At 61.1% G+C, this 56,298-nt stretch carries 54 protein-coding genes (1 of these 54 only partly in view); 31 read left to right on the top strand and 23 right to left on the bottom strand.

Annotated features, from left to right (window positions below; translation table 11 throughout):
* Positions 1-141: 141 nt before the first annotated feature.
* Both FIV38_RS22055 and FIV38_RS22060 read right to left on the bottom strand, forming a co-directional pair.
* Complete coding sequence (locus FIV38_RS22055; protein ID WP_092232478.1) at positions 142-801, bottom strand: HAD family hydrolase; 660 nt, start codon at positions 799-801, stop codon at positions 142-144.
* Positions 798-1,340 (bottom strand): gamma carbonic anhydrase family protein, encoded by a 543-nt coding sequence (locus FIV38_RS22060; RefSeq protein WP_092232481.1) that lies wholly within the window; start codon positions 1,338-1,340, stop codon positions 798-800. The genes FIV38_RS22055 and FIV38_RS22060 overlap by 4 nt, the downstream gene beginning before the upstream one ends.
* Positions 1,341-1,441: 101 nt before the next feature.
* Between FIV38_RS22060 and prlC the strand changes: the two genes are divergently transcribed.
* From prlC to FIV38_RS22100, 8 genes are all read left to right on the top strand, one after another.
* A complete protein-coding gene (gene prlC / locus FIV38_RS22065) occupies positions 1,442-3,493 on the top strand; it encodes an oligopeptidase A (protein WP_092232484.1) in 2,052 nt (683 codons plus the stop codon).
* On the top strand, positions 3,490-3,765 hold the full coding sequence (locus tag FIV38_RS22070) for a YheV family putative zinc ribbon protein (RefSeq protein ID WP_029290288.1): 276 nt from the start codon (positions 3,490-3,492) through the stop codon (positions 3,763-3,765). Before prlC ends, FIV38_RS22070 begins: the two co-directional genes overlap by 4 nt.
* Before the next feature lie 270 nt (positions 3,766-4,035).
* Positions 4,036-4,788 (top strand): gluconate 2-dehydrogenase subunit 3 family protein, encoded by a 753-nt coding sequence (locus FIV38_RS22075; RefSeq protein WP_092232487.1) that lies wholly within the window; start codon positions 4,036-4,038, stop codon positions 4,786-4,788.
* A gap of 2 nt (positions 4,789-4,790) precedes the next feature.
* A complete protein-coding gene (locus FIV38_RS22080) occupies positions 4,791-6,575 on the top strand; it encodes a GMC family oxidoreductase (protein ID WP_029290295.1) in 1,785 nt (594 codons plus the stop codon).
* A 12-nt stretch (positions 6,576-6,587) separates the two neighbouring features.
* Complete coding sequence (locus FIV38_RS22085; RefSeq protein ID WP_029290298.1) at positions 6,588-7,886, top strand: cytochrome c; 1,299 nt, start codon at positions 6,588-6,590, stop codon at positions 7,884-7,886.
* Between the two features lie 81 nt (positions 7,887-7,967).
* Entirely contained in the window at positions 7,968-9,026 is a 1,059-nt protein-coding gene (locus tag FIV38_RS22090; protein ID WP_092232490.1) for a PA0069 family radical SAM protein, read from the top strand.
* Positions 9,027-9,253: 227 nt separating this feature from the next.
* A complete protein-coding gene (locus tag FIV38_RS22095; RefSeq protein WP_029290302.1) occupies positions 9,254-9,985 on the top strand; it encodes a carbonic anhydrase in 732 nt (243 codons plus the stop codon).
* An 85-nt stretch (positions 9,986-10,070) separates the two neighbouring features.
* Complete coding sequence (locus FIV38_RS22100; protein WP_092232494.1) at positions 10,071-11,606, top strand: SulP family inorganic anion transporter; 1,536 nt, start codon at positions 10,071-10,073, stop codon at positions 11,604-11,606.
* Positions 11,607-11,765: 159 nt separating this feature from the next.
* Here the strand turns inward: FIV38_RS22100 and FIV38_RS22105 are convergent, their stop codons facing one another.
* Entirely contained in the window at positions 11,766-12,413 is a 648-nt protein-coding gene (locus FIV38_RS22105; protein WP_032862631.1) for a hypothetical protein, read from the bottom strand.
* 367 nt (positions 12,414-12,780) lie between these two features.
* On the opposite strand from FIV38_RS22105, the gene coxB reads away from it, so the two are divergent.
* The 4 genes from coxB (at position 12,781) to FIV38_RS22125 (ending at position 17,165) form a co-directional block, all read left to right on the top strand.
* Complete coding sequence (gene coxB / locus FIV38_RS22110; RefSeq protein WP_029290310.1) at positions 12,781-13,908, top strand: cytochrome c oxidase subunit II; 1,128 nt, start codon at positions 12,781-12,783, stop codon at positions 13,906-13,908.
* A 58-nt stretch (positions 13,909-13,966) separates the two neighbouring features.
* Positions 13,967-15,556 carry a cytochrome c oxidase subunit I gene (ctaD, locus tag FIV38_RS22115; protein WP_029290313.1) on the top strand — a complete coding sequence of 530 codons (1,590 nt, stop codon included), beginning with the start codon at positions 13,967-13,969 and terminating at the stop codon, positions 15,554-15,556.
* 135 nt (positions 15,557-15,691) lie between these two features.
* Positions 15,692-16,243 (top strand): cytochrome c oxidase assembly protein, encoded by a 552-nt coding sequence (locus FIV38_RS22120; protein WP_029290315.1) that lies wholly within the window; start codon positions 15,692-15,694, stop codon positions 16,241-16,243.
* A gap of 34 nt (positions 16,244-16,277) precedes the next feature.
* Positions 16,278-17,165, top strand: coding sequence for a cytochrome c oxidase subunit 3 (locus FIV38_RS22125; protein ID WP_029290317.1), 888 nt, complete (start codon positions 16,278-16,280; stop codon positions 17,163-17,165).
* 4 nt (positions 17,166-17,169) lie between these two features.
* Here the strand turns inward: FIV38_RS22125 and FIV38_RS22130 are convergent, their stop codons facing one another.
* Positions 17,170-17,373 carry a twin transmembrane helix small protein gene (locus tag FIV38_RS22130; protein ID WP_029290319.1) on the bottom strand — a complete coding sequence of 68 codons (204 nt, stop codon included), beginning with the start codon at positions 17,371-17,373 and terminating at the stop codon, positions 17,170-17,172.
* Between the two features lie 84 nt (positions 17,374-17,457).
* Here FIV38_RS22130 and FIV38_RS22135 point away from each other — a divergent pair, with 84 nt between their 5' ends.
* From FIV38_RS22135 to FIV38_RS22155, 5 genes are read left to right on the top strand one after another with little or no spacing between them, the layout of a single operon-like run.
* Positions 17,458-18,198: an SURF1 family protein gene (locus tag FIV38_RS22135; RefSeq protein WP_029290321.1), complete on the top strand. Its 741-nt coding sequence runs from the start codon at positions 17,458-17,460 to the stop codon at positions 18,196-18,198.
* Complete coding sequence (locus tag FIV38_RS22140) at positions 18,164-18,757, top strand: hypothetical protein (protein WP_029290323.1); 594 nt, start codon at positions 18,164-18,166, stop codon at positions 18,755-18,757. Before FIV38_RS22135 ends, FIV38_RS22140 begins: the two co-directional genes overlap by 35 nt.
* Positions 18,758-18,767: 10 nt before the next feature.
* Entirely contained in the window at positions 18,768-19,847 is a 1,080-nt protein-coding gene (locus FIV38_RS22145) for a COX15/CtaA family protein (protein WP_029290325.1), read from the top strand.
* Positions 19,835-20,734, top strand: coding sequence for a heme o synthase (gene cyoE, locus FIV38_RS22150; protein WP_029290327.1), 900 nt, complete (start codon positions 19,835-19,837; stop codon positions 20,732-20,734). Before FIV38_RS22145 ends, cyoE begins: the two co-directional genes overlap by 13 nt.
* Positions 20,731-21,366: an SCO family protein gene (locus FIV38_RS22155; RefSeq protein WP_029290329.1), complete on the top strand. Its 636-nt coding sequence runs from the start codon at positions 20,731-20,733 to the stop codon at positions 21,364-21,366. Before cyoE ends, FIV38_RS22155 begins: the two co-directional genes overlap by 4 nt.
* A gap of 157 nt (positions 21,367-21,523) precedes the next feature.
* Here the strand turns inward: FIV38_RS22155 and FIV38_RS22160 are convergent, their stop codons facing one another.
* From FIV38_RS22160 to FIV38_RS22170, 3 genes are read right to left on the bottom strand one after another with little or no spacing between them, the layout of a single operon-like run.
* The gene (locus FIV38_RS22160) at positions 21,524-22,297 is read right to left on the bottom strand and encodes a MetQ/NlpA family ABC transporter substrate-binding protein (RefSeq protein WP_092232497.1); all 774 of its coding nucleotides are present in this window, start codon (positions 22,295-22,297) and stop codon (positions 21,524-21,526) included.
* 50 nt (positions 22,298-22,347) lie between these two features.
* A complete protein-coding gene (locus tag FIV38_RS22165) occupies positions 22,348-23,022 on the bottom strand; it encodes a methionine ABC transporter permease (RefSeq protein ID WP_029290333.1) in 675 nt (224 codons plus the stop codon).
* Positions 23,022-24,029 carry a methionine ABC transporter ATP-binding protein gene (locus FIV38_RS22170; protein WP_029290335.1) on the bottom strand — a complete coding sequence of 336 codons (1,008 nt, stop codon included), beginning with the start codon at positions 24,027-24,029 and terminating at the stop codon, positions 23,022-23,024. Before FIV38_RS22170 ends, FIV38_RS22165 begins: the two co-directional genes overlap by 1 nt.
* 235 nt (positions 24,030-24,264) lie before the next feature.
* Here FIV38_RS22170 and katE point away from each other — a divergent pair, with 235 nt between their 5' ends.
* Complete coding sequence (gene katE / locus FIV38_RS22175; protein WP_186351013.1) at positions 24,265-26,436, top strand: catalase HPII; 2,172 nt, start codon at positions 24,265-24,267, stop codon at positions 26,434-26,436.
* Positions 26,437-26,531: 95 nt separating this feature from the next.
* Here the strand turns inward: katE and FIV38_RS22180 are convergent, their stop codons facing one another.
* The 4 genes from FIV38_RS22180 to zur are packed head-to-tail and all read right to left on the bottom strand — an operon-like array spanning position 26,532 to position 29,334.
* Complete coding sequence (locus FIV38_RS22180) at positions 26,532-27,251, bottom strand: PA5502 family lipoprotein (protein WP_029290339.1); 720 nt, start codon at positions 27,249-27,251, stop codon at positions 26,532-26,534.
* A 37-nt stretch (positions 27,252-27,288) separates the two neighbouring features.
* A complete protein-coding gene (znuB, locus tag FIV38_RS22185) occupies positions 27,289-28,077 on the bottom strand; it encodes a zinc ABC transporter permease subunit ZnuB (RefSeq protein ID WP_029290341.1) in 789 nt (262 codons plus the stop codon).
* Complete coding sequence (gene znuC, locus FIV38_RS22190; RefSeq protein ID WP_029290343.1) at positions 28,070-28,852, bottom strand: zinc ABC transporter ATP-binding protein ZnuC; 783 nt, start codon at positions 28,850-28,852, stop codon at positions 28,070-28,072. The genes znuB and znuC overlap by 8 nt, the downstream gene beginning before the upstream one ends.
* The gene (gene zur / locus FIV38_RS22195) at positions 28,852-29,334 is read right to left on the bottom strand and encodes a zinc uptake transcriptional repressor Zur (protein ID WP_029290345.1); all 483 of its coding nucleotides are present in this window, start codon (positions 29,332-29,334) and stop codon (positions 28,852-28,854) included. Before zur ends, znuC begins: the two co-directional genes overlap by 1 nt.
* 58 nt (positions 29,335-29,392) lie before the next feature.
* Between zur and znuA the strand changes: the two genes are divergently transcribed.
* On the top strand, positions 29,393-30,322 hold the full coding sequence (gene znuA / locus FIV38_RS22200) for a zinc ABC transporter substrate-binding protein ZnuA (protein WP_092232500.1): 930 nt from the start codon (positions 29,393-29,395) through the stop codon (positions 30,320-30,322).
* A gap of 107 nt (positions 30,323-30,429) precedes the next feature.
* On the opposite strand, the gene FIV38_RS22205 is transcribed toward znuA, so the two are convergent.
* Entirely contained in the window at positions 30,430-31,383 is a 954-nt protein-coding gene (locus FIV38_RS22205; protein ID WP_070995512.1) for a homoserine kinase, read from the bottom strand.
* A 56-nt stretch (positions 31,384-31,439) separates the two neighbouring features.
* On the bottom strand, positions 31,440-31,730 hold the full coding sequence (locus FIV38_RS22210; RefSeq protein ID WP_092232502.1) for a DUF2782 domain-containing protein: 291 nt from the start codon (positions 31,728-31,730) through the stop codon (positions 31,440-31,442).
* Between the two features lie 74 nt (positions 31,731-31,804).
* On the opposite strand from FIV38_RS22210, the gene polA reads away from it, so the two are divergent.
* Positions 31,805-34,606 carry a DNA polymerase I gene (gene polA, locus FIV38_RS22215; protein ID WP_092232505.1) on the top strand — a complete coding sequence of 934 codons (2,802 nt, stop codon included), beginning with the start codon at positions 31,805-31,807 and terminating at the stop codon, positions 34,604-34,606.
* Between the two features lie 269 nt (positions 34,607-34,875).
* Here polA and yihA read toward each other — a convergent pair whose 3' ends face one another.
* Complete coding sequence (gene yihA / locus FIV38_RS22220; RefSeq protein ID WP_029290354.1) at positions 34,876-35,517, bottom strand: ribosome biogenesis GTP-binding protein YihA/YsxC; 642 nt, start codon at positions 35,515-35,517, stop codon at positions 34,876-34,878.
* A gap of 192 nt (positions 35,518-35,709) precedes the next feature.
* Here yihA and FIV38_RS22225 point away from each other — a divergent pair, with 192 nt between their 5' ends.
* The 6 genes from FIV38_RS22225 (at position 35,710) to FIV38_RS22250 (ending at position 41,323) form a co-directional block, all read left to right on the top strand.
* Positions 35,710-36,000 carry a c-type cytochrome gene (locus FIV38_RS22225; protein WP_092232508.1) on the top strand — a complete coding sequence of 97 codons (291 nt, stop codon included), beginning with the start codon at positions 35,710-35,712 and terminating at the stop codon, positions 35,998-36,000.
* A gap of 46 nt (positions 36,001-36,046) precedes the next feature.
* Positions 36,047-36,667 (top strand): c-type cytochrome, encoded by a 621-nt coding sequence (locus FIV38_RS22230; RefSeq protein WP_092232511.1) that lies wholly within the window; start codon positions 36,047-36,049, stop codon positions 36,665-36,667.
* Between the two features lie 187 nt (positions 36,668-36,854).
* The gene (dsbA, locus tag FIV38_RS22235; protein ID WP_092232514.1) at positions 36,855-37,490 is read left to right on the top strand and encodes a thiol:disulfide interchange protein DsbA; all 636 of its coding nucleotides are present in this window, start codon (positions 36,855-36,857) and stop codon (positions 37,488-37,490) included.
* Positions 37,491-37,500: 10 nt separating this feature from the next.
* Entirely contained in the window at positions 37,501-38,379 is an 879-nt protein-coding gene (locus FIV38_RS22240) for an endonuclease/exonuclease/phosphatase family protein (RefSeq protein ID WP_029290363.1), read from the top strand.
* Complete coding sequence (locus FIV38_RS22245; protein WP_092232517.1) at positions 38,376-40,457, top strand: diguanylate cyclase; 2,082 nt, start codon at positions 38,376-38,378, stop codon at positions 40,455-40,457. Before FIV38_RS22240 ends, FIV38_RS22245 begins: the two co-directional genes overlap by 4 nt.
* Before the next feature lie 89 nt (positions 40,458-40,546).
* Complete coding sequence (locus FIV38_RS22250) at positions 40,547-41,323, top strand: N-acetylmuramoyl-L-alanine amidase (protein ID WP_092232520.1); 777 nt, start codon at positions 40,547-40,549, stop codon at positions 41,321-41,323.
* Positions 41,324-41,546: 223 nt separating this feature from the next.
* On the opposite strand, the gene FIV38_RS22255 is transcribed toward FIV38_RS22250, so the two are convergent.
* Both FIV38_RS22255 and algB read right to left on the bottom strand, forming a co-directional pair.
* Positions 41,547-43,334, bottom strand: coding sequence for a KinB sensor domain-containing domain (locus tag FIV38_RS22255; RefSeq protein ID WP_029290370.1), 1,788 nt, complete (start codon positions 43,332-43,334; stop codon positions 41,547-41,549).
* 10 nt (positions 43,335-43,344) lie between these two features.
* Positions 43,345-44,691 carry a sigma-54-dependent response regulator transcription factor AlgB gene (gene algB / locus FIV38_RS22260; protein ID WP_029290372.1) on the bottom strand — a complete coding sequence of 449 codons (1,347 nt, stop codon included), beginning with the start codon at positions 44,689-44,691 and terminating at the stop codon, positions 43,345-43,347.
* A gap of 394 nt (positions 44,692-45,085) precedes the next feature.
* Here algB and FIV38_RS22265 point away from each other — a divergent pair, with 394 nt between their 5' ends.
* From FIV38_RS22265 to FIV38_RS22285, 5 genes are all read left to right on the top strand, one after another.
* Positions 45,086-45,370 carry a hypothetical protein gene (locus FIV38_RS22265; protein WP_092237255.1) on the top strand — a complete coding sequence of 95 codons (285 nt, stop codon included), beginning with the start codon at positions 45,086-45,088 and terminating at the stop codon, positions 45,368-45,370.
* A gap of 79 nt (positions 45,371-45,449) precedes the next feature.
* Positions 45,450-45,614 (top strand): DUF1328 domain-containing protein, encoded by a 165-nt coding sequence (locus FIV38_RS22270; RefSeq protein ID WP_003170804.1) that lies wholly within the window; start codon positions 45,450-45,452, stop codon positions 45,612-45,614.
* Positions 45,615-45,616: 2 nt separating this feature from the next.
* Entirely contained in the window at positions 45,617-46,084 is a 468-nt protein-coding gene (locus FIV38_RS22275) for an inhibitor of vertebrate lysozyme family protein (RefSeq protein ID WP_029290380.1), read from the top strand.
* A 708-nt stretch (positions 46,085-46,792) separates the two neighbouring features.
* Positions 46,793-48,124 (top strand): glutamate/aspartate:proton symporter GltP, encoded by a 1,332-nt coding sequence (gltP, locus tag FIV38_RS22280; protein ID WP_029290382.1) that lies wholly within the window; start codon positions 46,793-46,795, stop codon positions 48,122-48,124.
* 95 nt (positions 48,125-48,219) lie between these two features.
* On the top strand, positions 48,220-49,449 hold the full coding sequence (locus tag FIV38_RS22285) for a nucleoside recognition domain-containing protein (RefSeq protein WP_029290384.1): 1,230 nt from the start codon (positions 48,220-48,222) through the stop codon (positions 49,447-49,449).
* A gap of 91 nt (positions 49,450-49,540) precedes the next feature.
* On the opposite strand, the gene FIV38_RS22290 is transcribed toward FIV38_RS22285, so the two are convergent.
* From FIV38_RS22290 to FIV38_RS22320, 7 genes are all read right to left on the bottom strand, one after another.
* Complete coding sequence (locus tag FIV38_RS22290; RefSeq protein WP_092232523.1) at positions 49,541-50,152, bottom strand: ABC-type transport auxiliary lipoprotein family protein; 612 nt, start codon at positions 50,150-50,152, stop codon at positions 49,541-49,543.
* Complete coding sequence (locus tag FIV38_RS22295) at positions 50,149-51,087, bottom strand: MlaD family protein (RefSeq protein WP_029290391.1); 939 nt, start codon at positions 51,085-51,087, stop codon at positions 50,149-50,151. Before FIV38_RS22295 ends, FIV38_RS22290 begins: the two co-directional genes overlap by 4 nt.
* A 1-nt stretch (position 51,088) precedes the next feature.
* A complete protein-coding gene (locus FIV38_RS22300) occupies positions 51,089-51,892 on the bottom strand; it encodes an ABC transporter ATP-binding protein (protein WP_070995502.1) in 804 nt (267 codons plus the stop codon).
* Positions 51,889-53,037: an ABC transporter permease gene (locus FIV38_RS22305; protein ID WP_029290394.1), complete on the bottom strand. Its 1,149-nt coding sequence runs from the start codon at positions 53,035-53,037 to the stop codon at positions 51,889-51,891. Before FIV38_RS22305 ends, FIV38_RS22300 begins: the two co-directional genes overlap by 4 nt.
* A 55-nt stretch (positions 53,038-53,092) precedes the next feature.
* On the bottom strand, positions 53,093-54,124 hold the full coding sequence (locus tag FIV38_RS22310; protein WP_029290396.1) for a DUF5924 family protein: 1,032 nt from the start codon (positions 54,122-54,124) through the stop codon (positions 53,093-53,095).
* Between the two features lie 69 nt (positions 54,125-54,193).
* A complete protein-coding gene (locus FIV38_RS22315) occupies positions 54,194-55,579 on the bottom strand; it encodes a M16 family metallopeptidase (protein ID WP_092232526.1) in 1,386 nt (461 codons plus the stop codon).
* 108 nt (positions 55,580-55,687) lie between these two features.
* On the bottom strand, positions 55,688-56,298 hold the final stretch of the coding sequence (locus FIV38_RS22320) for a Na/Pi cotransporter family protein (protein WP_029290400.1). 1,048 nt of this gene lie beyond the right edge of the window; 611 of the gene's 1,659 nt are visible here — the last part of the coding sequence; its start codon lies off the right edge, out of view; its stop codon occupies positions 55,688-55,690.

Raw genomic sequence — 56,298 nt, forward strand, 5'->3', positions numbered from 1 at the left:
TCCTTATCGGCGCTTAGGGTAGAAAGGGCGGGACGAGAAGTCTCCCACGGTCCGTACTGGCTAGAGTCGGAATCGGGCTTTTAGTCGCCGCCCACCCCTTCAAGTCTAAACATACAAGCGGGCTTGCCCGCGATAGCCATCTCACGCCCGCCGCAAAAACGCCTGATGCATCTCGTCCAACGTCTCAAAATGCCAGCGCGGTTCTTCGGCACTCAACTCTTCAAAACTACCAAACCCATACCCCACCGCCGCCGCATCCAGCCCATTGCTGCGCGCGCCGATCAGGTCGTGCTTGCGGTCGCCGATCATCAAGGTGCTGGCCGGATCCAGGCCTTCTTCGTGCATCAAGTGGGCGATCAATTCGACCTTGTTGGTACGGATACCGTCGAGCTCACTGCCGTAGATCACCTTGAAGTGCTTGGCGAAATCGAAATGCCTGGCGATCTCCCGGGCAAATTCCCACGGCTTGGAGGTAGCCACATACAACTGGCGCCCCTGGCCATTCAATTCTTCGAGGAGTGGCATGACCCCGTCAAACACGCGGTTTTCATAGAGCCCGGTGACTTTGAAGCGCTCGCGGTAGAAATTCACCGCCTCCCACGCGCGGGCCTCGTCGAAGTCGTAGAACTGCATAAAGGCCTGCAGCAGCGGCGGGCCGATAAAGTGCTCGAGTTTGGTCAGGTCTGGCTCATCGATACCCAGCTTGGCCAGGGCGTACTGGATCGAACGGGTGATGCCTTCCCGTGGGTCGGTCAGGGTGCCGTCCAGGTCAAACAGAACAGTCTGGTAATCCAGGGTCATTGGTCGAATCCTTCTGCCAGGTGCAGGTCCTTGAGCTTCACGTAGTTCGCGGCGCTGTAGGTGAAAAAGGTGCGTTCCTTGTCAGTCAGCGCGCGGATTTGTTTAACCGGGCTACCCACATACAAAAAACCGCTTTCCAGTTTTTTGCCCGGCGGCACCAGGCTGCCGGCACCGATGATCACATCGTCCTCAACCCCCGCGCCGTCCATCACAATGCTGCCCATGCCGATCAGGATGCGACTGCCGACGCTGCAGCCATGCAGCATGACTTTGTGGGCGATGGTCACGTCGTCGCCGATCAGCAGCGGGAAGCCGTCCGGGTTGAAGGGGCCGGCGTGGGTAATGTGCAGCACGCAGCCATCCTGCACGCTGGTGCGGGCACCGATGCGGATGCGGTGCATGTCGCCGCGAATCACCGTCAGCGGCCAGACCGAGCTGTCTGCGCCGATTTCAACATCGCCGATCACCACCGCCGAAGCATCGACGAAAGCCCCGGCGCCGAGGGTTGGCGTGTGATTCTGATAGGTGCGAAGGGTCACGATAGCCTCTCTCTGTTTGGTTGATAGCTGCGGTGGACGTTGATTGTAATTAAGATGGCCCCATCTTTGTCTTACCTGTTTCTTCAGCCAAGGTGCCAACCGTGAGCGCGAACAACCCTCTTTTGCAGTCCTACGACCTGCCGCCGTTCTCGGCGATCCGTGCCGAGCACGTCCAACCGGCCATTGAACAGATCCTGGCCGACAACCGCGTTGCCATCGAAGGCATCCTGCAAAGCCAGGGGAAAAATCCGACCTGGGCCGGCCTGGTCCTGGCCATGGACGAACTCAACGACCGCCTGGGCGCGGCGTGGAGCCCGGTCAGCCACCTGAATGCCGTGTGCAACAGCGCTGAATTGCGCCAAGCCTACGAGGCCTGCCTGCCGGCCTTGAGCGCCTACTCTACCGAGATGGGCCAGAACCGCGAGCTGTTCCAGGCGTTCGAAGCCCTGGCCAACAGCCCCGAAGCCGCCGGTTTTGATGTGGCGCAAAAAACCATCCTGGAGCACGCCCTGCGCGACTTCCGTCTGTCGGGTATCGACCTGCCGCCTGAGCAGCAGAAGCGCTACGCCGAAGTGCAAAGCAAATTGTCCGAACTGGGCAGCAAGTTCTCCAACCAGTTGCTCGACGCCACCCAGGCCTGGACCAAGCACGTCACCGACGAAGCCACCCTGGCCGGCCTGACCGATTCGGCCAAGGCGCAAATGGCTGCTGCGGCCCAGGCCAAAGGCCTCGATGGCTGGCTGATCACCCTGGAATTCCCCAGCTACTACGCGGTGATGACCTACGCCCACGACCGCGTGCTACGCGAAGAAGTCTACGCGGCCTACTGCACCCGCGCGTCGGACCAGGGCCCGAATGCCGGTCAGAACGATAACGGCCCGGTGATGGAACAGATCCTCGACCTGCGTCAGGAACTGGCCCAACTGCTCGGCTTCGCCTCCTTCTCCGAACTGAGCCTGGCCACCAAAATGGCCGAATCCAGCGACCAGGTACTGAGTTTCCTACGTGACCTGGCCAAGCGCAGCAAACCGTTCGCCACCCAGGACCTGCAGCAGCTCAAGGCCTACGCCGCCGAGCAAGGCTGCGCCGACCTGCAAAGCTGGGACAGCGGTTTCTACGGCGAAAAGCTGCGTGAACAGCGCTACAGCGTGTCCCAGGAAGCCCTGCGCGCCTACTTCCCGATCGACAAAGTGCTGGGTGGCCTGTTTGCCATTGTCCAGCGCCTTTACGGCATCGAGATCGCCGAGCAGACAGGCTTCGATACCTGGCACCCGGATGTTCGCCTGTTCGAAATCAAGGAAAACGGCCAACACGTCGGCCGCTTCTTCTTCGACCTGTATGCCCGCGCCAACAAGCGTGGCGGTGCGTGGATGGACGGTGCCCGTGATCGCCGGCGTACCGCCGCAGGTACCTTGCAAAGCCCGGTGGCCAACCTGGTGTGCAACTTCACCCCGGCCGACAGCGGCAAGCCTGCCCTGCTGACCCACGATGAAGTCACCACCCTGTTCCACGAATTCGGCCATGGCCTGCACCACCTGCTGACCCGCGTCGAACACGCGGGCGTGTCCGGTATCAATGGCGTGGCCTGGGATGCGGTGGAGTTGCCGAGCCAGTTCATGGAGAACTGGTGCTGGGAGCCGGAAGGCCTGGCGCTGATTTCCGGTCACTATGAAAGCGGCGAAGCACTGCCCCAGGACCTGCTGCAAAAAATGCTCGCGGCGAAGAACTTCCAGTCGGGGCTGATGATGGTGCGCCAACTGGAGTTCTCGCTGTTTGACTTTGAGCTGCATGCTACCCACGGCGATGGCCGCAGCGTGGCCCAGGTACTCGAAGGCATCCGTGACGAAGTGTCCGTAATGCGTCCACCCGCCTACAACCGCTTCCCCAACAGCTTCGCGCATATCTTCGCCGGCGGTTATGCGGCGGGGTACTACAGCTACAAGTGGGCCGAAGTGTTGTCGGCGGATGCCTTCTCCAAGTTTGAAGAAGACGGCGTGCTCAACGCCGAAACCGGCCGTGCCTTCCGCGAGGCGATCCTGGCCCGTGGTGGTTCCCAGGCGCCGATGGTGTTGTTCGTCGACTTCCGCGGACGCGCACCGTCGATTGACGCACTCTTGCGCCACAGCGGCCTGAGTGAGGACGCGGCAGCATGAGTGACGGGCCTGTGATCACCAAAAAGCAATTTATCGCCGGCGCCGTGTGCCCGGCGTGCAGCGAGCCGGACAAGTTGAAGATGTGGACCGAAGACAGCGTGCCCCATCGCGAATGCGTGGCCTGCGGTTATACCGACACGCTCAACGACCAAGGTTTGTCGGTGCCCAAGGAATTGGGCACGCGGGTCAATACCTCGGCGTTGAAAGCACCCGCGGATCCCAAGGTGCAGGCGGTACAGTTCTTCCCTAATCCGAAGCTGAAAAAAGACTAAAGAAGCTACGCCAACCACTGTAGGAGCGAGCTTGCTCGCGAAGATCGTTAACGATAACGCGTTCATTCCGGATGAACGCGGCGTCCTTGAGGTTTTCGCGAGCAGGCTCGCTCCTACATTTTTTTTGCGCGCATTTCTCGATTTTCCTGGCTGAAACGATTCCTTCATTACTTAGCCTGCTATCATTTGTAACTATTCATTGCTATCAAAACGACAAGCCGCTCCACGAAGCGACTGCTTAAACCCGTGACTACATGATGAGGTGCCACCATGTCTGATCAAGATCGAGACAACCCCCGGCGTGACTTTTTGCGCAAATCCTTGACCTTGATCCCGGTGGTCACGGTTGCCAGTACCGGCCTTGGCGGCTCGATGCTGATGGCCACGCCTGAACCTGCCCAAGCCAGCCCGGCCAAGGCACCCGCCAGTGAAAAGGCCTACGAGCCCAGCTACTTCACCGCCGAGGAATGGGCGTTTATCAACGCCGCCGTCGCGCGCTTGATTCCTGCCGATGCCCAAGGCCCGGGCGCCCTGGAAGCCGGTGCGCCGCAATACATCGACCGCCAGATGAACACCCCTTACGCCAGCGGTGCCCTGTGGTTTATGCAAGGCCCGTTCAATGCCGACGCGCCGCCCGAGATGGGCTGGCAGAGCAAGCTGGTGCCCAAGGAGATCTATCGCCTGGGTATTGCTGCCACGGATTCCTGGTCGAAAGCGTTCAACGGTAAAACATTTGCCGGGCAAGACAGCGCTACCCAGGATGATTTGCTGCGTCGCCTGGAGGCTGGTGGTGCGGAAACCGGCGAGCATTTCGCGGCGGTCCCACCGAAGATTTTCTTCAACTTGTTGCTGCAAAACACCAAGGAGGGGTTCTTCTGCGACCCGATCCACGGCGGCAACAAAGGCATGGTTGGCTGGACCATGATCGGCTTCCCCGGCGCCCGCGCCGATTTCATGGATTGGGTTGAACGCAACGAGCAATACCCCTTCCCGGCTGTTTCCATCCGTGGCGAGAGGGCATAAGCGTGGCGACCATCATGAAGAAAGTCGATGCAGTGATCGTTGGCTTTGGCTGGACTGGCGCGATCATGGCCAAGGAGCTGACCGAAGCAGGCTTGCACGTGGTAGCGCTGGAGCGCGGCCCGATGCAGGACACCTACCCGGACGGTAACTACCCACAGGTGATCGATGAACTGACCTACAGCGTGCGTAAAAAACTCTTCCAGGACATCTCCAAGGAAACCGTGACCATTCGCCATAGCGTGAATGACATTGCCTTGCCCAACCGGCAGTTGGGCGCGTTTTTACCGGGCAATGGCGTGGGCGGCGCGGGCCTGCACTGGTCGGGCGTGCATTTTCGGGTGGACCCTATCGAGTTGCGCATGCGCAGCCATTACGAAGAGCGCTACGGGAAAAACTTCATTCCCAAGGACATGACCATCCAGGACTTCGGCGTCAGCTACGAAGAGCTGGAACCGTTCTTTGACTACGCCGAAAAAGTCTTCGGCACCTCCGGCCAGGCCTGGACCGTAAAAGGCCAGTTGGTGGGTGAAGGCAAGGGCGGTAACCCTTATGCGCCGGATCGCTCCAGCCATTTCCCACTGGAGTCGCAGAAAAATACCTACTCGGCGCAACTGTTCCAGAAAGCTGCCGCCGATGTGGGCTACAAACCCTACAACCTGCCGTCGGCCAATACCTCGGGGCCCTACACCAACCCCTATGGCGCGCAGATGGGGCCGTGCAACTTCTGTGGTTTTTGCAGTGGGTATGTCTGCTACATGTACTCCAAGGCATCGCCCAACGTGAATATCCTGCCAGCGTTGCGCCAGGTGCCGAACTTTGAGCTGCGGCCCAATTCCCACGTGCTCAAGGTTAATCTCGACAGCACCAAGCGCAAGGCCACCGGCGTGACCTACATCGACGCCCAGGGCCGCGAGATCGAGCAACCGGCGGATCTGGTGATTCTCGGCGCCTTCCAGTTCCACAACGTGCGCCTGATGCTGCTCTCGGGCATCGGCAAGCCCTACGACCCGATCACGGGCGAAGGGGTGGTGGGCAAGAACTTCGCCTACCAGAACATGGCCACCATCAAGGCCTACTTCGATAAAGACGTGCACACCAACAACTTCATCGGCGCCGGCGGCAACGGCGTGGCGGTGGACGATTTCAACGCCGACAACTTCGACCATGGGCCCCATGGCTTTGTCGGAGGCTCGCCGATGTGGGTCAACCAGGCGGGCAGCCGACCGATTGCCGGTACCTCCAACCCACCGGGCACGCCGGCCTGGGGCAGCGCGTGGAAGCGCGCAACGGCCGATTACTACACCCACCAGGTGTCGATGGATGCCCACGGCGCCCATCAGTCCTACAGGGGCAACTACCTCGATCTGGATCCGGTTTACCGTGATGCCTACGGCCTGCCGTTGCTGCGCATGACCTTCGACTGGCAGGAAAACGACATCAAGATGAACCGCTTCATGGTCGAGAAAATGGGCAAGATCGCTGAGGCGATGAACCCCAAGGCGATTGCCGTGCTCGGCAAAAAAGTCGGCGAACACTTCAATACCGCGTCCTACCAGACCACCCACCTCAATGGCGGCGCGATCATGGGTACCGACCCGAAGACCAGCGCGTTGAACCGCTACTTGCAGTGCTGGGATGTACACAACGTGTTTGTCCCGGGCGCATCTGCTTTCCCACAAGGCCTGGGCTACAACCCTACGGGCCTGGTGGCGGCGTTGACCTACTGGTCGGCCCGAGCGATTCGCGAGCAGTACTTGAAAAACCCCGGCCCGCTGGTTCAGGCATAAGGAGCGACGATCATGAAAGCATTTGTTATCGCGACCCTGGCCTTGTTCAGCAGTTGCTCGGTGAGCGCCGCGCAAGCCGATTTGATCAAACAAGGCGAATACCTGGCCCGCGCCGGTGACTGCGTGGCCTGCCATACGGCCAAGGGCGGCAAGCCGTTTGCCGGTGGGCTGCCGATGGAAACCCCGATCGGCGTGATCTACTCCACCAACATCACCCCGGACAAAACCGGCCTGGGGGACTACAGCTTTGAAGACTTCGACAAGGCCGTGCGCCATGGCGTCGCCAAAAGCGGTAGTACCCTTTACCCGGCAATGCCCTACCCGTCTTATGCACGTGTCAGCGAAACCGACATGCAGGCGCTGTATGCGTACTTTATGAAAGGTGTGGAACCGGTCGCCCAGGCGAACCAGGACAGTGATATTCCCTGGCCCTTGAGCATGCGCTGGCCCCTGGCGGCGTGGCGCTGGATGTTCGCGCCCGAGGTGGCGGACTATCAGGCCCCGGCCGATGCCGACCCGGTGATCAGCCGTGGCGCCTACCTGGTGGAAGGCCTGGGTCACTGCGGCGCTTGCCATACCCCGCGGGCCCTGACCATGCAGGAAAAGGCCCTTAGCGCGGCGGACGGGGCGGCGTTCCTGTCCGGCAGTGCGCCACTGGAAGGCTGGATCGCCAAAAGCCTGCGCGGCGACCACAAGGACGGCCTGGGCAGTTGGAGCGAAGAGCAGCTGGTGCAGTTTCTCAAGACCGGTCGCAGTGATCGCAGCGCGGTGTTTGGCGGTATGAGCGATGTTGTAGTCCATAGCATGCAGTACATGTCTGAAGACGACCTGACAGCTATCGCCCGTTACCTCAAGAGCCTGCCGGCAGTCGACCCCAAGGATCAGCCGCACCAATACGACAAGCAGGTGGCCGAGGCGCTGTGGAAGGGCGATGACAGCAAGCCAGGCGCCGCGGTGTACATCGACAACTGCGCGGCCTGCCACCGTACCGACGGCCATGGCTACACCCGGGTGTTCCCGGCGCTGGCGGGCAACCCGGTGTTGCAGACGGCAGATGCCACGTCGCTGATCAACATTGTGTTGAAGGGCGGCACTCTGCCGGCCACTCACGCCGCGCCTTCGACCTTCACCATGCCGGCGTTTGCCTGGCGCTTGTCGGATCAGGAAGTGGCGGATGTGGTCAGCTTTATCCGTGGCAGTTGGGGTAACCAGGGCGCGCCGGTGAAGGCCGGCGAAGTCGCCGACCTGCGCAAGAGCGATCAACACAGCACCTCGGGCGACGATCTGGGGCAAGTGACCACGAGTCACTGATTCAGGCTTTGCCGCCCAACGGCACTGGTCAGATACGCTGAGCCTCGATACTGTATATAAAAACAGTATCGAGGCGCTTTCATGTCCACTCCTCTACCGCCGCGTGGGCGAGGCACCGCCACCAACCTGCACAATCGCTTCGCGCCCACGGTCAGTGTGGCCGAGGACGATGGTTGGTATCAGGAAGTGCCGCCGACCCAGGGTACCGAAGTGCGCATCGAGACGGCGAAGACCATCATCACCCGCAATACCTCGCCAGACCTGCCGTTCGATCGCTCCATCAACCCTTACCGGGGCTGTGAGCATGGTTGTATTTATTGTTATGCGCGGCCCAGTCATGCCTATTGGGACATGTCCCCGGGCCTGGACTTCGAAACCAAGCTGATCGCCAAGAGCAACGCCGCCGAGGTGCTGGAGCAGCAATTGTCCAAGCCCGGCTATGTGTGTGCGCCGATTAACCTGGGTTCCAACACGGACCCGTACCAGCCCATCGAGCGCGAGTACAAGATCACCCGGCAAACCCTGGAGGTGCTGCTGCGCTATCGTCACCCGGTGACTATCGTGACCAAGGGTTCGTTGATCCTGCGTGACCTGGACCTGCTCACGGAGCTGGCCCGCCAGCGGCTGGTAGCGGTGATGATCAGCCTTACCAGCCTGGACGATGAACTCAAGCGCATCCTGGAGCCCCGTGCGGCGGCGCCCAAGGCGCGTTTGCGGGCGATCCGGGTGATGCGTCAGGCGGGTATCCCGGTAGGCGTGCTGTGTTCGCCGATGATTCCGATGATCAATGACAGCGAACTGGAAAGCCTGCTCGCCGAGGCCCACGCCGCCGGGGCACAGAGCGCCGCCTATATGATGCTGCGCCTGCCCCTTGAGGTGGCGCCACTGTTCGAGGAGTGGCTGGCGGCCCATTACCCGCAACGGGCGGCCCATGTGATGAGCCTGGTACGCCAGGTGCGCGGGGGCGAAGTCTATGACAGCCGCTTCGGTGTGCGCATGCGCGGTGAGGGGCCGTTTGCCGACCTGCTGGCGCAACGATTTGCCAAGGCGATCAAGCGCTTGGGGCTGGACCGACGGGAAGGCTTCAACCTCGATTGCAGTGCATTCTGTCCGCCCGGCAGGCAGCTGGCTTTGTTGTAGACTGATACAAATGCGCGCACTGCCCAGCCAGGGTAGTCGCGTTTTGACATCACTGAAACCCGCGAGATAGAGCGGTTGATTCAGTTTGAGTTAAGTTTTGGCAGGTACCTTGTTCATCGAGTGACTGGTGGGTCTGCGTCGCGGCTGGTGTGGTTTTCCAATTATTGCAATGGTCGCGCGCCAAACTGAACTGCAACACTCCCCTGCTCCAACTACGAGGATGAATCATGAGTGACAAGGATAAACAGCCGTTGGCTGCGTCGGCTTCAGCCCCTCACGAGGCGGAGTCCGCCGATGCAGCGCTGCAGCACATCGTTGATGGCTTTTTGCATTTCCATAACGAGGTCTTTCCCCAGCAGGAAGAACTCTTCAAGAAACTCGCCACGGCCCAGAGCCCACGGGCGATGTTTATCACCTGTGCCGACTCGCGCATTGTTCCGGAACTGATTACCCAAAGCTCCCCGGGCGATCTGTTCGTCACCCGTAACGTAGGCAACGTCGTACCGCCTTATGGGCAGATGAACGGCGGTGTGTCCACGGCCATCGAGTACGCGGTGCTGGCCCTGGGCGTGCAGCACATCATCGTCTGCGGCCACTCCGACTGTGGCGCGATGCGGGCGGTGCTCAACCCCCAGAGCCTGGAAAAGATGCCCACGGTCAAAGCCTGGCTACGTCATGCCGAGGTCGCCAAGACCATGGTCCAGGACAACTGTGATTGCGCCAATGAAGGCGAAAGCATGCAGGTGCTGACCGAAGAAAACGTCATCGCCCAGTTGCAACATTTGCGCACCCACCCTTCTGTGGCTTCGCGCATGGCCAACGGTCATTTGTTTATCCATGGCTGGATCTACAACATCGAGACCAGCGAGATCAAAGCCTACGATGCGGACCAGGCCACGTTCCTGCCGCTGACCGGTTCCGGACCGATCCCTTCGGCGACGCCCAAAGCGCGCTTCTAAAACAATCCCCTGCCGGGTAATGCGATGGCTGCCATGGATGCAGCCAGGCCTTGCCACGCCCGGCGAATGCCTCGGGAGAGTCATTATGCGTGCAGCTCAATTGAAAACAGTGCTGCCACGGGAGCTGTTGGCTTCGGTGGTGGTGTTTCTGGTGGCCTTGCCACTTTGCATGGGGATCGCCATTGCTTCGGGCATGCCGCCGGCCAAGGGCCTGATCACCGGGATCATCGGTGGCCTGGTGGTGGGTTGGCTGGCCGGCTCGCCCCTGCAAGTCAGTGGCCCGGCTGCCGGCCTGGCGGTGTTGGTGTTCGAACTGGTGCGCCAGCACGGGATGCTGATGCTCGGGCCGATCCTGCTGTTGGCGGGCTTCCTGCAATTGGTGGCCGGGCGTCTGCGCCTGGGTTGCTGGTTCCGGGTGACGGCACCGGCGGTGGTCTACGGCATGCTGGCGGGGATCGGGGTGCTGATTGTCCTGTCGCAGGTGCATGTGATGCTCGATGGAGCGCCCAAGCCGTCTGGGCTGGATAACCTTGCCGGCTTCCCCGCTGCAGTGGCCCAGGCCATTCCCGGTCTCGGCTGGCAAGCCGGTCTGCTGGGGTTGTCGACGATTCTGGTGATGTGGTTGTGGGATAAATTTCGTCCGCAAAAACTGCGCTTTGTACCGGGTGCGTTGCTGGGTGTGGGCTTGGCGACGGCAGCCAGCCTGATGCTGGCATTGCAGGTCAAACGCGTGGAAGTGCCGGCAAACCTCGCCGATGCCATCGACTGGCTGCGCCCCAGCGACCTGCTGAACCTGGCCGATCCCAACCTGTTGATCGCTGCCTTCGCCGTAGCTTTCATCGCCAGCGCCGAAACGTTGCTCTCGGCGGCGGCTGTGGACCGTATGCACAACGGCCAGCGCTCGGACTTCGATAAGGAATTGTCCGCCCAGGGTGTAGGCAACATGTTGTGTGGTCTGGTGGGCGCATTGCCCATGACCGGTGTGATCGTGCGCAGCTCCGCTAACGTCCAGGCGGGTGCGACCACGCGTTTGTCGGCGATGTTCCACGGTCTCTGGCTGCTGGCCTTCGTGTTGCTGCTGTCGAGCGTGCTGCAAAGCATTCCGGTGGCGAGCCTGGCGGGTGTGCTGGTGTACACCGGGATCAAGTTGGTGGACCTCAAGGCTTTCCGTGGGCTGGGGCGCTATGGTCGGATGCCGATGTTCACCTACGCGGCCACGGCCCTGGCGATCATCTTTACCGACTTGCTGACCGGTGTGCTGGTGGGCTTCGGCCTGACCTTGGTGAAACTGGCGTGGAAGGCTTCACGCTTGAAAGTCAGCCTGATCGACCTGCCCCAGGACGGTGAAATGGAGTTGCGGTTGATAGGCGCGGCGACCTTCCTCAAGGTGCCCGCATTGACCCAGGTACTGGCGACAGTGCCGGCGGGAACCACCGTGCATGTGCCGCTCAACAACTTGAGCTACGTGGACCATTCGTGTCTGGAGCTACTGGAGGAATGGGGTCGGGCCAATGCGGCCAAGGGCTCGAAGTTGGTGATCGAGGCGCGCGGGTTGAAGCGTCGGTTGGAAGGGCGAATACGCACCACGACCCGGATCGGCTCTGCCCCGTCAGTGGTCTGACGAAACCGAATAAAAAGTGGGAGGGGCTTGTGTAGGAGCCGGGCTTGCCCGCGATAGCATCACCGCGGTGTAACTGATGCACCCCGGTGCCTGCATCGCGGGCAAGCCCGGCTCCCACACAAACCCCTCCCACATTTTGTTCTGTGCCAGGCCGCAACTCTAGGCCGGCTGATCCAGCTCCAACTCCACGCCCAGCTGGCGCGACAGGCAAGGCCAGCGTTTCCACGCGGCTTCCGTTGCCGGGCTCTTGAGCTGCTCGCGATAGGCCTCGACGGACTCCAGAGCAAAGCTCTCTTCATTGAGCATCTCATCCACCGCCAGGTGCACGGCTTCATCCAGCTGGTTGGCGAAATCTTCGCCGATCAACTGGTGGGCAATCACATTGGCAACGGTGGTGTCCGCCGGAATCAACGGCTGGCCGAAGTGCTTGATATACAAATCGTTCACTTCTTCCACCAGCCGGTGGGCCAGGTAGGCCTCGTCCAGCAGGCCGTTCAGGCCTTCATGGGCAGCGAGGATGGCCGGTGGCTGGAGAAAGAAATGCTCGGCGATTTTCAGCACCGGCTTGATCTGGCTTTCAATCCCTGCTTCCCGGGCCACGTCGTTGGCGGCGTCCAGCAGGTCCGGAACCTGATCGATGTAGGCGGTGACGAAGCGCGTCATCACGGCATTACGATCACCCTCGGCCAGGGAAATGGCCGAATGCAGGTGTGGTAACTGAGCGTCCAGTTGTTTAGCCAATTGGCCAGTGGACGCTTCGTGTTGATGGGCACGGGAAATCTGCTCGCGCAATGCGGCGGTGTTCATGAAAGCTCCAGGAATACGGGCGTAGGAAAGGGGATTGCATAAGGTAGCTCGTTTATACGAGCCCCTAAGACGCATTTGTCATAATTATTTCATGGTTATGCGCCGCTGTTATATCGAAATGCCATCGTTCGTCGGATAGGCCTTTAATCTGCTGGCCGGCCAGCGCCGTTCGTCTCTTTTTACTGATTTGTCCCCACACATTGCGGGGTCGCAGTCGCTGTCTATACTCGGGTTTGTACGCAATTAGCTGATGACGCCCGACTGCATTAGGCAGGCAAGGCTTGGCGGATGTAAGCAGTTTGGAAGCCGCCCCCTTGGCCGCAGGTGCAAACCGGCGGGATAACAAGAACGATAAGGGGAACCCGCAATGACGCGACATCCACATGTTTGGATGGGCTTACTCTTGTGGTCAGTATTCAGCCAGGCGCAGGCCGCCTGGACAGTGAATATGGCACCAGGGGCCACCGAAGTCAGTCACGCTGTGTTCGACCTGCACATGACCATTTTCTGGATCTGTGTGGTGATCGGCATCATCGTGTTTGGCGCCATGTTCTGGTCGATGATTGTGCATCGGCGCTCCACGGGCCAGGTGGCGGCCAAGTTCCACGAAAGTACCACGGTCGAAATTCTCTGGACCGTCGTGCCCCTGCTGATCCTCGTCGCCATGGCTATTCCCGCGACCAAGACCCTGATCAACATCTACGACAGCAGTGAGTCGGATATCGATATCCAGGTCACCGGCTATCAGTGGAAGTGGCACTACAAGTACCTGGGCCAGGACGTCGAGTTCTTCAGCAACCTGGCCACCCCCGCCGAGCAGATCCAGAACAAGGCCACCAAGGGCGAACACTACCTGCTGGAAGTCGATCAGCCGCTGGTGCTGCCGGTGGGCGCCAAGGTGCGCTTTTTGGTGACCGCCGCCGACGTGATCCACTCCTGGTGGGTACCGGCGTTTGCGGTCAAGCGCGATGCCATCCCCGGCTTCGTCAACGAGGCCTGGACCCGGGTCGAGAAGCCCGGCATCTACCGTGGCCAGTGCGCAGAGCTATGCGGCAAGGACCACGGGTTCATGCCCATCGTGGTCGAGGTCAAGTCCAAGGCGGACTATGAAACCTGGCTCGGCGAGCGCAAGGAAGAAGCCGCCAAGCTCAAGGAGCTGACCTCCAAAGAGTGGACACTTGAAGAGCTGGTGGCCCGTGGCGACAAGGTCTACCACACCACTTGCGTGGCCTGTCACCAGGCCGAAGGCCAAGGCCTGCCGCCGATGTTCCCGGCGCTCAAGGGCTCGAAAATCGCCACCGGACCTGCGGCAGATCACCTGAGCATCGTCTACCACGGCAAGCCCGGGACCGCGATGGCGGCGTTCGGCAAGCAGCTGTCGGAAGTCGATATTGCGGCAGTCGTGACCTACGAGCGTAACGCCTGGGGCAACAACAAAGGCGACATGGTCACGCCTAAAGACGTGCTGGCCATCAAACAGGCGGAAAGCCAATGAACCTCTTCATTGCGTATGCCCTGACCCGCCCCGCCCATCCGCTTGCAGGAGAACGGCCATGAGCACTGTGATCGATGACCACGGTCATGCCGCTGACCACGCCCACGGCCCCGCCAAGGGCTTGATGCGCTGGGTGCTGACCACCAACCACAAAGATATCGGGACCATGTACCTGTGGTTCAGCTTCGCCATGTTCCTGCTCGGCGGCTCGTTCGCCATGGTGATCCGTGCCGAGTTGTTCCAGCCGGGGCTGCAAATCGTCGAGCCGGCGTTTTTCAACCAGATGACCACCATGCATGGCTTGATCATGGTGTTTGGCGCGGTGATGCCGGCGTTTGTCGGCCTGGCCAACTGGATGATCCCGCTGATGATCGGCGCGCCGGACATGGCCCTGCCGCGCATGAACAACTTCAGCTTCTGGCTGTTGCCGGCGGCGTTCCTGTTGCTGGTCTCGACCTTGTTCTCCCCGGGGGGCGGGCCCAACTTCGGTTGGACCTTCTATGCCCCGCTCTCCACCACCTACGCCCCGGAAAGCGTGACGTTCTTTATCTTCGCCATTCACCTGATGGGGATCAGTTCGATCATGGGCGCGATCAACGTGGTCGCCACCATCCTCAACCTGCGTGCCCCGGGCATGACCCTGATGAAGATGCCGCTGTTCGTCTGGACCTGGCTGATCACCGCGTTCCTGCTGATCGCGGTGATGCCGGTGCTGGCCGGTTGCGTGACCATGATGCTGATGGATATCCACTTCGGCACCAGCTTCTTCAGCGCTGCCGGCGGCGGTGACCCGGTGTTGTTCCAGCATGTGTTCTGGTTCTTCGGCCATCCCGAGGTGTACATCATGATCCTGCCGGCCTTTGGTGCCGTCAGCTCGATCATCCCGACCTTCTCGCGCAAGCCGCTGTTCGGCTACACCTCGATGGTCTACGCCACCGCGAGTATCGCGTTCCTGTCGTTTATCGTGTGGGCGCACCACATGTTCGTGGTGGGCATTCCGTTGGTGGGTGAGTTGTTCTTCATGTACGCCACCCTGCTGATCGCCGTGCCCACCGGGGTCAAGGTGTTCAACTGGGTCAGCACCATGTGGCAAGGTTCGTTGACCTTCGAAACGCCCATGCTGTTTGCCGTGGCCTTCGTGATCCTGTTCACCATCGGCGGCTTTTCCGGGCTGATGCTGGCCATTGCGCCGGCGGATTTCCAGTACCACGACACCTACTTTGTGGTGGCGCATTTCCATTACGTACTGGTGCCTGGGGCGATCTTCGGGATCTTCGCCTCGGCCTACTACTGGCTGCCGAAATGGACCGGCCATATGTACGACGAAACTCTGGGCAAGCTGCATTTCTGGCTGTCGTTCGTGGGGATGAACATGGCGTTCTTCCCGATGCACTTCGTCGGGCTGGCCGGCATGCCGCGCCGGGTGCCGGACTACAACCTGCAGTTCGCCGACTTCAATATGGTGTCGTCGATTGGCGCCTTCATGTTCGGTGCCACGCAGATTTTCTTCCTGTTTATCGTGATCAAGTGCATCCGTGGCGGTAAGCCGGCGCCGGCCAAGCCGTGGGATGGTGCCGAAGGGCTGGAGTGGAGCATTCCTTCGCCAGCGCCGTACCACACCTTCACCACGCCGCCGGAGGTCAAATGAACAGCGGGTCTGTAGGCGCGAGCTTGCTCGCGAAGGGCGTGAACGATAACGCGGGTTGCCTGGATAAACGCGGTGCGCTGTGGTTTTTCGCGAGCAAGCTCGCTCCTACAGAACCGTCACGCGGGGGTGGGCGCCATGGCTGATTCCGTGCCCCTCAACCGCCTGGTCACGCGCCTGCTGATTCTGGTGCTGGCGATGTTCGCCTTTGGCTTCGCCCTGGTGCCGATCTACGACGTGATGTGCAAGGCCTTCGGCATCAACGGCAAGACTGCCGGGCAGTACGAAGGCTCACAGGTAGTCGATCCGTCGCGCCAGGTGCGGGTGCAGTTTCTGTCGACCAATGCCATCGATATGGTCTGGGAATTCCACTCCAAGGCCGACGAAATCGTGGTCAACCCTGGCGCGGTCAACGAGATGGTGTTCGTAGCCTTCAACCCCAGCGACAAGCCGATGACGGCCCAGGCGATCCCGAGCATTTCCCCGGCCGAAGCGGCGATGTACTTCCACAAGACCGAGTGTTTTTGCTTCACCCAGCAAGTGCTGCAGCCGGGGGAGCGCATCGAGATGCCGGTGCGCTTCATTGTCGACCGCGACATGCCCAAGGATGTGAAGCATTTGACCCTGGCGTACACGCTGTTCGATATCACTGCGCGCCAACCGCCCGTGGCTGTCCATACCGGCGGCTAGGCGTGCCTGCGGGCTCGATTAGGAGAACGGATACATGTCGACTCATGATACGTACTACGTACCAGCGCAAAGCAAGTGGCCAATAATTGCCACGTTTGGGCTGCTGATCACCGTGTATGGCCTGGGCGTGTGGTTCAACGACCTCAAGGCTGCGCGCCCGGAATCCCACGGGCCCCTGATCTTTTTCGTCGGCAGCCTGCTGTTGGCCTACATGATGTTTGGCTGGTTCGGCGCGGTGATCAAGGAAAGCCGCGCCGGGTTGTACAGCGCACAGATGGACCGCTCGTTTCGCTGGGGCATGACCTGGTTCATCTTTTCAGAGGTGATGTTCTTTATCGCCTTCTTCGGTGCGCTGTTCTATGTGCGGCATATGTCGGCGCCGTGGCTGGCCGGGGAAGGCTCCAAGGGCATTGCGCACATGCTGTGGCCGAATTTCGAGTTCGCCTGGCCGCTGCTCAACAACCCCGACCCCAAGCTGTTCCCGGCGCCGGAAGGCACTATCAGCCCGTGGGGCTTGCCGCTGGTCAACACCATCTTGCTGGTGAGTTCCAGCGTGACCATCACCATCGCCCACCACGCCCTGCGCAAGGGGCATCGCGGCGCGCTGAAAATCTGGTTGGCGCTCACCGTGTTGCTGGGGGTGGCGTTCCTGGGGTTCCAGGCCGAGGAATACATCCACGCCTACAAAGAGCTGGGCCTGACCCTGGGCTCGGGGGTGTATGGCGCGACTTTCTTCATGTTGACCGGCTTTCACGGCGCCCACGTGACCATCGGCACGATCATTTTGTTCGTGATGCTGATGCGCATCCTCAAGGGGCATTTCAATGCCGAGCACCAGTTCGGCTTCGAGGCGGCCAGTTGGTATTGGCACTTTGTGGATGTGGTGTGGATCGGTTTGTTTTTCTTCGTCTACGTGCTGTAGCGACTTACCAGGGCGCGTGGGAAACCAGCTGGCCGCTGAAGAACCCCCAGGTGATCAACGCCAGGGTCATCACGGCCAGCACCACGCGCACGGTCAAGGCAGTGACAAGGCGATTGGAGTGGCCTTCGTCCTTGACCAGAAAGAACAAGCCACTGAACAGGCTCACAACGGTAGCGATCAGCATCAGGGCAATAGCGGCTTTGAGCATGGTCAGGCTCCAGGGCTGTTTTTTTGAGGGGCGGGCAATGAGATTCAGTATAGCCAGCGCAGCACCCACCTTTGCGGCAACGCCATGAAACCCTTTCGCCCCGGGATTGCGCCGACGCTGGTGGTGCTCGTGCTGCTGCCGCTGATGGTGTTCCTGGGTTTCTGGCAACTGTCCCGTGGCCAGGAAAAACAGGCGCTGCTACAGAGTTATGCCGAGCGCCGGGCGGCGCCGCCTATCAGTGTTGAACAGTTGGATGGGGTGGCTGACCCAGCCTTTCGCCGGGTGCAGTTGCGCGGGCAGTTCGATGCCGGGCACAGCGTGCTGCTGGATAACCGCATGCGTGACGGCAAGGCCGGCGTCGAGTTGCTGCAACCCTTTCATGACCAGGCCAGCGGCCAGTGGCTATTGCTCAATCGCGGCTGGCTGGCGTGGCCGGATCGACGCACGCCGCCGGCCTTCACCACGCCCGACCAGCCTTTGAATATCAATGCCTGGGTGTATGTCGCACCGGGCGAGACGTTCCAGTTGCATGCCGACCCGGCCGCCGCGCAATGGCCACGCTTGCTGACGGCGCTGCATCCACAGGTGCTTTGGGCTGAGTTGGGCCGCAGCGGGTTTGCCTTTGAACTGCGGGCCGAAGCCGGCCCTGCGACCTATGAAACCCAGTGGCCGGTAGTGGCCATGGGGCCGGAAAAACACTTGGGGTATGCCGTGCAGTGGTTCGCCATGGCGCTGGCGCTGCTGGGCCTTTACCTCTACCTCGGATGGCACAACGCAAGGGAGAAGCACCATGGGAGCGGCCATGAATCCACTCAACATGTCTGACACGCCAGCGGCGCCCAACCGGCGCAAGGGGCGCTGGCAACTGATCCTGATCCTGCTGATGGTGATCGGCCCGATGGTGCTGGCGACCCTGATGTACAAGTTGCAGTTCTGGGTGCCGGACAACCGCAGTGATCACGGCGAGATGATCGGCAATGGCCAGACCCGCGCCGATATCGGCGTGCAGGCCGACGAGCAGCGCTGGCAATTGCTGGTGACCGCCCCCGCAGCCTGCGCCGCCGATTGCCAGCAATTGGTCTACCTCGCGCGCCAACTGCAGATCGGCCTGGGCCGTGATGCGTCCCGCGCCAGCCATGCCCTGGCCAGTGCGCAGCCGCTCAGTGCTGAATACGAGACCAAGCTGAAAGCCGAATATCCGCAGTTGCAGCGTTTGCCCCTGGACCTGCCGACCTTCAAGCAAAACGCTGCCGCGCCCGGCGATGCCCAACTGTGGATCGTCGACCCCCACGGCAACCTGGTGCTGCGCTATGACGCGCGGGTCAAGGGCAAGGATCTGCTCAACGACCTGCGCCATCTGCTGAAACTGTCGAATATCGGATAAGGGCATCGTCATGGCCAAACCTGGATTTCGCCTCGCGCTGTTTGCCACCCTGCTGGCGCTGATTGTCGTGTTGCTCGGCGCCTACACCCGCCTGACCCATGCCGGCCTCGGTTGCCCGGACTGGCCGGGTTGCTACGGCTTTATCAGCGTGCCTAAAAGCGAGGCCCAGTTGGCCCATGCCGAGCTGCATTTCCCGGATACGCCGGTGGAGGCCGACAAAGGCTGGAACGAGATGATCCACCGCTACGCCGCAGGCACCCTTGGGCTGCTGATCACGTTGCTGGCCGCTCGCGCCTGGACCCATCGCCGGCATCCGGGGCAACCCTTGAAGCTGCCGTTGTTCCTGCTGGCGGTGGTGTTCGCCCAGGCGGCCTTTGGCATGTGGACGGTGACGCTCAAGCTCTGGCCGCAGGTGGTCACCGGGCATTTGCTCGGCGGGTTTGCGACGTTGAGCCTGCTGTTTTTGCTGACCCTGCGTTTGTCCGGGGTGTTGCCGGCGCTGATCGTGCCCAGGCGCTTGCAGTACTGGGCCACGGCGGGCCTGGTGATGGTGATCGGGCAGGTGGCGCTGGGTGGTTGGGTCAGCTCCAACTATGCGGCGGTGGCCTGTATCGACTTGCCGACGTGCCATGGCGAGTGGTGGCCGGCGGCGGACTTTGCCAATGGCTTTCACCTGACCCAGCATATCGGCCCCAACTATCTGGGCGGGCAACTGGACAGCGACGCACGCACGGCGATTCACCTGACCCATCGCATGGGCGCGCTGGCGGTCACCGTGGTGCTGCTGGGGCTGGCCTGGCAGCTCAAGGCGGTGGGCATGACGCGCCTCGCCGGGTTGCTGCTGGTGGCGCTCGCCGTGCAGATCGGCCTGGGCCTGAGCAATGTGTACTTTCATTTGCCGCTGCCGGTGGCGGTCGCCCACAACGCCGGCGGTGCAGCGCTGCTGCTGACCCTGGTGCTGGTCAATTACCACGCCCGTACCAGCCTGGTGCGGGTCCGCCATCAAGTGCCGTTCGGTTGGCGCTTCAGCCCGCGCAAACACGTTTCGGGCCTGATCACCCTTAAAGGAGAGATGCCATGGCGACCTTGATTGGCGAGCGTCACAGCCAGGCGATCTGGCGTGACTATCTGGAGCTGACCAAGCCCAAGGTGGTGGTGCTGATGCTGATCACCTCGCTGGTGGGCATGTTTCTCGCCACCCGCGCCGGTGTGCCGTGGACGGTGTTGATCTTCGGCAACCTGGGGATTGCCCTGTGCGCTGGTGGCGCAGCGGCGGTGAACCATGTGGTGGACCGGCGTATTGATGCGCTGATGGCGCGTACTCACAAGCGGCCGCTGGCCGAAGGCCGGGTGTCCCCGGTCGCCGCGCTGACATTTGCCCTGGCGCTGGCGGTGGCCGGGCTGGGCTTGTTGCTGGCCTTTACCAACCCATTGGCGGCCTGGCTGACGCTGGCCTCGTTGCTGGGCTATGCGGTGATCTACACCGGCTTCCTCAAGCGCGCGACGCCGCAGAACATCGTGATCGGCGGCCTGGCCGGCGCGGCGCCGCCGTTACTCGGTTGGGTGGCGGTCACCGGCCATGTGAGTGCCGAGCCATTGCTGCTGGTGCTGATCATCTTTGCCTGGACCCCACCGCACTTCTGGGCCCTGGCCATTCATCGCAAGGAGGAGTACGCCAAGGCCGATATCCCGATGCTGCCGGTGACCCACGGCGAGCACTACACCAAGGTGCATATCCTGCTCTACACCTTCGCGCTGCTGGCGGTGAGCCTGATGCCCTATGTGATCCATATGAGCGGGCTGTTGTACCTGGGCTGTGCACTGGTTCTGGGCGCACGCTTTCTGCAATGGGCCTGGGTGCTGTACCGTGGCAGTCGGCCGCACGCGGCGATCAATACCTTCAAGTACTCTATCTGGTACCTGTTCCTGCTATTTATCGCCCTGCTCGTAGACCACTACTTATTGTTGAACCTATGACTCGAACTCAAAAAACTGTCTTTATCCTGGTGGCCATCGTGGCGTTGGTCATGGGCCTGACCGTCAATAAAGTACTGTCCGGCAAGGGCCAGGGCGACCCTACGGCATTGATCGACGCGGGCATTATCCTGCTGCCGCAAAGCCGCCAGCTGCCGCCGGTGACCATGACCAACCAGGACGGCCAGCCGGTGCTGGTCAACGAGTTGAAGGGCAAGTGGAGTGTGCTGTTCTTCGGCTACACCTTCTGCCCGGACATCTGCCCGACCACCCTCGCCCAGCTGCGCCAGATCAAGAGCGAGCTGCCCAAGGACGTAGTGGATAAGCTGCAGGTGATCCTGGTCAGCGTTGACCCGCATCGCGATACCCCGACGCAGCTCAAGCAATACCTGGGCTACTTCGATCCGCAATTTGCAGGCCTGACCGGCGCGAATGTGGAGGATGTGCAGAAGGTGTCGAATGCGGTGAGCATTCCGTTCATTCCGGCCGATACCAGCAAGCCGAACTACACCGTCGATCACAGCGGCAACCTGGCCTTGATCGGCCCGGATGGCACCCAGCGTGGGTTTATCCGTGCGCCGTTGAACAACCAGAAGCTGGTGGCGCAGTTGCCGGGGTTGTTGCAGCGTAACTAGTTCTGGAGCAAATCCAGCCGACAACCCAGATCAGCTGTGGGAGCTGGCTTGCCTGCGATAGCGTCAGGTCAGCCAGCCTTTTGGTCGCTGATCCACCGCTATCGCAGGCAAGCCAGCTCCCACATTCGATCTCCAGTGTTTTGGCGATAGTGCTCGATCAGAACGCCGGCAGGATTGCGCCTTTGTACTTCTCGTTGATGAATTTCTTCACCTCGGGAGTGTGCAGGGCTTTGACCAGTTTCTGCACCGCGTCCGAATCCTTGTTGTCCTCGCGGGTCACCAGGATGTTGACGTAAGGCGAGTCGTTGCCTTCGATCGCCAGGGCATCCTTGGCAGGGTCCAGCTTGGCTTCCAGGGCGTAGTTGGTGTTGATCAGCGCCAGGTCGACCTGGGTCAGCACGCGTGGCAGGGTGGCGGCTTCCAGTTCGCGGAATTTCAGGCCCTTTTCATTGCCGGTGATGTCCTTGATGGTCGACAGGATATCGGTCGGGTCCTTCAAGGTGATCAGGCCCTTGCTGGCCAGCAGCAACAGCGCGCGGCCGCCGTTGGTGGCGTCGTTGGGGATGACCACGTTGGCACCGTCCGGCAGCTCGGCCAGGGTCTTGTACTTGCTGGAGTACGCGCCCAGGGGCTCCAGGTGCACGCGGGCCACACTCACCAGGTGAGTGCCCTTGGCCTTGTTGAACTCATCCAGGTACGGCTGGTGCTGGAAGAAGTTGGCATCCAGGCGCTTCTCGGCCACTTGTACGTTCGGCTGCACGTAGTCGGTGAACACCTTGACCTTCAAGTCCACGCCTTGCGCGGCCAGGGCCGGCTTCACGAACTCAAGGATCTCAGCGTGGGGCACCGGCGTCGCGGCGACCGTCAGGGTCTCGGCGGCATGGGCGGAAAACGCGGCAACCGCGGCGAAAGCAACCAGTAGTTTTTTCATCCAACAAGCTCCTTGTTCGGGCATCTGCCGGCGGGCGCCGGTAATGGCCGTTATTTTCGAGAGTAGTGTGTCACCAGCTTATCGCCGATGGTTTGCAGAATCTGCACCAGCACAATCAACATCACCACGGTGACGACCATCACGTCATCCTGGAAACGCTGGTACCCATAACGGATCGCCAGGTCGCCCAGGCCACCGGCACCTACTACGCCGGCCATGGCGGTGTAGCCCACCAGGGCAATGGCGGTCACGGTGATTGCCGCAATGATGCCCGGCTTTGCCTCGGGCAGCAGCGCCTTGGTGATGATCTGTCGGGTGGTCGCGCCCATGGCCTGGGTCGCCTCGATGATGCCGCGATCGACCTCGCGCAGGGCGGTTTCCACCAGCCGGGCGAAGAACGTCGAAGCGCCCACCACCAGCGGCGGAATCGCACCGGCCACGCCAAGCGACGTGCCCGTGAGGAATACCGTCGTCGGGATCATCACAATCAGCAGAATGATAAACGGCAAGGAGCGGATGGCGTTGACCACGAAGGCCAGGGCGGCATAGGTGGTTTTCTGCTCCAGCAACTGGCGTGGGCTGAACAGGAACAGCAGGATGCCCAGCGGCAGGCCCACCAGTACGGTGAAAAACAGCGAGGTGCTGAGCATCAGCATGGTGTCGCTGGTGGCTACCCAGATATCAGCCCAGTCGACGTTGTCGAAGTAATGCAGTAACACGTCCATTAACGCAGGACCTCCATGTGCACATCGGCTGCGGTAAAGCGTGCGAATGCCGCTTCCATGTCACCGCCGGTGATGGCCAGGGTCAGTTGCCCGTAAGGGGTATCTTTTATGTGGTCGATGCGACCGGCCAGGATGCTGTAGTCCACACCCGTTTCGCGGGCGACGGTACCCAGCAGGGGCGCGTAGGTCGCTTCGCCCTGGAACGTCAGGCGCACGATGCGGCCTGGTACATGGGCGAAGACATCGCGCTGCTCGCCTTCATCGACCTGCTCGGCTTCCTGCACGAACCGTTTGGTGGTTGCGTGCGTGGGGTGCAGGAACACCTGGGCGACCGGGCCTTGCTCGACGATCACACCGGCATCCATCACCGCGACCTGGTCGCAGACACGACGGATCACGTCCATCTCGTGGGTGATCAACACGATCGTCAGGTTCAGCTCGCGGTTGATCTCGGCCAGCAGTTGCAGGACCGAGGCAGTGGTCTGCGGGTCAAGGGCGCTGGTGGCTTCGTCGCACAGCAGGATTTTTGGCTTGGTGGCCAGGGCGCGGGCGATGCCGACGCGCTGCTTCTGGCCGCCGGACAACTGCGCCGGGTACTTCTTGGCATGGTCGGACAGGCCAACCCGGTCCAGCAGTTCGGCCACGCGCGCATCGATCTCGCGGCGCGACAACTCACCGGCCAGGGTCAGCGGCAGCGCGACGTTATCGGCGACGGTCTTGGAGGCCAGCAGGTTGAAGTGCTGGAAGATCATCCCGACCTGTTGCCGGAAACGGCGCAGGCCATTGGCATCCAGGGCGGTGACTTCTTCGCCGTCGACCTTGATCTGGCCGCCCGAAGGTTCTTCCAGGCGGTTTATCAGGCGCAGCAGAGTACTTTTTCCCGCACCAGAGTGGCCAATCAGGCCGAACACCTGGCCGTTCTCGACGCGCAGGCTGGTGGGGTGCAGGGCGGGGATATCCTTACCGGCGACCCGGTAGGTTTTATGGACGTTATGAAACTCGATCACGTAGCGAACCTTGTGGGGCGCATTGAAAAGGGATCAGCGGTTAGCCGGGCGCGCATTTTAGCCTGTCCATCTAGTGTTTCTTAGCATTTATTTCGTATTCAACCAGTGATTTGGCAATAACGCGATCAAAGGTCATAAAAAAGGAACGGTCAAAAACCGTGTCAGTCACTACTTAAGCAACTCGATTTCCCGGGTGCCGTGCCCGGGGTTTTGCTCAAACGAGCCAGGGACCGCTCTGGCCTACGCAAACGAGGAGTTTTGTCTGATGAGTACCAAGAAACCTGCCCAAGCGCCCAAGAGCGAGCTTGCTGGCACCGATACCCTGGACCGTGGCAACACCAATGCCAAGCTGCAAAGCCTGGAAAAATCCCGCTCGGATGCCACTGGCCAGGCGCTGCGCACCAATCAGGGGGTGAAAATCTCCGACAACCAGAACACCTTGAAAGCCGGCGCACGCGGGCCTTCGCTGCTGGAAGATTTCATCATGCGTGAAAAGATCACGCACTTTGACCACGAGCGGATCCCGGAGCGCATCGTGCACGCCCGCGGTACTGGCGCCCATGGCTACTTCCAGACCTATGAAAACCACTCGGCGCTGACCAAGGCGGGTTTTTTGCGTGACCCTGGCCATAAAACCCCGGTGTTCACGCGTTTTTCCACGGTGCAGGGCCCACGTGGTTCGGGCGATACGGTGCGTGACGTGCGTGGTTTTGCCGTGAAGTTCTTCACCGAAGAAGGCAACTTCGACCTGGTGGGCAACAACATGCCGGTATTTTTCATTCAGGACGCGATTAAGTTTCCTGACTTCGTGCATGCGGTAAAACCTGAGCCGCACAACGAAATTCCTACCGGCGGCTCGGCCCACGACACGTTCTGGGATTTTGTCTCGCTGCAGCCGGAATCGGCGCACATGGTGATCTGGGCGATGTCCGACCGCGCCATCCCAAAAAGCCTGCGCAGCATGCAGGGTTTTGGTGTGCATACGTTCCGCCTGGTCAATGCCGAGGGTAAGTCCAACTTCGTCAAATTCCACTGGCGGCCGACGGCGGGCACCTGTTCCCTGGTGTGGGACGAAGCGCAGAAACTGGCGGGTAAAGATACCGATTACCACCGTCGCGACCTGTGGGACGCCATCGAGATGGGCGATTACCCGGAGTGGGAACTGGGGGTGCAGATTATTCCCGAGGATAAAGAGCATGCCTTCGACTTCGATATCCTCGACCCGACCAAGCTGATTCCCGAAGAATTGGTGCCCATCACCCCGTTGGGCAAGATGGTGCTCAACCGCAACCCGGATAACTTCTTCGCGGAAGTCGAGCAGGTCGCCTTCTGCCCAGGCCATATCGTGCCGGGTATCGACTTTTCCAATGACCCACTGCTGCAAGGTCGGTTGTTTTCCTACACCGACACGCAGATCAGCCGTCTAGGTGGCCCGAACTTTCACCAGTTGCCGATCAACCAGCCGGTGACGCCACTGCATAACAACCAGCGCGATGCCATGCACCGCAGCACCATCGACAAAGGCCGTGCTGCTTATGAGCCGAACTCTATCGACGGCGGCTGGCCGAAGGAAACGCCTCCGGCCGCGCAGGACGGCGGTTTCGAGTCTTACCCGGAGCGCATCGACGCGCACAAAATCCGCGAGCGCAGTGAGTCATTCAGCGATCACTTTTCCCAGGCGCGCCTGTTTTTCAACAGCATGAGCAAGCACGAGCAGGAGCACATCATCGCGGCCTACAGCTTTGAGCTGGGCAAGGTCGAGCGTGAGTTTATCCGGGCGCGCCAGGTCAACGAGATCCTGGCCAACATCGACCTGGAGCTGGCCAAGCGCGTGGCGCAGAACCTGGGCCTGCCGGTGCCGAAAAAAGGCACCGTGCCAGTGCGCAAGACCGCGCCAGAGCGCTCGCCGGCCTTGAGCCAGGCCAACCTGCTGCCAGGGGGTATCAAGACGCGCAAGGTGGCGATCCTGGCGGCCAATGGTGTTGATGGTGCAGCCATCGCAGCGTTGAAAAAGGCGCTGGCCGCAGAAGGGGCCCATGCCAAATTGCTTGGGCCGACCTCGGCGCCGGTAACCACGGCCGATGGCAAGAGCCTGGCGGTGGATGCCTCGATGGAAGGTTTGCCGTCAGTGGCATTCGACGCGGTGTTTGTGCCGGGTGGGGCGAAATCGATCCAGGCATTGAGCGGCGATGGTGTGGCGTTGCACTACCTGCTGGAGGCCTACAAGCATTTGAAGGCGATTGCCTTGGCCGGTGAGGCGAAGCAGTTGTTGGCGGTGTTGAAGCTGGAGGCGGATGCGGGCTTGATTGTTGGCGGGGATGCCAAGGCGTTGAAGGCGTTTATTGCGGCAATTGCCCAGCATCGGGTTTGGGAGCGCGAGCCTCGGGCCAAGGCGGTTCCAGCTTAAGTTTTTGGTTGTTTGATAGGGCGCCATCGCGGGCAAGCCCGCTCCCACATTTGAAATGTATTCCAATGTGGGAGCGGGCTTGCCCGCGATTGGCGTCAGTCGGCTTTACGCGGAATCAGCACAACCTGCGCCGGAATATGCTTGAGGATCTGCCGGTGAATCTTCAGGTCATACCCTGAATCTATCCGCTTCACTCGTTTGCTCAGCAGCGTGTTCAGCCACGGGTAATCCTCGGTGCGCGGCACCTGGATGCTCACATCACACTGGTAATTCACCACGTCGGTGGCGATGGCATCCAGTTGATGGCGCAATTGCTGAATATCCGTGAGGTTCAGCGCAACCGTGGTGCTTTCGGCGGCGGGGTCGATGACCTTGGCCGGTGGCTTGGCTTCGGCGGCCTTGAGGGCGGCTTCGGCTTTATCCAGCTCGGCTTTGCGCGCGTGAGCGATGGCGCTGTTGACTCCGCCCGTCAGCGCCGGCGCCTTGGGCATCAAGGCTCGGGCACGGCTCAAGGCAGTGGCGGCGGCGTTGACATCACCTTTTTGCAGGACGATCTGGCTGCGCTGCAGATAGGCTTCGGCCAGCTGGCGCTGATAAGGCTCCAGCGCCGGATCGTCGGGCGATTGGGCCTGCAGGGCGGCGAGTTGGTCTTCGGCGGTGGCCAGCTCGCTGCTGGCCAGGTTTTGTTCCAGCTGTGCAATGGCCGCAGCGCGCGCGTCCGGAACCTCGGGGGCGACGGGCGGGGTGCTTTGGCAGGCGCCCAGCAGCAGGGAAAATGCGGCAAGGAGCAGATAACGGGAGGTGAACGGCTTCATTCCTGCGACTCTCTAATTGCGCAAAAAGCGAGCAAGTCTACACCCCTCGACGGGGCAGGACAAAACTCAGCAGAAACAGTGCGGCGGCCGTGACCACAATCGACGGCCCGGCCGGGGTGTCCTTGAACCAGGACAGCGCCAGGCCACCACACACGGCAAGCATCCCCAGCAAACTGGCGCCGACCGCCATCTGTTCCGGTGAACGTGCATGACGCTGGGCGGCGGCGGCGGGGATGATCAACAGCGACGTGATCAACAATACGCCGACAATCTTCATTGCGACAGCAATCACCACGGCGATCAGCAACATCAGGGTCATGCGCAGCGCCGGTACGGGCAAGCCTTCGACGGTGGCCAGTTGTTCGTGCACGGTAATTGCCAGCAGCGGTCGCCACAGGGCCACCAGCAGGATCAATACCGCCGCGCTGCCGCCGAGAATCCAGGCCAGGTCCGTGGGGCTGATCGCCAGCAGGTCGCCGAACAGGTAGGCCATCAGGTCGATACGCACTTCATGCATAAAGCTCAGGACTACCAGGCCCAGGGACAGGGTGCTGGGTGCGAGGATCCCCAGCAGCGTGTCCGAAGCCAGGGGCTGGCGCTGTTGCAGGGTCACCAGCAGCACGGCGAGCAGCAGGCAGCCAACGGTCACGGCGATGGTCGGGCTGACGTCCAGCAAAAAGCCCAGGGCTACGCCGAGCAGGGCCGCGTGGGACAAGGTGTCGCCAAAGTAGGCCATGCGCCGCCAGACCACGAACGAACCCAGCGGGCCCGCCACCAGCGCCAAAGCCAAGCCTGCAAGCAGGGCGTAGAGCAGAAAATCAGCCATGCTTGCAGCTATCTCCGTGGACGTGGGTATGGGGAGCCGGATCGGCAACCACGGCGCCATGCAGGTCATGGGCGTGGTCGTGATGGTGGTGGTAAATCGCCAGGCTCTGGGCGTTCTTGCCGAACAGTTCGACGAAGGCCGGGTCGCCGCTGACCTGCTCCGGATGGCCGGAGCAGCAGACATGGCGGTTGAGGCATACCACCTGGTCGGTGGTGCTCATTACCAGGTGCAGGTCGTGGGAGACCATCAGCACGCCGCAGCCGTGACGGTCGCGCAGGCGGGTAATCAGGCTGTAGAGCTCGGCCTGGCCGGCCACATCGACGCCCTGTACCGGCTCATCGAGCACCAGCAGTTCGGGTTCGCGCAGCAGGGCACGGGCCAGCAGGACGCGCTGCATTTCGCCACCGGAGATGCTTTGTACCGGGCTGTCGATGACCTGCTCGGCCCCGACTTCCTTGAGCGCAGCCAGGGCGCGGGCGCGATCCACGCCGGGTACCAGGCGCAAAAAGCGCAGCACTGAAAGCGGCAAGGTCGGGTCGACGTGCAGTTTCTGCGGCATATAGCCGATGCGCAGCTTGGGCTTGCGCCAGACACTGCCGCTGTCGGGCTTGAGCAGGCCCAGCACGGCACGTACCAGGGTGGTCTTGCCGGCACCGTTGGGGCCGATCAGGGTAACGATCTGCCCCGGTTCGACGCTCAGGTGAATGTTGTCCAGCACGTTCTGGCCGGCGAACGTGACGCCGACCTGCTCCAGGCGGATTAGCGCAGTGCTCATCAAGCCCCCTGGCAGCCCGAGCAGATGCCTACCACTTCGACGGTCTGCCCTTCGACTCGGAAGCCCACATCGCCGGCACTCTTGATGATCGCGTCGCTGATGCTTTTTTGTTCAAGCTCGATGGCGGCGTGGCATTCACGGCAGATCAGGAACTGGCCCTGGTGCGCGTGTTCCGGGTGGTTGCAGCCGACAAAGGCGTTTAACGAGGCAATACGGTGCACCAGGCCATTTTCCAGCAGGAAGTCCAGCGCACGGTACACCGTCGGCGGCGCGGCGCGGCGGCCGTCCTGCTCGCTGAGCACGCCGAGAATGTCGTAGGCACCCAGGGGTTTGTGGCTCTGCCACACCAGTTCCAGCACCCGCCGGCGCAGGGCCGTCAGGCGCAGGCCTTGGCGTGCGCACAGGGCGTCGGCCTCTGACAGTGCGTTGTGGACGCAGTGAGAGTGGTCGTGGGGACGGCTGGCAAGCGGTGTTTTAGGCATGAGCGGCGACAGATATTTGTGAGAGACGTTATTATGTTACCCGTTCCTGCTGACTTGAGTGCTCATCGTGTCCCGACTTTTTGCCGTTTTTGTCGTATTTGTCACCAGTTTATGGATTGCCGGGGCTGCCCAGGCCGAGGTTCGGGTGCTGACCAGCATCAAGCCCTTGCAGCTGATTGCCGCCGCTGTGCAGGACGGGGTGGCGGTTCCAGAGGTGTTATTGCCGCCGGGAGCCTCGCCCCATAACTATGCATTGCGACCATCCGACGTACGGCGTGTGCAATCGGTGGATCTGCTGTACTGGATCGGTCCGGACATGGAAGGCTTCCTGCCTCGGGTGCTCAAGGGCCGCAGCTTGCCGACAGTCGCGGTGCAGGAGTTGCCGGGGCTCAAACTGCGTCATTTCGCCGAAGATAATCACTCCCATGGCGAAGAAGCCGACGACCACGATCACGATCATCGTCCGGGAAGCCTGGATGCTCACCTGTGGTTGTCACCGGTCAATGCGCGGGTGATTGCTACAAAAATGGCGGCGGATTTGAGCGCGGCCGATCCGGCCAACGCGGCGCGCTACCAGAGCAACCTGCAGGGGTTCAACGCTCGCCTGGATGCCCTGGATGTGCGCCTCAAGGCGCGCCTGGCGGGTATCGCCGGCAAGCCTTACTTCGTGTTCCACGAAGCCTTCGACTACTTTGAAGATGCCTATGGCCTCAAGCATACCGGCGTATTCAGCGTGGCCGCCGAAGTGCAACCCGGCGCCCAGCATGTGGCGGCGATGCGCACGCGCTTGCAGGAAGTGGGCAAGACCTGTGTGTTCAGCGAGCCGCCATTGCGCCCGCGCCTGGCCGAGACCCTGGTGGCAGGCCTGCCGGTGAAACTGGCGGAATTGGATGCCCTGGGCGGCTACACCCCGGCAACCGCTCAAGGCTACGAGCAGTTGCTGGAGAAGCTGGGCAATGATTTGGCAGGGTGCCTGGAGTCACTGTAGGCACAGCGCCAAACCAATGTGGGAGCGGGCTTGCTCGCGAATGCGGTGTGTCAGTCACCCGCTACTTGGCTGACACACCGCATTCGCGAGCAAGCCCGCTCCCACATTTAAAGGGCGAGCGGCAGTTGGAGAGTGACCTGCTGGCGCTGCTCCAGCCGTTGCTGGAACTCCACGGGGTCGTGAATCAACACGTCCTGCCCGGCAAATGTCTCGGCTGCAATCAGGCGTGACAGCCAGAACCGCACACAGGCCACGCGCAACATCGTCGGCCACAGTTCGGCTTCCCCGGTGCTGAACGGCCGCAGTGCCGCGTAGGCCCCCAGCAGCGCCCGGGCGCGGTGGCCGTCAATCACCCCAGCTTCGTCCGAGCACCAGTCATTCAGGGCAATCGCCACGTCGTACAGCATCGGGCCGGAGCACGCGTTGTAGAAGTCGATCAGCCCGGTCAGGTGGGTGCCTTCGAACATTGCGTTGTCGCGAAACAGGTCGGCGTGAATGTTGGCGCGGGGCAGCGTGAGGATGTGTGCCTTGTGCTGCTGGATTTCATCCAGGGCCGCTTGCAGCAGGCGCTGTTGCTCAGCATCGAGGTGCGAGATCAGTTGCGCACCTTCGTCGAGCATCCAATCCAGCCCGCGATCGGTCTTGCGCTCCAGCACCTTGTCGCCCTGGGTGGCCAGGTGCAGGTGAGCGAGCAGTTCACCCACTTGCACGCAATGCTGGGCGTTGGCGTGCTTGATGTGCTTGCCGGCAAGGCGCGGTTGCAGCAGCGCCGGCTTGCCTGCCAATTCGCGCAGGGCCACGCCGTCGGTGGTGCGCAGGGCGTAAGGCACCGGCAGGTCGGCGTCGTGGAGTACGTCCAGCAGTTCGATGAAGAACGGCATTTCGTCCACGGGGCCGCGCTCAACCAGGGTCAGGACAAATTCGCCCTGCTCCAGGCTGATAAAGAAGTTGGTGTTTTCGCTACCCGCGGCAATCCCCTGGAAATCGAGCAGGCGGCCGAGCCCATAAGGGGCGAGAAAGGTTTCCAGCTCGGGCCGAGCCAGGGGGGTGAACACAGACATGGTTAAAACTGCCATTACGGGCGCCGCGGGCCGCAGCGCCGATTGAAATTAAGAAATCATTTCCATTCGAAGATCTTCCATGAAGGGATCAGCATATCCGGCTGGTCCGAGCGGATGAAGTTTGCATCGGTTCCGTCCGCGCGCACCAGGAAATACGGGGGCGCGCCTTTCGGGGTGATCTTGATCGCATACAGGAAGCCATTTTGGCGGTATTCCTGGATGGTCTTGTCGCCTTCCGTGCGAATGGTGACTTGCGGATCCCCCGAGGGAGCGTCGTCTGCCGCCATGGCAGCCATCGGAGCGAGTGCAATCAAGCCGGTCAACAGCAGGCGATTGAATGTGCGCATGATAACCTTGTCCCTTTGTTGTCATTGGTCCGGCTATTCTAGCGCCTGACCCGCCGAAAAGGTTGATCCTGCTCATGAGCCAAGCCCCCCTCGTCCTGGTGGACGGTTCTTCATATCTGTACCGCGCCTTCCACGCGCTGCCGCCGCTGACCACGTCCAAAGGCCTGCCGACTGGTGCGGTCAAGGGCGTGCTGAACATGCTCAAAAGCCTGCGCAAGCAGTACCCGGACAGCCCGTTCGCGGTGGTGTTCGACGCCAAGGGTGGGACATTTCGCGATGATATGTACGCCGAATACAAAGCCAACCGCCCGAGCATGCCCGATGACATGCGCGTGCAGATCGAGCCGCTGCACCAGAGCGTAATTGCCCTGGGCTTCCCGCTGCTGTGCGTCGAAGGCGTTGAAGCGGACGACGTGATCGGCACCCTGGCCCGCAGCAGCGCGGCAGCTGACCGCCCGGTGGTGATCTCTACCGGCGACAAGGACATGGCGCAATTGGTCGATGGGCACATTACCTTGGTCAACACCATGACCGGTAGTGCGATGGACATCGACGGCGTTAAGGAGAAATTCGGCGTCGCTCCCGAGCAGATCATCGATTATCTGGCGCTGATGGGCGATTCCTCCGACAACATCCCTGGCGTTCCGGGGATTGGTCCTAAGACTGCTTCGGGTTTGCTGGTGGGTGTGAACGGCGGCCTGAAAGAGCTTTACGAGCAGCTCGACATTGTCCCGACCTTGCCGATCCGTGGGGCCAAGACCCTGCCGGCCAAGTTGGAAGAACACAAAGAGATGGCATTCCTGTCTTACCAGTTGGCGACCATCAAGGTCGACGTGCCACTGGAGGTTGGCCTGGAAGACTTGCACTTGATCGAGCCTGATCGTGAAAAGCTGCTGGAGTTGTACACCCTGCTGGAGTTCAAGAGCTGGATCGATGAGATTCAGCGCGATGCCAAGCGGGTCGAGCTTAAAGCGGCTGCCGACGTAGCGCCGGTGCAGCCTTCGGCTGAGCCTGAGGCCGCAAAGACGCTGGCCCCGGTCGAAGCGCAGTACGAAACCATCCTCGACCAGGCCCGTTTTGACGTGTGGCTGAAGAAGCTCAATGACGCCAAGCTGATTGCCTTCGATACCGAAACCACCGGTGTCGATGCCCAGCAGGCGCAGCTGGTAGGGGTTTCGTTTGCGGTACAGGCCAATGAAGCGGCCTACATTGCGCTGACCCATTCCTACATCGGCGTACCCGAGCAACTGGACCGCGATACCGTACTGCTGGCCTTGAAGCCGCTGCTGGAAGACCCGCAAAAGCTCAAGGTGGGCCAGCACGCCAAGTTCGACATGAATATCCTGGCCAATTGCGCCATCGGCGGCGACCCGGCACACGGCATCACCGTGCGCGGCATCGCCTTCGACACCATGCTCGAATCCTATGTGCTGAACTCCACCGCGACCCGTCACGACATGGACAGCCTGGCCAAGAAGTACCTGGAGCATGACACCGTCAGCTTCCAGGACATTGCCGGCAAGGGCGCCAAGCAACTGACGTTCGACCAGATCCCCCTGGAACAGGCTGGCCCCTACGCGGCTGAAGATGCCGATGTGACGCTGCGCCTGCACTTGGCATTGCACGCACAACTCGCTGCGCTGCCGAGCCTGGCCAGTGTGTTGACGGATATTGAGATGCCGTTGGTGCCGGTGCTGGCGCGGATTGAGCGCCAGGGTGCCTTGGTCGATGCCGCGCTGCTGGGCGTGCAAAGCATCGAGCTGGGCAACAAGATGGTGGAACTGGAGCGCCAGGCGTATGAGATCGCCGGCGAGGAGTTCAACCTGGGTTCACCCAAGCAGTTGGGGGCGATCCTCTACGAAAAGCTCGGTCTGCCGGTATTGAAGAAAACCGGCAAGGGCCAGGCCTCGACCGCCGAGGAAGTCTTGGCCAAGCTGGCTGAAGATGACTTCCCGCTGCCTAAGGTACTGATGCAGTACCGTAGCATGAGCAAACTCAAAAGCACCTACACCGACCGCTTGCCAGAGCAGATCAACCCACGTACCGGGCGGATCCACACCTCTTACCACCAGGCCGTGGCGGCCACCGGGCGCTTGTCGTCCAGTGATCCGAACCTGCAGAACATTCCGGTGCGCACCGCCGAAGGCCGGCGGATCCGCCAGGCATTCGTCGCGCCCAAGGGCTACAAGTTGTTGGCGGCGGACTATTCGCAGATCGAACTGCGGATCATGGCGCACTTGTCCAAGGACGAGGGCTTGCTGAACGCGTTCCGCGACAACCTCGATGTGCACACGGCCACGGCGGCCGAGGTGTTCAAGGTCGAGTTGGGCGAGGTCACATCCGATCAACGCCGCAGCGCCAAGGCGATCAACTTCGGCCTGATCTACGGTATGGGCGCGCAGAAGCTGGGCAAGGATATCGGTGTCGATACCAAGACCGCCAAGGCTTATATCGATGTGTATTTCGCTCGCTACCCAGGCGTGCGCGAGTATATGGAGCGCACCCGCGCCCAGGCTTCCGATCAGGGTTACGTGGAAACCCTGTTCGGGCGCCGGCTGTACCTGCCGGACATCCACTCCAACAAACCCCAGGAGCGCGCGGGCGCCGAACGTACCGCGATCAACGCGCCGATGCAGGGCACGGCCGCCGATATCATCAAGAAAGCGATGGTCAAGGTCGACAACTGGCTGACGGAGTCGGGGCTGGACGCCAAGGTCATCCTGCAGGTGCACGATGAATTGGTAGTCGAGGTCCGTGAAGACCTGGTGGCCGAAGTCAGCGAGAAGATTCGTGAGCACATGAGCGGTGCTGCGAAACTGGATGTGCCGCTGCTGGTTGAGGTTGGGGTGGGTAACAACTGGGACGAAGCCCACTGATCACGCGGCGTTGCTGCGGCATCAAGTCGCAGCGACGCCTATAGATCGGAAACTGCCGACAGTTATTTCCAATAGTTTTTCCGGGCACCGGAACTTAACCCATGAAAAGTCACTCAGAGTTACTGAATGGGTGGTGAAGCCCTTCAATGCTCCTATGTTGTGTTAAGTGTTGGCAGATATCTGGACCCCGCCCTAGCGGTCCGGAGTACTTAGATCCCGAACTTCCCCTCCCCATACGAAGTTCGGGATTTTTTTTGCCCGCAACAAAGTCACTCGGCGATTTCTGTGCCCTTGTCGGCCAATTCCATCCAGCCTGCCAGTACGGTATAGGCGTCTTCCAGGCCCATGCGCTTGGGCGCCGAGAACAGCTGGATCGTGATCGCATCACCCCAACCCTTACGGATTTCGGCCTGCACTTTGAGCAAGGTGTTCTTGGCGGCGCCGTAGGTCAGCTTGTCGGCCTTGGTCAGCAAAATGTGCATCGGCATGCCGCTGGCAACCGCCCAATCGAGCATCAGCAGGTCGAAATCGGTCATTGGATGACGGATGTCCATCATCAGGATCAGACCTTTCAGGCTTTCGCGGCCACCCAGGTAGGCTTCCAGGTGACGCTGCCAGTGCAGCTTCAGTGGGATAGGTACTTTCGCGTAACCGTAGCCCGGCAGGTCGACCAGACGCCGATCATCGTCTAGCTTGAAGAAGTTGAGGAGCTGTGTGCGACCTGGGGTTTTCGAGGTACGAGCCAGGCTGGCATGGGTCAGGGTGTTGAGTGCGCTGGACTTGCCAGCGTTGGAGCGCCCGGCGAAGGCCACTTCAAAGCCTTCGTCGTCGGGGCATTGGTCGACTTTGGCGGCGCTGAGCATGAAGGTGGACTGTTGGCACAGACCGAGGATGGGGTTCTTGAGTTGCATGGGATTTCCGATGTGGGCGGTGCCGGGAATGGGTGCGGCAAGTAGTGTCGTTCCCGTTTCAGTAGCGCCAGTATATAATGCCGCAGATTTTGTGTGTGCTTTGTCCCAGCGAAGGATGAAGTTCACGGGAGCGATAGACCTTTATTGCGCATTAGAACGCATAACGCTTCCAAACCCTGAAAAGGTCGACGTATGACCAAGTGGCTGCTAGCTGTCGGTGTCCTGGTACCACTTTACAGTGCGCAGGCTACACAGGATCCGGAAGCTATGTACAACCGCGTTTGCGCGGCTTGCCATGCCGGACAGCTGCCAACGGCCCCCGAGCGGGGTGACCAGGCAGCCTGGGCGCCGAGACTGGCGCAAGGCATGGATACGCTGGTGCAGCACGTGACCCAGGGTTTCAAGGCGATGCCGCCGCGTGGTTTGTGCATGGAATGCCGTGCCGAGGATTACCAGGCCATCATTATTTTGATGAGCGAGTAGACCCGGTTCATAACTCTATAACCTTTAGCCGTAATTGGATTAGCTGATGAACAAATTGATCGTGAGTCTGCTGTTGACCTTGGGCATCACTGGTGTTGCCCATGCTGCAGGTGACGCTACTGCTGGCCAGACAAAGGCCGCTGTATGTGGTGCCTGCCATGGACCGGACGGCAACAGCCCGGCGCCCAACTTTCCAAAGCTGGCGGGCCAGGGTGAGAAATACCTGAAGAAGCAGATGCACGACATCAAGGACGGCAAGCGAACGGTCCTGGAAATGACCGGCATGCTGACCAACCTCACCGATCAGGATCTGGATGATATCGCCGCATATTTCGCCAGCCAGACCGGCAGTGTGGGTGCTGCCGATAAAGCGTTGGTCGAGCGCGGCGAAGCACTCTTCCGTGGCGGCAACCTGGAAAAAGGCCTGCCTGCCTGTACCGGCTGCCACTCCCCGGATGGTTCGGGTAACGCTGCAGCGGGCTTCCCGCATCTGGGTGGCCAGCACGCCCAGTACATTGCCAAGCAACTGACGGATTTCCGCAAGGAAGACCCTAAAGTCGGTCGCAGCAACGATGGCGATGCCATGACCATGCGCACCATCGCCCGCAAACTGAGCGACGAAGACATTGCTGCGGTATCCAGCTACATCCAGGGCCTGCATAAGTAAGGCGCGGATGGCCTGACGTTGCCTGGGCAACGTTAACGCTCGATTAATCTGTCGATGCAAGCATAAAAAGGGTGGCTTAGGCCGCCCTTTTTTGTGGTCGCTACCGTTACACTAACGAACTCATGCCCGTGTAGACCTGTCATAAAAAAGGTCGCGCGAGGCGACTTTATTTGTCCAGGAGTAAAGCATGCGTAATCTGATCCTCAGCGCCGCTCTCGTCAGTGCCAGCCTGTTCGGCATGACCGCCCAAGCCGCCGACGTGCCGCTTGAAGCGGGTAAGACCTATGTTGAATTGGCCAATCCGGTACCGGTTGCGGTGCCGGGCAAGATCGAAGTCGTAGAGCTGTTCTGGTATGGCTGCCCGCATTGCTATTCCTTTGAGCCAACCATCAATCCCTGGGCCGAGAAGCTGCCGTCGGACGTGAACTTCAAGCGCATCCCAGCCATGTTCGGCGGTCCTTGGGACGCCCACGGCCAGATGTTCCTGACCCTGGAAGCCATGGGTGTAGAGCACAAGGTCCACAATGCCGTGTTCGAAGCTATCCAGAAGGATCGCAAGCCGCTGACCAAGCCTGATCAAATGGCCGACTTCCTCGCCACCCAGGGCGTAGACAAGGACAAGTTCCTCGCCACGTTCAACTCCTTCGCTATCCAGGGCCAGATCAAGCAGGCCAAGGAACTCGCGCAGAAATACGGCGTGCAAGGCGTTCCAACCCTGATCGTCAACGGCAAATACCGCTTTGACCTCGGCTCTACCGGTGGTCCTGAAGCGACCCTCAACGTTGCCGACCAGTTGATCGCCAAAGAGCGCGCAGCCAAGTAAGGGGCTCGCCATGCGTCGCTGGGGTACAGAACGCGTCGTTGGCCTGCATGATCCGCAGGTCAACGAACACCATCTCACGTCCACCGGCCTGCCGGCGGACAGCCGGCTGCGCTTGCTGAGCTTCAATATCCAGGTTGGCATCAGCACCGAGAAGTACCGTCATTACCTGACCCGTGGCTGGCAGCATTTGCTGCCCCACACGGGGCGGGCCGGCAATCTGCAAAAGATTGGCGACCTGCTCGGTGACTTCGACCTGGTGGCGCTGCAGGAGGCCGATGGCGGCAGCCTGCGTTCGGGCTACATCAATCAAGTCGAGCATCTGGCCCAGCTCGGTGCATTCCCCTACTGGTACCAGCAACTCAATCGCAACCTCGGTCGTTTGGGCCAGCACAGCAATGGTGTGCTCAGCCGCTTGAAGCCGTGGGCGATCGAGGATCACCCGCTGCCCGGCCCAAAAGGGCGTGGGGCAATTCTCGTGCGTTTTGGCGAAGGGCCCGAGGCGCTCGTGGTGGTCATGATGCACCTGGCGCTGGGGGCGCGTACCCGGACCATGCAGTTGGCCTATATCCGTGAGCTGATTGGCGATTACAAACACCAGGTGCTGATGGGGGACATGAACACCCACGCCAGTGACCTGTTGGAGAATTCTCCGTTGCGCGACCTCGGGCTGCTGGCGCCACAGGTCGAAGCCACTTTCCCCAGCTGGCGCCCGCAACGTTGTCTTGACCACATCCTGTTAAGCCCGACCTTGACCCTGGAAAGCGTGCAGGTACTGGCCCAGCCCATTTCCGATCACCTGCCGGTCGCGGTAGAGATTCGTCTGCCGGGTTCGCTCACGGCTGATGCATTACCCGCGTTGAGCCCCGGCCCTCGCGGATCCCTTGCATGAGTGACGAAGCCCAGCGCTGGAAAGAGAAATACCTGTTAAGCATCGAGCAACAAGAAAAGCTCGAACGCCGTTGGGCTGCGCGCCTCGACTTGCTGCGCCGTGGGCTGGTGCGCAGCACGCTGGCGGCCGAAGGCACGGACCGGGCGGTCGACCAGTGTATGAAAGAGATGCGCGATGTGGTGCGCAGCGATGACATGGACGCCGCGCTCGCCGCCCTGTTGCCACGCCTGGAAAAGGCCGTACTGGACTCCGAGCAGCGCCGTGAAACGCGGGTTGATCAGATCAGTACGGCGCTGACCGCGCTGGTTGCGCAACTGCAGGCGCTGCCCTTGCCGCGGGAAGTCAGCCGCCCGCTGAAGAGTTTCGCCAAGCAGTTGGACAGCCGCGTCGGCCAGGCGCGGGAGATTCCCCTGCTGCTCAGTGAGTTGAGCGGGCTTCAAGGGCAGGCCCTGAGCAATCTTGAGTCGGATGACGAACCTGCTCGGCCAGGCCTGTTGCAGCGCCTGTTTGGTGGCAAGGAGGTGGGTACGGAGGTAGCGCCGGTTGAGCCTGCTGTTCCCCCGGTCTCCCGGCCAGCCCCTGCGGTAGAAACCAGTCCGGCCGCCCAGGCCGTTGAGGATGCGCCCGAGCTGGCACAGGCGCTGCGTGCTTTTGCACCTCAAGCACAGGCACCGCAGCAGCCAGTGCCGGAGGCTGCGTCTGCGGCGCTGACCGTTGCGCCCGAGATTGATATCGAGGAGCGCGTGGCAGCACCGCCGCAGGCTGCTACGACCCGGTTATTGCCCGTTGAGATGCCTGCCGCGGCCTTGGAAACACTGGAGCCGCGCCAGCCCGCCGAAGTCATTCTCGCCCCGCCGCCTGAACCTGCGCTTGCAGTGGTTGCGGCGCCCCAGGCCCTGCCAGAGGCGCCGCAACCGACGGCGATCGGCAGCCTGTCGTTGCCGCCGGTGCTGGAGGATGAATCGGCGGAGGTTGACCCTGACGCGATGGATGGCGAGGTGCTGTACGCCCTGCCCGACTCGCCAGAGCCATCCTACAGTTCCGTCGCCAAGCATATCGAAGACACCCTGCTCGGCCTGTTGGGCGACCTCGACCTGCCCGAGCACCATCGACCCCAGGCCGAAGCCATGCGCGAACGCCTGGCCCATGGGTTGAACTGGTACGAACTGCTGCCGATCCTCGATGACCTCGCGGTATTGATGCTGGCTATTACCGATAGCGGCCAGCATGAATTCGAGGCCTACCTCAAGCGTCTCAACGAGCGGCTGGAGGCCTTCCAGAGCAATTTGCAAGCGGCCAGCGACGGACACGCCGACAGCCGCAGCGCCGCGCGCGAGATGGATACGCAAATCCGTGAGCAGATGGATGGCTTGCAAAGCAGTGTCCAGGAAGCGGCTGACCTCGATGACCTCAAGCAAGTGTTGGAGAGTCATCTTGAGGGGCTGCTGGGCGCCATGGACGAGCATCAAAAGCAGCGTGACCAGCGCGAACATGAAGTGGCCGCACGGCTGCAGGGCTTGGCCGAGCGCGTGGCGAGCATGGAGCAGGAGGCCCAGGGTTATCGTGATCATCTCGAGGTCCAGCGCCAGAAAGCGCTGATCGACCCGCTCACCGGCTTGCCCAATCGTGCGGCCTGGAGCGAACGCCTGGAGTACGAGGTCAATACCTGGCATCAACAGGGCAACAGTCTGTCACTGGCGATGCTGGACCTTGACCACTTCAAGCGCATCAACGACAGCTACGGCCATTTGGCGGGCGACAAGGTGTTGAAGATCATCGCCAATGTGTTGAACAAACGCCTGCGGCCGACGGATTTCATCGCGCGGTTTGGCGGTGAGGAGTTTGTCCTGCTGATGCCGGATTCGGCGCTGGGCGATGCGCTGGAACTGGGCGAGCGCCTGCGTGCAGCGATCGAGGCGTGCCCGTTTCACTTCAAGGGCGAGCGGGTGACCATCACCATGTCCATCGGCATGGCGCAGTTTCAGCCGGGCGAGCGTAGCGACCTGGCACTTAAGCGTGCAGACGAAGCCTTGTATCGGGCCAAGGCGGCGGGACGCAATCAGGTGCAGGCGGCCTGAAAAGTTGTTCCATTTTGTAAGCCTGCCGCTGAACGGCAAACGGTACGTTACACTGTTGCATTATCGTCATTAGCGTACTGTCTGTTGCCATGAAATTTCTCGTTGCTGCTCTTCTGTCCCTCACCCTCGCCGGCTGTGCGAGTGGCCCGCGCCTGGATACCACCCACCCTTCGGTGAACTTCGATAATCGTATCCAGTTCGTCGTGCTGCACTACACCGCGACCAACCTTCAAGGTTCGCTGGCGCTATTGACCAAAGGCCAGGTCAGCAGCCACTACCTGATTGGCGACGACGCCCGTGCGACCATCTATAAACTGGTGGATGAAGACAAGCGCTCCTGGCATGCCGGGGAAAGTGAATGGATGGGGCGTACCTGGCTCAACTCCAGCTCCATTGGTATCGAGATCGTCAACCCGGGCTACCGCGATACGCCCACCGGGCGCGTCTGGTATCCCTACTCCGAAGCGCAGGTCCAGTCCCTGGTGACCTTGCTCAAGGACATCAGCCAGCGCAATCGGATCAACCCTAAGTTCATTATTGGGCATAGCGATATCGCCCCCGGTCGCAAACTTGATCCGGGCCCCTTGTTCCCTTGGAAGCGCCTGGCGGATGAAGGCTTGGGGATCTGGCCCGAGGGCCAGGCGGTCGCGCGGTATCAGGCCGAGTACGCCAGGCAACTGCCAAGCATTACCTGGTTCCAGGAAGAGTTGGCACGCCTGGGGTATTCCACGCCGCAGACCGGCGAGCTGGATGTGGCGACTCGGCGTGTGCTGGCCGCGTTCCAGATGCGCTTCCGGCCGGCTCTGTACGACGGCACGCCGGATGCGCAAAGCGCCGCGATCCTACGGGTATTGAACCACCGCTAAGTGGGGTTGTTGACTAGGGGGCTAGTCCCTCGCTGTGCTGCGTAGCGCCCCAAACCGGCCAACTCACCGACCTTATTGGGGCCGCTACGCGGCCCAGCGCGGGGCAAGCCCGCTCGCCACAAGAGGAGCTTTGGCCGGCGGGCACGGTAAATGTGGCGAGGGGGCTTGTCCCCCGTTGGGCTGCGTAGCAGCCCTAAGCCCGCCTCCCACGACAGGCTCTTAGTTACAACGGTAACGCCATATAGAACTGCGTACCCTGCCCCGGCCTGGAATAGACTCCCATGCGGCCACCGTGCAACTGCACGATCTCCTTGCACAGCGCCAGCCCCAGGCCGGCGCCGCCTTTCTTGCGGCCTACCTGGACAAAAGGCTCGAAAATCCGACCCTGCTGGCCGTAGGCGATGCCTTCGCCGTTGTCTTCGACGCTGATGATCAGCCGTTCGCCATGGCGCCGCGCCTGCAGGCGAATCTGCCCGCCTTCGCTGGTATGGCGCAGGGCATTGCCGAGCAGGTTGTCCAGGACCCGCTCCAATTGCGCTTGGTCGGCATGCAACCTGGGCAGTTGCGCTTGCGCTTCTACCAGCAGGTCGATGTTTTGCGCATTCGCCAGTTCAGCAAAGCGCGCACGGGCATGTTCAAGAAGATCATTGATGTCGCAAGGCGCCAGGGTGAGTTTTTGCAGGCCGTTCTGGTAGCGGGAAAAGTTGAGCAGGTCGTTGATCAACTGCATCAGGCGCTGCATTTCTTCGTTGACCGTATTCAACAGGTCGGCTTCGCGAGACTCAGGAGGGAATTTCGCCCGTTCCTGGAACAGGCCGAACGCCATATGCATACCGGTGACTGGCGTACGCAACTCATGGGAAGCACGCAGCACAAATTCGCTGCGCACCCGTTCGAAGGCCCGCTGTTCGGTAACGTCATGCAACACCATCACGGCGCCGAGAATATGCCCTTGGTGGTGGCTGACGGGCGTCATGCTGTAGGTCAACAGGCGTGATTCACCCTCGACTTCCACTTCCAGGTCGTCAGGTGCGTGTTCCAGGTTGCCGCCACGCAGCACCAGGTGCAGTTGCTCATCCAGTTCGGGCCGTTGCAACGCTTCACCCAGGCCTTGCCCCAGGCGGCTCTCGTCCCAGCCCAACTGGCGCTGGGCGACCGGGTTGAGATGCTCCAGGCGCCCTTGGCGGTCGATCATCAGCAAACCGTCGTCGATGCTGTCGAGTACAGCCTGCAGGCGTTGCTGGCCGGCGAGCAATTCGTCGACATTGGTTGCCTGATGCTGACGCAGGGCTTCGGCCATGATGCCGAAGCGCCGGGTCAGTTGGTTCATTTCGGCCGCCGAAGAAATCGGCAAGGTGACATCAAAATTTCCCTGGCCGATTTTATCGGCCGCCTTGGCCAGGGCTTCGATGGGCCCGCCAAAGCGCCGGGCAATGCCATGGGCGGTGATGAAGCCGATGATCAGCACCGCCAGGCCCACCAGCCCGAGCAGCCCGGCAATCCACAGGGCGCGTTCGCGAGACTGGCTTTCGGTGTCGTTGATGTTTTCCAGTGCTCTTTTATGTTCGCTGATCAGGCCATTGCGCAAGACGTTGAAGCTGGTGGTGAGTTTTTCGTTATTGCGCAGGGACGGCGGCGTACTTTCGTTTTCTTCGAACGCTTCAAGGAAAGTCAGGTAATCGGCCTTGGCTTGAGAGAAACCGCCGACCCTGGCGACACTCATTTCGTGGGCGACGCCCTCGTCCAACAGCTTGAAGTATTGCTGCTTGGCCTTGTTCAGCGCCACCGGGTCTGGGGTGTCGTGAAGCATCAGAATCAGTTGGTCACCCAGGCTCTGGCGCAGCTTGAGCCCCAGATCCAGGGTGATGAAGTTGCTGCGGATCAGGGATTCCTGGGTCTTGGCCATTTGCATGACACTCACCAGCCCCAGCAGCAACCCGAGCAGCGCCACGGTGATCAGCGCAGAAATGCTCAGGAACAGCCGCGTGCGCAGTTTCATCGCCAGCTTCATAAGGTACAGCTCACAGGTTGTATTGCTTGCGTTTGCGATACAGCGTCGACGCATCGATGCCCAAGGTCTTGGCTGCCTGGTCCAGGGTGTCGCTGGTGGCCAGGACGGCGCCGATATGGGCCTTTTCCAGCTCATCCAGGCTCAGCGCCGCACCGATGCGCGGTGCATTATTGGTCGGCTGCTCGGCCATACCCAGATGGCTGATTTCGACCTTCTCCTGGGCACAGATGATGCTCGCGCGCTCCACCACGTTGCGCAGTTCGCGGATATTGCCCGGCCAACGGTAGTTCAGCAGTGCTTCGCGGGCCTCGTCGCTGAAGCCGCGAGCTGGCCGCGCGTACTCTTTGACGAAGCGCGCGAGGAAGCGGTCGGCGAGGGCGAGGATATCTTCGCTGCGTTCACGCAGGGGTGGCAGGTGCAGCGTGATGACGTTGAGGCGATACAGCAAGTCTTCGCGAAAACGCCCGTCGCGCACCATGTCTTCGAGGTTCAGGTTGGTCGCCGCCAGGATGCGTACATCGGCGCGGCGGGTGACCGGGTCGCCGACCCGCTCATATTCCTTGTCCTGAATGAAACGCAGCAACTTGGGTTGCAATGTCAGGGGAAAGTCGCCGATCTCGTCGAGAAACAGCGTGCCGCCGTCGGCCTGGTTGACCCGGCCCAGGGTGCTTTCGCTGGCGCCGGTAAAGGCCCCTCGGCTGTGGCCGAACAGCTCGCTTTCCATCAGTTCGGCGGTCAGGGACGGGCAGTTGATGGTGACGCAGGACTTCTTCGCCCTTTTGCTCCAGCCGTGAATAGCCCGGGCCAGTTCACCTTTACCGGTGCCGGACTCGCCGAGGATCAGGATATTGGCGTCGGTGCCGGCCACTTGGCGGGCGGTCTCCAGCACCACCATCATCGACGGGCTATGGGAGTCGAGGCCATCCTTGGGCTGGCGCACTTCGCCTTCCAGCGCTTCCAGGCGTGCCGACAACTGACGCACCTCGAGCTGCTTGGCGGTGGCCAGGCGCAGTTGGTCCGGGCTGCAAGGCTTGACCAGGTAATCGGCCGCGCCTGCCTGGATCGCATCCACGGCCGTATCCACGGCCGAATGAGCGGTGACGATCACTACGCGCATCCAGGGCGCCTGGATACGCATCTGCGCCAGTACATCCAGACCGTTGTCCTCGCCCAGGCGCAGGTCCAGGAAGCACAGGTCGAAGACCTGGCGTTGCAGCAGGGCATCGGCTTGGGCCGCGCTGTTGGCGGTGGCCACGGTATAGCCTTCATCTTCCAGGCAGTAACGGAAGGTGCGGAGGATTGCGGACTCGTCGTCCACTAAAAGAATGCGGCCTTGAAGTTCCTTGGCTGATTCCATCTGTCCCGCGCTCCTTAAGTAAAAATGATTGATCTTGGTTAGTCCCGGAATAATCGGGCAAGTTGCATGGTTTATTCTGATTGATTCAAAGCCCAATCGCGCAGCTATCTGAGACCGTTCCTACTTACATGCCTAGGCAGCGTGTTTTTCACCCTTCTTGACCCTTCGGCAGTCCTACAGCCCGCTCCGATCCCTTGAACCGACCACTGACCATCGTGCATTTCGCACGGTGAGGATAGGCGCATCGTGCAGGATGCTGCTGGGAAGAAACGGATCAATAATGTAAGTGTATGATTTTATTGATATTTATCTGATTAAAAAACTGGCATGCACTCTGCAATACCTCTCCTACAAGCGTGATAACGAACAAAACAACATGCGGGAGATATTCAGGATGACTCGCCAAAGCCTCAAGCCATTGCGTGTATCGCCACTGCGCCTTCAACAGGGGCTGTTCGCCAGCCTCGCCTTGATGGTGACCTTGATCGGTGGTCAGCAATTGCAACATTGGCAGCAGAGCCAGCAGTCCGCCCCGCAGTTCGAGCGCGCACCCATGACGCAGACCCATTTGCGTTCCGTTGGCAGCAGCAGCGCTGAAGTCACCGCTCCACGCATGATGGCGGTTGAACAGGACATCGCCCTGTACGACGAACCGATCCAGGAACGCTGGGTGTTCTAGGCACGAACCTGGCGCCCCGTTGGGTGCGACAGGATGGCTACACAGCAGTCACTTCTATAGACGCATAAGGAGAATCACCATGTTGAGTTGGGCAATCACATTCCTGATCATTGCCATTGTGGCTGCAGTCCTGGGCTTCGGTGGTATCGCGGGCACCGCTACGGGTATCGCCAAGATTCTCTTTGTCGTTTTCCTGGTGATGTTCATCGCTTCCTTCTTCTTTGGCCGCCGCGGTCGAGGCTGAACATGGCCAACTTGTCTTTTAAAACCCTTGCTGCCGCCCTGCTGTTGGGCGGCAGTGGCTTGGCCATGGCCGCCAATGACGGCCAGGCGCGGGCCAATGAACTGCTCAATGCCGACCCGCAGTATCGCGAAACCTGGCAGGGCGTGGTCAAGAAGGAAGAGCGTCTGCCTGAATGGGTGATCAACCTGTCGGGCACGTCTGAGCAAATGAACGCAGTCACGGAAGACGGTGACGGGTATTTGGTAGGGCCGCTGTGTGAAACGGCCGACACCTGCCTTAATAAACGTCTTATCGTCGCGTTCAGCATGGATAAGGACGATGCCTACGCGATGTTGGTCGAAGTTCCTGCCGGGCTTCCGGCGGACAAGTCGCCAACACGGCATGCGGACTATCGCTTCATCGGTAAGCCCGATGAAGGCATGCAGAAGTTGCTGATGGAGCAACTGAAGAAAGATCCGAATTGGTACTAGGCCCCTCTGCGGGCCTCGCCAACATGGAACCAGGCCAACTGCCTGTTTCCGTTTGCACCGCCGCCTGATGGCGGTGCATGACCAGGGGGCCGGGTTGCTCTGATCAAGGTGGATCGGCGTGACCTACGGGTACAGGGAGTGCCTGCGCAAGGGCCGGGTCAGGAGAAAAGCTGCGACGCAAGTCCGCAGGCAGTTATGGCCTGACGGACTTGCGGCGAGCTTGATAGTCATCACTAGGCGCTTATGCCGCCTATAGCTGCAAAATTCCCTTCTGCTTCAACATAACCGTTTCGCGGTGTTACATCGCGACCATCTATCGAGAAAGTTTGTCTTCGGCCAGACGTGTTTTTCGATGGTATGCGTAGGAATTTGCACGAGTTTTTTCCAGCCGACAAAAAAGCCTAACGTCCCTAGGCGAGCCTGAAATGGCCGGTTAACGGCATGTATGCCTGACAAAATGTCGCATTCGAACTGACCAAACAGACAGTTTTATTTGCAAAAACTCATGCCGATTCGGCATGGGGTAGGCGTTTACGGCATTAGACTATGCCCCCCCGCATGGGAATAGTTGCGCCTTTTTTCGCTTGCCAGTAAGCCATATCGGCCAACTGCGGTGACCTTCTACGGAGGCTGATGCTCACACTTTTTCGCTTCCGGGCGTTCCAGCTGGCGCATCTGCCTGAGTCCACTTGAAACAAGGGTAATGACATGAAGAAGGCAAAACTAAGCCTCGCCTGGCAGATCCTCATCGGTCTGGTGCTAGGGATTGCAATCGGTGCTGTACTCAACCACTTCAGCGCCGAAAAAGCCTGGTGGATCAGCAACGTGTTGCAGCCGGCGGGCGATATCTTTATCCGCCTGATCAAGATGATCGTGATCCCGATCGTGATTTCGTCGCTGATTGTCGGAATCGCCGGTGTAGGGGACGCGAAAAAGCTCGGTCGGATCGGCGTAAAGACCATCGTTTACTTCGAAGTGGTCACTACCATTGCGATTGTGGTCGGCCTGCTGTTGGCCAACCTGTTCCACCCGGGTGCCGGCATCGACATGAGCACCCTGGGTACGGTGGACATCTCCAAGTACCAGGCGACCGCCGCCGAGGTGCAGCATGAGCATGCGTTCATCGAGACCATCCTCAACCTGATCCCATCGAACATCTTTGCCGCTGTTGCTCGTGGCGAGATGCTGCCGATCATCTTCTTCTCCGTGTTGTTCGGCCTGGGCTTGTCGAGCCTCAAGCCAGACTTGCGCGAACCCCTGGTCACCATGTTCCAGGGCGTTTCCGAGAGCATGTTCAAAGTCACCCACATGATCATGAAATACGCCCCTATCGGTGTATTTGCCCTGATCGCCGTGACCGTGGCCAACTTCGGCTTCGCCTCGCTGCTGCCTCTGGCCAAGCTGGTGATCCTGGTTTACGTCGCCATCCTGTTCTTCGCTTTCGTGATTCTTGGCCTGATCGCCCGCCTGTTTGGCTTCTCGGTGATCAAGCTGATGCGCATCTTCAAGGATGAGCTGGTACTGGCCTACTCCACCGCCAGCTCCGAGACCGTGCTGCCGCGCGTGATCGAGAAGATGGAAGCCTACGGCGCACCGAAAGCCATCTGCAGCTTCGTGGTGCCGACCGGTTACTCGTTCAACCTCGACGGTTCGACCCTGTACCAGAGCATCGCGGCGATCTTTATTGCCCAGCTGTATGGCATCGATCTGTCGGTTGGTCAGCAACTGATGCTGGTACTGACCCTGATGGTCACCTCCAAAGGTATCGCCGGTGTACCGGGCGTGTCCTTCGTGGTACTGCTGGCAACCCTGGGCAGCGTGGGCATCCCATTGGAAGGCCTGGCGTTCATCGCCGGCGTCGACCGCATCATGGACATGGCGCGTACCGCCCTGAACGTGATCGGCAATGCCCTGGCCGTGCTGGTCATCTCGCGCTGGGAAGGCATGTACGACGATGCCAAGGGCGAGCGCTACTGGAACTCCCTGCCACACTGGCGGACCAAGACCGCGCTGCCGGCTGGCGAGACCAGCCAGGGCTGATCGCCGCTTGAATCGCACAAACCCCGGTAAATCCGGGGTTTGTCGTTTCTGCCAGCCCCGCTATCATTCGCCACATATTTAAAGGGGTGTGACTGATGCTCAATGGCCTGTGGCTTGGCTTCTTTGTCGTGGCAATGGTATCGGCGCTGGTGCAATGGCTGGTGGGTGGAAACGCCGGGATCTTTGCGGCGATGGTGGAGAGTATCTTCGCCATGGCCAAGCTGTCGGTGGAGGTGATGGTACTGCTGTTCGGTACCCTGACATTGTGGCTGGGCTTCCTGCGCATCGCCGAAAAGGCCGGGATCGTCGAGTGGCTGGCCAAGGCCCTGGGCCCGCTGTTCCTGCGCTTGATGCCGGAAGTCCCGGCCGGTCACCCGGCCATCGGCTTGATCACCCTCAACTTTGCCGCCAACGGCCTGGGCCTGGATAACGCGGCCACGCCGATCGGCCTCAAGGCCATGAAGGCGCTGCAAGAGCTCAACCCGATCCCCAACACCGCAACCAACGCGCAGATCCTGTTCCTGGTGCTTAACGCGTCCTCCCTGACCCTGTTGCCGGTGACGATCTTTATGTACCGCGCCCAGCAAGGCGCGCCGGACCCGACCCTGGTGTTCCTGCCAATCCTGCTGGCCACCAGCGCCTCGACCCTGGTGGGCCTGCTGTCGGTGGCGCTGATGCAGCGCCTGCGCTTGTGGGACCCGGTGGTGCTGGCGTACCTGATCCCCGGCGCGCTGGTACTGGGCGGCTTCATGGCCTTGCTGGCGACGATGTCGGCCACGGCCCTGGCGGGCCTGTCCTCGATCCTTGGCAACCTCACGCTGTTTGGCCTGATCATGCTGTTCCTGCTGATTGGCGCGTTGCGCAAGGTCAAGGTCTACGAGGCGTTTGTCGAAGGCGCCAAAGAGGGCTTTGACGTCGCCAAGAACCTGCTGCCGTATCTGGTGGCAATGTTGTGTGCGGTCGGTGTGCTGCGCGCTTCCGGGGCGCTGGAGTTTGGCCTGGAAGGCATTCGCCACCTGGTGGCCTGGACCGGCCTGGACACGCGCTTTGTCGACGCCTTGCCCACGGCAATGGTCAAGCCGTTCTCCGGCAGTGCGGCGCGGGCGATGCTCATCGAGACCATGCAGACCCAAGGCGTGGACAGCTTCCCGGCACTGGTGGCGGCGACGATTCAGGGCAGTACCGAGACCACCTTCTATGTACTGGCGGTGTACTTTGGCTCGGTGGGCATCCAGCGCGCGCGGCATGCGGTGGGGTGTGCGCTGCTGGCGGAGTTTGCTGGCGTGGTGGCGGCGATTGCGGTCTGCTACTGGTTCTTTGGCTAAGCTTCAGACCGCTATCGCAGGCACGCCAGCTCCCACATTTTGATTTGTGAACACATCAAATGTGGGAGCTGGCTTGCCTGCGATGAGGCCCTCAGCGTTTAGGTGCTGTATTGCCCTGCGCCACCACCCAATCCACCACCTGCTTGGTCAACTGATCTCCCGCCAACCCAAACCCGGCCACCACCGCTGGCACTTGGGTATCACTCACCGGCTGGCGCACTTCAAAACGCTTGGCAGCCACGATCCGTTGGTCACTGCCGCGCACCAATCGCGCATCCAGCCGGATCACCACCTCCACCGCACTGCCGCGGTACTCGCTCTGGAAGGCCTGCAACTGCCCGCCCAGTTCCAGGTCCGCCTGTAGATTGGTGTCATCAGTGCTCAACAAGGCCACCCGGCCATCGCGCTGGAAGCCGTCCAGCAGGCGGTTGCGCAACAGTACCGGCGCCGGATCGCTCCAGCGGGACTGGGCATAGCTGCTGATCAAATCGCCCTGAGGCACCACGGCAATGCGCGGGCTGTCGAGGAATTCGCTGGCTTGCGGTTTGGCCAGGCGCAACGACCAGGCTACCGGGTTGCCGTGGGCCGTCACTTGGGCGGTGGGCAGGCGATAGACGTTGGAAGGGTCGGCCTTGGGCAGGATCGAGCAGGCACTGACCAGCGCCAGGGCCACCGGAACGATCATTTTATAAGTACGCTTCATGGCGTGAACTCCTTGTTCTTGTCACTGCCCAGCAGGTAGCCGCTGGGGTTGGCTTCCAGGCGACGGGAGATGGCGCGCAAGGAGCCCAGGGTATCGCGCAGCTCGCGTACGGCAGGCGCCAGTTCGTTGAGGCCCTGCATGCCGCTGTTCAGGGAATCCTTGTTGTCGTCCAACAAGCGGTTGATGGTCGCGGTGCTTTGCTCCAAGGAGCGCATGGCCCCTTCGGCGCTGCCGAACATCTGCTTGCCCTGGTCGTTGAGCAGGCCATTGGCGTTGCGCATCAGCGCAGTGGTCTGCTCCAGCGTGGCGCCGGCCTGTTTGCTGACCTGGGCCAACTGCTGCATCACCACCTTGATATCACCGCGCTGCTCGGCGATGGCCCCGGTGGTCTGCTCCAGGTGTGCCAGGGTGCTGCTCAAGCGGTCGACGTTATCGGGCGAGAACATGCGGTTGGCGTTATGCAGCAGCAAGTTGATGCTGGTCATCAGGTCGTTGCTGTTATTGAGCAGCCGGGCAATGGGCGATGGCGAGGCGGTGATCTGCGGCAGGTTGCCGTTCTTGCCTTTGAGTTCGGGGCTTTGCGGGGTGCCGCCGCTGAGTTGGATGATCGAGGTGCCGGTGATGCCGGTCAACGCCAGCTTGGCCTGGGTGTCTTCCTTGATCGGCGTCTGGCCGGCCAGGCGGATACGTGCCAGTACGCGGCGCGGGTCTTTCGGGTCCAGGCGCAGACTGGTGACGTCACCCACCTTGATCCCGCTGTACTGCACCGCGCTGCCCTGGGACAAGCCGCTGACCGCTTCGTTGAAGATCACTTCGTAATCCTGGAACGCGCTGTCGACGCTGGATTTGGCCAGCCACAAGCCGAACAGCATGGCGCCGACCACGACTATCACGCTGAACAGACCGATCATCACATGATGGGCTCGGGTTTCCATGTCATACCTCGTTGAGCGGTTGAGCGGCATCCAATGCCGCGCGGCCCCGAGGGCCATGAAAGTATTCGTGAATCCAGGCGTCGTCCGTTTCCGAGACAACATCGATGGCATCCGCCACCAGCACCTTTTTCTGCGCCAGCACGGCCACGCGATCGGTGATGGTGTAGAGCGTGTCGAGGTCGTGGGTGATCAGCAACACGCTCAGGCCCAAGGCATCACGCAGGGTCAGGATCAGTTGGTCGAATGCCGCCGCGCCGATGGGGTCGAGGCCAGCGGTCGGTTCGTCGAGAAACAAAATGTCCGGGTCGAGGGCCAGGGCGCGGGCCAGGGCCGCACGTTTGATCATCCCGCCGGACAGCGAGGACGGGTATTTGTCGGCCGCCGACAATGGCAGCCCGGCCAGGGCAAGCTTGACTGCCGCCAGATGCTCGGCATCGGCGCGGCTCAGGCCGGCGTGTTCGATCAGTGGCAGGGCGACGTTTTCCGTGACCGTCAGCGAGGAGAACAGCGCGCCTTTCTGGAACAGCACGCCGAAACGCCGTTCCACCAGGGAGCGCTCGTGTTCTGAGAGGCTCGGCAAGTCCTGGCCGAATACCCGCACTTGGCCTTCGCTGGGCTGACGCAGGCCGATGATACTGCGCAGCAGCACCGACTTGCCGCTGCCCGAGCCGCCCACTACGGCGAGAATCTCGCCCTTGTACAGATCCAGGTCGAGGTTTTCATGCACGCTCTGCGGGCCAAAGCGGTTGCACAGGCCACGGACTTCGATCACCGCCTCGCTGGGCGCTCGTTGTAAACGGCTCACCAGCCCATCTCCATAAAGAACAATGCGGCTACCGCGTCGAGCACGATCACCACGAAAATCGATTGCACCACTGCGGAGGTGGTGTGGGCGCCGACCGATTCGGCGCTGCCGCTGACCTTGAAGCCTTCCAGGCAGCCAATGGCCGCGATCAGGAAGGCGAAGAACGGTGCCTTGACCAGCCCCACCAGCAAATGCTGGACGCCAATGTCCGATTGCAGCAGCGAGAGGAACATCGCCGGCGAAATATCCAGGGCCACGGCGCACACCACGCCGCCGCCGACAATGCCTGAAATCATCGCGAGAAAGGTCAGCATCGGCAGCGCCACCAGCAGCGCGAGGACGCGTGGCAGCACCAGCAACTCCATGGGGTCGAGGCCCATGGTGCGGATCGCGTCGATTTCTTCGTTGGCCTTCATCGAGCCAATTTGTGCGGTGAAGGCGCTGGCGGTGCGGCCGGCCATCAGGATCGCGGTGAGTAGGACACCGAACTCCCGCAAGAAGGAAAACGCCACGAGGTCCACGGTGAAAATGCTTGCGCCGAAACTCTCCAGCACCGTGGCGCCGAGAAACGCGACCACCGCGCCCACCAGGAAGGTCAGCAAGGCGACGATAGGCGCGGCATCCAGCCCCGTCTGTTCGATATGCGCCACCATCGGCGTCAGGCGCCAGCGCTTGGGCCGGAACACGCCGCGAGCGAAGGTTTCGAGAATCAGGCCGATAAAGCCCAGCAGGGTCATCGCGTCTTGCCAGACGGTATCCACCGCGCGGCCGATGCGTGCCAAAAGCTGGATACCGGCGTTTTGCTGCGGCTCTTTGACCGGCACACAAAAATCATTCAGGGAGCGGTAGACGGTCTTGAGCAGCGCCCGGTCGGCAGCGGGCAGGCTGCAGTCGGTTTGTTCGGCCGAATGCTCAATGCGCTCCGGGCCCAGCAGTTCCACCAGCAACGAGGCGCCGGCGGTGTCCAATGCGCCCAGGCCGTTGAGGTCGACGCGGGTGCTGGCGTCGTACTGGCCGTCGAGGCTTGCCGAGAGCTTTTTCAGGGCGCTGTAGTGGGCCAGCGTCCAGTCCCCGGTGACCCGCAATTGAGGCGGCTGGGTGGACGCGTCCAGGTGGGCATTGCCTGCCGTTGTGCTACTGGTCATAAGCTCCGAGCTTGTTTGGCTATTCCACAATTGCTATGTAATAGCACGATCCGTCCTACTTTGGCGTGTCCGTTTGTACGGTGTCAGTGACTTTAAAGCGCAACACGCCGATCACCTGGCCGTCTTCGGTCAGCACCCGTACTTGCCAGCGGCCCACGGCATTCGCCGGGAAGTTCTGCTTGTGGGTCCAGGCCCGGTAGCCTTCCTTGCGTCCGCCATGGATATCCAGGGCGATGCGGTCGACCTCTTTGCCGTTGAACTGCCACACATGGTAGATGCGCTCGTCCAGCCCGCGCGGTGCGTTGATTGCGGTGTAGGCGTACAGGCCGCTGCTGCGCAGTTGGCTGGCGCTGACTTCTTTGAGGTCATCGCCGGGGGTGCGGTCCTGCAATTGGGTGCTGATTGCCACTTCGGTCATCCACAGGGTGGCCGGCGGCACCCAGCTGCGCAGGAACCAACCCGCGCAGCCAATCGCCGCCGTCACGCCCAGCAGCATCAGCCAACCCTTGACGCTGCGCAGCGGCAGGCTCACGGCCAGGCTGGGGATCGACAAGGCCATCGCCACCCCCAGCGCCAGTTTGTAACTCTCGGCGGTGGTCAGGTGCAGGATGATCGGCAGTGCGGTGAGCAAGGCGGCAAACAGGGTCAGGGTGTGCAGTGCCAGAAACAGCGAGCGCTTGGGCGCCAGCCATTTGTAGTACAGCGGGTCGGTGATCGAGACCAGTGCGGCGGCGCCCAGCAAACCGGTGAAAATGGCCTGGCTGCTGTTCCAGGTGGTGGTGACGAAAAAGAACGGCAGGACAAAGAACAGGCTTTCCTGGTGGATCATCTGTGTGGCGTAGCGCAGCAGTGGTTCGGGGATTTCCCGCTTGAAGACCTTGCTGAACAACTGGGTGAAGCTGTTTTCCAGCATCAGCCACAGCCAGCTCACCAGCATGATGATCGCGATCCAACTGGCCATGCCTTGTTGGCGGTCCACCAGGATAAAGCTGCCCACCCCCGAGATAAAACCGCCGAGTGCGATCACCCCTGGGTAGCGCTTCATCAGTTCGAGGACGCGCTGGATGAGAAGGGTCAGGTTTGGCATTCGGCAGTTCGCAGTCTTTGTAGGAAAAAATCCCAGACAGAATAACGTCTTAGCCTGTGGATAGGCGTGTCATTGCACAATTGCTTTGCGATAACGGCGCAGCCCAATCAGCACAATAGCAATCAGCCCCAGCACGCCTGCGGCGATCCAGCCCAGGGCGTCGTAACTGAGCAGCGGTTTTTCGATGCGCCAGTAGCCCTGCTGGTTGAACAGCTGGCGCATGGCCTGATTGGTTTGCGCCAGGCTCACGGCCTTGAGGCGCTTGGCCGGGTCGCGAAGATGCCCGTCGGCGTAGTCGGCCAAGGCGCCCCAGTAGTAGTCGGCCAGCGCGCTATTGCCCTGCACGGCCCAGGCCTGGCGGTCGATGGCGGCTTGTTGCAGGCGGCTGAAGGTCGCCGGGTCGAGGCCGTCCTCAAGCAGCCTGGCCTTGAGGCTTTCAAGAACGCGTTCGGCCTCGGGCAGGTTATCGCGGTCAAGGTCCGCGTTGAGGCTCATGAACCCCACGCCGCCGAGCACTTCGCGCTCGCTCCATGGGCCGTAGGACAGGCCATGCTGCAGGCGCAACTGGCGATACAACGCCCAATCCAGGTAGTCCTTGAGCAGGTCGTAGGTGGCATCGTGCTGCTCGTCCAGCGTGGGTTCGGGGAACAACCAGTGCAGCTTGGCGCCATCGCCGACCCAGCCACGGATCAGGTCACGATGGGTCGCTGCGGCGCCCAGGGTTTGCGGCAACGCCCGGTGTTCGCTGGGGTCGACCGGCTCGAGTTGGCCGTAGGTGCGCTCCAGATAGGCCGGCAGCAGTTTGTCGAGGTCGCCGACGATGATCAGGGTCATGTTGTTGGGGGCGTACCAGGCCTGGCGCACGCTCTGCAGTTGCGTGCGGGTCAGGTGTTCGACTTCGGCCCGCTCGGCGCATTTGAGGCCCAGTTCCACCGCCAGTTGATTGCTGGCGTTATGGCCCAGGTCCTGGCGATCCAGCAGGCGTTGCAGGTGTGAATAGTGACCCCCATCTTCGCGCTCGACCACCTGCTTGGCGGCGTTGATTGCGGCATCGCTCAGCTCGGTCCGGGTCAGGATCGCCTTCAGCAGGTCCAGCACCTTGCGCTGGTTGCGCGCCGGGGCCTCGATGACGAAGGTGGTGTCGGCATTGCTGGTGTAGGCGTTCCACTCCCCGCCCAGGGCCTGCATCTGTTCTTCCAGCTCGCCTTCGCCGCCGCCATCGATGCCGCTGAACAGCAGGTGTTCCAGCAGGTGCGGCAGTTCTTTGTCTTCGCAACTGAAGTCATCCAGGCCTACGCCGACCATCAGGCGGATCGCCACGTGCCCGCGCTCGGTGCCCGGCTTGAGCAGCAATTGCAGGCCGTTGGGCAACATGTAGCCTTCGACCTGCAAGCGATCAAAGGCAGAGGCGTGGGCCGAGCCTATGAGCAGGCAGGCGAGTAGCAGGCGACGCATAGCGGGGTTCCTAGCGAGCAATAACGGTTGAAACTGGCTTTTTGCGGGAGCGGGCTCCTACATTGGGTAGGTGGTGTTTTTAACTGACTCCCGGGGTGTGCGGTTCGTTCAGGGCGAATGGGTTATGTCGGCAATATTGTCCACCGCCAACGCACCGGTCTCGGAGGTTTCCAGCACGACATAAGCACTGCTGCAAAACAACGAGTTCAGGCGCTTCATGTCGGCAATCAGCTCCAGGTGCAGGGAACTGGTCTCGATGCTTTGCACGATTTTGCGTTGCAGGCGGCTGACGTGGGCATGGGCCAGGCGCCGTTCCTGGGCGCGGAAGCGGCGCTTCTCGCGCAGCAACTGGCGGGCGCTTTCCGGGTCGGCGCTGAGGAACACCGACAGGCCCAGGCGCAGGTTGGAGATCAACTGGCTATGCAGGCCGGCCAGTTCTTCGAGCCCGACTTCGGAAAACGAGCGGCGCTGGGAGGTTTTCTGCTGCTGGACCTTGCGCAGCATACGTTCGATCAAGTCGCCGGCCAGCTTCAGGTTGATCGACAGCTCGATGATTTCGGCCCAGCGCCGGCTGTCGTGCTCGCTGAGATCTTCGCGGGGCATTTGCGCCAGATACAGCTTGATCGCACTGTAGAGTGCCTCGACGTCATCACTGAGGCTGCGCATTTCCTGGGTGATGGCGGTTTGTTTGCCGCGCAGCACTTCCAGCATGGCGGTCA

Origin of the sequence: Pseudomonas proteolytica (assembly GCF_007858275.1) — a bacterium.
Taxonomy (GTDB): Bacteria; Pseudomonadota; Gammaproteobacteria; order Pseudomonadales; family Pseudomonadaceae; genus Aquipseudomonas; species Aquipseudomonas proteolytica.

Bases quoted from the DNA above. Each gene is read 5' to 3' on its own strand.
- FIV38_RS22055 (WP_092232478.1), bottom strand. From the start codon at position 801: ATGACCCTGGATTACCAGACTGTTCTGTTTGACCTGGACGGCACCCTG.
- FIV38_RS22070 (WP_029290288.1), top strand. From the start codon at position 3,490: ATGAGTGACGGGCCTGTGATCACCAAAAAGCAATTTATCGCCGGCGCC.
- FIV38_RS22075 (WP_092232487.1), top strand. From the start codon at position 4,036: ATGTCTGATCAAGATCGAGACAACCCCCGGCGTGACTTTTTGCGCAAA.
- FIV38_RS22085 (WP_029290298.1), top strand. From the start codon at position 6,588: ATGAAAGCATTTGTTATCGCGACCCTGGCCTTGTTCAGCAGTTGCTCG.
- FIV38_RS22090 (WP_092232490.1), top strand. From the start codon at position 7,968: ATGTCCACTCCTCTACCGCCGCGTGGGCGAGGCACCGCCACCAACCTG.
- FIV38_RS22095 (WP_029290302.1), top strand. From the start codon at position 9,254: ATGAGTGACAAGGATAAACAGCCGTTGGCTGCGTCGGCTTCAGCCCCT.
- FIV38_RS22100 (WP_092232494.1), top strand. From the start codon at position 10,071: ATGCGTGCAGCTCAATTGAAAACAGTGCTGCCACGGGAGCTGTTGGCT.
- FIV38_RS22105 (WP_032862631.1), bottom strand. From the start codon at position 12,413: ATGAACACCGCCGCATTGCGCGAGCAGATTTCCCGTGCCCATCAACAC.
- coxB (WP_029290310.1), top strand. From the start codon at position 12,781: ATGACGCGACATCCACATGTTTGGATGGGCTTACTCTTGTGGTCAGTA.
- ctaD (WP_029290313.1), top strand. From the start codon at position 13,967: ATGAGCACTGTGATCGATGACCACGGTCATGCCGCTGACCACGCCCAC.
- FIV38_RS22120 (WP_029290315.1), top strand. From the start codon at position 15,692: ATGGCTGATTCCGTGCCCCTCAACCGCCTGGTCACGCGCCTGCTGATT.
- FIV38_RS22125 (WP_029290317.1), top strand. From the start codon at position 16,278: ATGTCGACTCATGATACGTACTACGTACCAGCGCAAAGCAAGTGGCCA.
- FIV38_RS22130 (WP_029290319.1), bottom strand. From the start codon at position 17,373: ATGCTCAAAGCCGCTATTGCCCTGATGCTGATCGCTACCGTTGTGAGC.
- FIV38_RS22135 (WP_029290321.1), top strand. From the start codon at position 17,458: ATGAAACCCTTTCGCCCCGGGATTGCGCCGACGCTGGTGGTGCTCGTG.
- FIV38_RS22140 (WP_029290323.1), top strand. From the start codon at position 18,164: ATGGGAGCGGCCATGAATCCACTCAACATGTCTGACACGCCAGCGGCG.
- FIV38_RS22145 (WP_029290325.1), top strand. From the start codon at position 18,768: ATGGCCAAACCTGGATTTCGCCTCGCGCTGTTTGCCACCCTGCTGGCG.
- cyoE (WP_029290327.1), top strand. From the start codon at position 19,835: ATGGCGACCTTGATTGGCGAGCGTCACAGCCAGGCGATCTGGCGTGAC.
- FIV38_RS22155 (WP_029290329.1), top strand. From the start codon at position 20,731: ATGACTCGAACTCAAAAAACTGTCTTTATCCTGGTGGCCATCGTGGCG.
- FIV38_RS22160 (WP_092232497.1), bottom strand. From the start codon at position 22,297: ATGAAAAAACTACTGGTTGCTTTCGCCGCGGTTGCCGCGTTTTCCGCC.
- FIV38_RS22165 (WP_029290333.1), bottom strand. From the start codon at position 23,022: ATGGACGTGTTACTGCATTACTTCGACAACGTCGACTGGGCTGATATC.
- FIV38_RS22180 (WP_029290339.1), bottom strand. From the start codon at position 27,251: ATGAAGCCGTTCACCTCCCGTTATCTGCTCCTTGCCGCATTTTCCCTG.
- znuB (WP_029290341.1), bottom strand. From the start codon at position 28,077: ATGGCTGATTTTCTGCTCTACGCCCTGCTTGCAGGCTTGGCTTTGGCG.
- znuC (WP_029290343.1), bottom strand. From the start codon at position 28,852: ATGAGCACTGCGCTAATCCGCCTGGAGCAGGTCGGCGTCACGTTCGCC.
- zur (WP_029290345.1), bottom strand. From the start codon at position 29,334: ATGCCTAAAACACCGCTTGCCAGCCGTCCCCACGACCACTCTCACTGC.
- FIV38_RS22205 (WP_070995512.1), bottom strand. From the start codon at position 31,383: ATGTCTGTGTTCACCCCCCTGGCTCGGCCCGAGCTGGAAACCTTTCTC.
- FIV38_RS22210 (WP_092232502.1), bottom strand. From the start codon at position 31,730: ATGCGCACATTCAATCGCCTGCTGTTGACCGGCTTGATTGCACTCGCT.
- polA (WP_092232505.1), top strand. From the start codon at position 31,805: ATGAGCCAAGCCCCCCTCGTCCTGGTGGACGGTTCTTCATATCTGTAC.
- yihA (WP_029290354.1), bottom strand. From the start codon at position 35,517: ATGCAACTCAAGAACCCCATCCTCGGTCTGTGCCAACAGTCCACCTTC.
- FIV38_RS22225 (WP_092232508.1), top strand. From the start codon at position 35,710: ATGACCAAGTGGCTGCTAGCTGTCGGTGTCCTGGTACCACTTTACAGT.
- FIV38_RS22230 (WP_092232511.1), top strand. From the start codon at position 36,047: ATGAACAAATTGATCGTGAGTCTGCTGTTGACCTTGGGCATCACTGGT.
- dsbA (WP_092232514.1), top strand. From the start codon at position 36,855: ATGCGTAATCTGATCCTCAGCGCCGCTCTCGTCAGTGCCAGCCTGTTC.
- FIV38_RS22240 (WP_029290363.1), top strand. From the start codon at position 37,501: ATGCGTCGCTGGGGTACAGAACGCGTCGTTGGCCTGCATGATCCGCAG.
- FIV38_RS22245 (WP_092232517.1), top strand. From the start codon at position 38,376: ATGAGTGACGAAGCCCAGCGCTGGAAAGAGAAATACCTGTTAAGCATC.
- FIV38_RS22250 (WP_092232520.1), top strand. From the start codon at position 40,547: ATGAAATTTCTCGTTGCTGCTCTTCTGTCCCTCACCCTCGCCGGCTGT.
- FIV38_RS22255 (WP_029290370.1), bottom strand. From the start codon at position 43,334: ATGAAGCTGGCGATGAAACTGCGCACGCGGCTGTTCCTGAGCATTTCT.
- algB (WP_029290372.1), bottom strand. From the start codon at position 44,691: ATGGAATCAGCCAAGGAACTTCAAGGCCGCATTCTTTTAGTGGACGAC.
- FIV38_RS22265 (WP_092237255.1), top strand. From the start codon at position 45,086: ATGACTCGCCAAAGCCTCAAGCCATTGCGTGTATCGCCACTGCGCCTT.
- FIV38_RS22270 (WP_003170804.1), top strand. From the start codon at position 45,450: ATGTTGAGTTGGGCAATCACATTCCTGATCATTGCCATTGTGGCTGCA.
- FIV38_RS22275 (WP_029290380.1), top strand. From the start codon at position 45,617: ATGGCCAACTTGTCTTTTAAAACCCTTGCTGCCGCCCTGCTGTTGGGC.
- gltP (WP_029290382.1), top strand. From the start codon at position 46,793: ATGAAGAAGGCAAAACTAAGCCTCGCCTGGCAGATCCTCATCGGTCTG.
- FIV38_RS22285 (WP_029290384.1), top strand. From the start codon at position 48,220: ATGCTCAATGGCCTGTGGCTTGGCTTCTTTGTCGTGGCAATGGTATCG.
- FIV38_RS22290 (WP_092232523.1), bottom strand. From the start codon at position 50,152: ATGAAGCGTACTTATAAAATGATCGTTCCGGTGGCCCTGGCGCTGGTC.
- FIV38_RS22295 (WP_029290391.1), bottom strand. From the start codon at position 51,087: ATGGAAACCCGAGCCCATCATGTGATGATCGGTCTGTTCAGCGTGATA.
- FIV38_RS22305 (WP_029290394.1), bottom strand. From the start codon at position 53,037: ATGACCAGTAGCACAACGGCAGGCAATGCCCACCTGGACGCGTCCACC.
- FIV38_RS22310 (WP_029290396.1), bottom strand. From the start codon at position 54,124: ATGCCAAACCTGACCCTTCTCATCCAGCGCGTCCTCGAACTGATGAAG.
- FIV38_RS22315 (WP_092232526.1), bottom strand. From the start codon at position 55,579: ATGCGTCGCCTGCTACTCGCCTGCCTGCTCATAGGCTCGGCCCACGCC.